48 protein-coding genes (2 of these 48 running past the window's edge) are annotated in these 57,671 nt (G+C 64.2%); 11 read left to right on the forward strand and 37 right to left on the reverse strand.

What is annotated here, in order from left to right; all coding sequences use genetic code 11:
• The 3 genes from KIH45_RS04185 to KIH45_RS04195 form a co-directional block, all read right to left on the reverse strand.
• Positions 1 to 249 carry the beginning of a polysaccharide biosynthesis/export family protein gene (locus tag KIH45_RS04185; protein ID WP_213174761.1) on the reverse strand. The gene continues 465 nt to the left of window position 1, outside the view, so the window shows 249 of its 714 coding nt (coding positions 1-249); the start codon lies at positions 247 to 249; the stop codon falls past the left edge of the window.
• On the reverse strand, positions 239 to 1,546 hold the full coding sequence (locus KIH45_RS04190; protein ID WP_213174762.1) for an O-antigen ligase family protein: 1,308 nt from the start codon (positions 1,544 to 1,546) through the stop codon (positions 239 to 241). Before KIH45_RS04190 ends, KIH45_RS04185 begins: the two co-directional genes overlap by 11 nt.
• 169 nt (positions 1,547 to 1,715) lie before the next feature.
• A complete protein-coding gene (locus tag KIH45_RS04195; RefSeq protein ID WP_213174763.1) occupies positions 1,716 to 1,940 on the reverse strand; it encodes a hypothetical protein in 225 nt (74 codons plus the stop codon).
• A gap of 208 nt (positions 1,941 to 2,148) precedes the next feature.
• Between KIH45_RS04195 and KIH45_RS04200 the strand changes: the two genes are divergently transcribed.
• The gene (locus KIH45_RS04200) at positions 2,149 to 3,333 is read left to right on the forward strand and encodes a glycosyltransferase family 4 protein (RefSeq protein WP_213174764.1); all 1,185 of its coding nucleotides are present in this window, start codon (positions 2,149 to 2,151) and stop codon (positions 3,331 to 3,333) included.
• Entirely contained in the window at positions 3,326 to 3,895 is a 570-nt protein-coding gene (locus KIH45_RS04205; protein ID WP_213174765.1) for a serine O-acetyltransferase, read from the forward strand. The genes KIH45_RS04200 and KIH45_RS04205 overlap by 8 nt, the downstream gene beginning before the upstream one ends.
• A 9-nt stretch (positions 3,896 to 3,904) precedes the next feature.
• Here KIH45_RS04205 and KIH45_RS04210 read toward each other — a convergent pair whose 3' ends face one another.
• From KIH45_RS04210 to KIH45_RS04220, 3 genes are all read right to left on the reverse strand, one after another.
• Positions 3,905 to 5,251: an amidohydrolase family protein gene (locus KIH45_RS04210; RefSeq protein ID WP_337925401.1), complete on the reverse strand. Its 1,347-nt coding sequence runs from the start codon at positions 5,249 to 5,251 to the stop codon at positions 3,905 to 3,907.
• A gap of 121 nt (positions 5,252 to 5,372) precedes the next feature.
• The gene (locus tag KIH45_RS04215) at positions 5,373 to 6,080 is read right to left on the reverse strand and encodes a ZIP family metal transporter (RefSeq protein ID WP_213174766.1); all 708 of its coding nucleotides are present in this window, start codon (positions 6,078 to 6,080) and stop codon (positions 5,373 to 5,375) included.
• 67 nt (positions 6,081 to 6,147) lie between these two features.
• A complete protein-coding gene (locus tag KIH45_RS04220) occupies positions 6,148 to 7,572 on the reverse strand; it encodes a M20/M25/M40 family metallo-hydrolase (protein ID WP_225899671.1) in 1,425 nt (474 codons plus the stop codon).
• Between the two features lie 111 nt (positions 7,573 to 7,683).
• On the opposite strand from KIH45_RS04220, the gene gyrB reads away from it, so the two are divergent.
• From gyrB to KIH45_RS04250, 6 genes are all read left to right on the forward strand, one after another.
• Positions 7,684 to 10,197 carry a DNA topoisomerase (ATP-hydrolyzing) subunit B gene (gene gyrB / locus KIH45_RS04225; RefSeq protein WP_213174767.1) on the forward strand — a complete coding sequence of 838 codons (2,514 nt, stop codon included), beginning with the start codon at positions 7,684 to 7,686 and terminating at the stop codon, positions 10,195 to 10,197.
• Positions 10,198 to 10,384: 187 nt separating this feature from the next.
• Positions 10,385 to 12,610, forward strand: a complete 2,226-nt coding sequence (locus KIH45_RS04230) for a TonB-dependent receptor (RefSeq protein ID WP_213174768.1) — start codon at positions 10,385 to 10,387, stop codon at positions 12,608 to 12,610.
• A 162-nt stretch (positions 12,611 to 12,772) separates the two neighbouring features.
• Positions 12,773 to 15,094: a TonB-dependent receptor gene (locus KIH45_RS04235; protein ID WP_213174769.1), complete on the forward strand. Its 2,322-nt coding sequence runs from the start codon at positions 12,773 to 12,775 to the stop codon at positions 15,092 to 15,094.
• A 56-nt stretch (positions 15,095 to 15,150) separates the two neighbouring features.
• Positions 15,151 to 15,576, forward strand: a complete 426-nt coding sequence (locus KIH45_RS04240) for an OsmC family protein (protein ID WP_213174770.1) — start codon at positions 15,151 to 15,153, stop codon at positions 15,574 to 15,576.
• Positions 15,573 to 16,043, forward strand: a complete 471-nt coding sequence (locus KIH45_RS04245) for a low molecular weight protein-tyrosine-phosphatase (protein WP_225899672.1) — start codon at positions 15,573 to 15,575, stop codon at positions 16,041 to 16,043. Before KIH45_RS04240 ends, KIH45_RS04245 begins: the two co-directional genes overlap by 4 nt.
• On the forward strand, positions 16,040 to 16,840 hold the full coding sequence (locus KIH45_RS04250; RefSeq protein ID WP_213174772.1) for a fructosamine kinase family protein: 801 nt from the start codon (positions 16,040 to 16,042) through the stop codon (positions 16,838 to 16,840). Before KIH45_RS04245 ends, KIH45_RS04250 begins: the two co-directional genes overlap by 4 nt.
• Here the strand turns inward: KIH45_RS04250 and KIH45_RS04255 are convergent.
• The 3 genes from KIH45_RS04255 to KIH45_RS04265 are packed head-to-tail and all read right to left on the reverse strand — an operon-like array spanning position 16,837 to position 21,337.
• Entirely contained in the window at positions 16,837 to 18,111 is a 1,275-nt protein-coding gene (locus KIH45_RS04255; protein WP_213174773.1) for a spinster family MFS transporter, read from the reverse strand. The genes KIH45_RS04250 and KIH45_RS04255 overlap by 4 nt on opposite strands.
• Complete coding sequence (locus KIH45_RS04260) at positions 18,108 to 18,980, reverse strand: alpha/beta fold hydrolase (protein ID WP_213174774.1); 873 nt, start codon at positions 18,978 to 18,980, stop codon at positions 18,108 to 18,110. Before KIH45_RS04260 ends, KIH45_RS04255 begins: the two co-directional genes overlap by 4 nt.
• A gap of 29 nt (positions 18,981 to 19,009) precedes the next feature.
• Positions 19,010 to 21,337 (reverse strand): TonB-dependent receptor, encoded by a 2,328-nt coding sequence (locus KIH45_RS04265; protein ID WP_213174775.1) that lies wholly within the window; start codon positions 21,335 to 21,337, stop codon positions 19,010 to 19,012.
• A 124-nt stretch (positions 21,338 to 21,461) separates the two neighbouring features.
• Here KIH45_RS04265 and KIH45_RS04270 point away from each other — a divergent pair, with 124 nt between their 5' ends.
• On the forward strand, positions 21,462 to 22,082 hold the full coding sequence (locus tag KIH45_RS04270; protein ID WP_213174776.1) for a TetR/AcrR family transcriptional regulator: 621 nt from the start codon (positions 21,462 to 21,464) through the stop codon (positions 22,080 to 22,082).
• 63 nt (positions 22,083 to 22,145) lie between these two features.
• Here the strand turns inward: KIH45_RS04270 and KIH45_RS04275 are convergent, their stop codons facing one another.
• The 17 genes from KIH45_RS04275 to KIH45_RS04355 form a co-directional block, all read right to left on the reverse strand.
• Complete coding sequence (locus tag KIH45_RS04275) at positions 22,146 to 23,438, reverse strand: sugar MFS transporter (RefSeq protein ID WP_213174777.1); 1,293 nt, start codon at positions 23,436 to 23,438, stop codon at positions 22,146 to 22,148.
• Between the two features lie 58 nt (positions 23,439 to 23,496).
• Entirely contained in the window at positions 23,497 to 26,001 is a 2,505-nt protein-coding gene (locus tag KIH45_RS04280) for a glycoside hydrolase family 3 protein (RefSeq protein ID WP_225899673.1), read from the reverse strand.
• A 102-nt stretch (positions 26,002 to 26,103) separates the two neighbouring features.
• Positions 26,104 to 27,321 carry an MFS transporter gene (locus KIH45_RS04285; protein ID WP_213174778.1) on the reverse strand — a complete coding sequence of 406 codons (1,218 nt, stop codon included), beginning with the start codon at positions 27,319 to 27,321 and terminating at the stop codon, positions 26,104 to 26,106.
• Complete coding sequence (locus KIH45_RS04290; RefSeq protein ID WP_213174779.1) at positions 27,318 to 28,367, reverse strand: LacI family DNA-binding transcriptional regulator; 1,050 nt, start codon at positions 28,365 to 28,367, stop codon at positions 27,318 to 27,320. Before KIH45_RS04290 ends, KIH45_RS04285 begins: the two co-directional genes overlap by 4 nt.
• 19 nt (positions 28,368 to 28,386) lie before the next feature.
• Complete coding sequence (locus KIH45_RS04295) at positions 28,387 to 29,319, reverse strand: glycoside hydrolase family 16 protein (protein WP_213174780.1); 933 nt, start codon at positions 29,317 to 29,319, stop codon at positions 28,387 to 28,389.
• Positions 29,319 to 30,827 (reverse strand): tryptophan halogenase family protein, encoded by a 1,509-nt coding sequence (locus tag KIH45_RS04300; protein ID WP_213174781.1) that lies wholly within the window; start codon positions 30,825 to 30,827, stop codon positions 29,319 to 29,321. The genes KIH45_RS04295 and KIH45_RS04300 overlap by 1 nt, the downstream gene beginning before the upstream one ends.
• Positions 30,824 to 31,843 (reverse strand): cupin-like domain-containing protein, encoded by a 1,020-nt coding sequence (locus tag KIH45_RS04305; protein ID WP_213174782.1) that lies wholly within the window; start codon positions 31,841 to 31,843, stop codon positions 30,824 to 30,826. Before KIH45_RS04305 ends, KIH45_RS04300 begins: the two co-directional genes overlap by 4 nt.
• Positions 31,836 to 32,552 carry a SapC family protein gene (locus tag KIH45_RS04310; RefSeq protein WP_213174783.1) on the reverse strand — a complete coding sequence of 239 codons (717 nt, stop codon included), beginning with the start codon at positions 32,550 to 32,552 and terminating at the stop codon, positions 31,836 to 31,838. The genes KIH45_RS04305 and KIH45_RS04310 overlap by 8 nt, the downstream gene beginning before the upstream one ends.
• A complete protein-coding gene (locus KIH45_RS04315; protein WP_213174784.1) occupies positions 32,549 to 34,081 on the reverse strand; it encodes a tryptophan halogenase family protein in 1,533 nt (510 codons plus the stop codon). The genes KIH45_RS04310 and KIH45_RS04315 overlap by 4 nt, the downstream gene beginning before the upstream one ends.
• Before the next feature lie 240 nt (positions 34,082 to 34,321).
• A complete protein-coding gene (locus tag KIH45_RS04320) occupies positions 34,322 to 37,306 on the reverse strand; it encodes a TonB-dependent receptor (RefSeq protein WP_225899674.1) in 2,985 nt (994 codons plus the stop codon).
• Between the two features lie 146 nt (positions 37,307 to 37,452).
• Entirely contained in the window at positions 37,453 to 39,360 is a 1,908-nt protein-coding gene (locus KIH45_RS04325; RefSeq protein WP_213174785.1) for an acetyl/propionyl/methylcrotonyl-CoA carboxylase subunit alpha, read from the reverse strand.
• Positions 39,357 to 39,503: a hypothetical protein gene (locus KIH45_RS04330; RefSeq protein WP_213174786.1), complete on the reverse strand. Its 147-nt coding sequence runs from the start codon at positions 39,501 to 39,503 to the stop codon at positions 39,357 to 39,359. Before KIH45_RS04330 ends, KIH45_RS04325 begins: the two co-directional genes overlap by 4 nt.
• Positions 39,504 to 39,507: 4 nt before the next feature.
• Positions 39,508 to 41,109, reverse strand: a complete 1,602-nt coding sequence (locus KIH45_RS04335; RefSeq protein ID WP_213174787.1) for a carboxyl transferase domain-containing protein — start codon at positions 41,107 to 41,109, stop codon at positions 39,508 to 39,510.
• Positions 41,106 to 41,399, reverse strand: coding sequence for a hypothetical protein (locus tag KIH45_RS04340; protein ID WP_213174788.1), 294 nt, complete (start codon positions 41,397 to 41,399; stop codon positions 41,106 to 41,108). Before KIH45_RS04340 ends, KIH45_RS04335 begins: the two co-directional genes overlap by 4 nt.
• Entirely contained in the window at positions 41,396 to 42,559 is a 1,164-nt protein-coding gene (locus KIH45_RS04345; RefSeq protein ID WP_213174789.1) for an isovaleryl-CoA dehydrogenase, read from the reverse strand. Before KIH45_RS04345 ends, KIH45_RS04340 begins: the two co-directional genes overlap by 4 nt.
• Positions 42,560 to 42,678: 119 nt before the next feature.
• Positions 42,679 to 43,551 (reverse strand): LysR family transcriptional regulator, encoded by an 873-nt coding sequence (locus KIH45_RS04350; RefSeq protein ID WP_213174790.1) that lies wholly within the window; start codon positions 43,549 to 43,551, stop codon positions 42,679 to 42,681.
• Between the two features lie 33 nt (positions 43,552 to 43,584).
• A complete protein-coding gene (locus KIH45_RS04355) occupies positions 43,585 to 45,297 on the reverse strand; it encodes a sigma-54-dependent Fis family transcriptional regulator (RefSeq protein WP_213174791.1) in 1,713 nt (570 codons plus the stop codon).
• 185 nt (positions 45,298 to 45,482) lie between these two features.
• On the opposite strand from KIH45_RS04355, the gene KIH45_RS04360 reads away from it, so the two are divergent.
• Positions 45,483 to 46,547: an aromatic ring-hydroxylating oxygenase subunit alpha gene (locus KIH45_RS04360; RefSeq protein ID WP_225899675.1), complete on the forward strand. Its 1,065-nt coding sequence runs from the start codon at positions 45,483 to 45,485 to the stop codon at positions 46,545 to 46,547.
• A gap of 21 nt (positions 46,548 to 46,568) precedes the next feature.
• Here KIH45_RS04360 and KIH45_RS04365 read toward each other — a convergent pair whose 3' ends face one another.
• On the reverse strand, positions 46,569 to 47,156 hold the full coding sequence (locus KIH45_RS04365) for a TetR/AcrR family transcriptional regulator (protein WP_213174793.1): 588 nt from the start codon (positions 47,154 to 47,156) through the stop codon (positions 46,569 to 46,571).
• A gap of 125 nt (positions 47,157 to 47,281) precedes the next feature.
• On the opposite strand from KIH45_RS04365, the gene KIH45_RS04370 reads away from it, so the two are divergent.
• Positions 47,282 to 49,039 (forward strand): acyl-CoA dehydrogenase family protein, encoded by a 1,758-nt coding sequence (locus tag KIH45_RS04370; protein WP_213174794.1) that lies wholly within the window; start codon positions 47,282 to 47,284, stop codon positions 49,037 to 49,039.
• Here KIH45_RS04370 and KIH45_RS04375 read toward each other — a convergent pair whose 3' ends face one another.
• The 10 genes from KIH45_RS04375 to KIH45_RS04420 form a co-directional block, all read right to left on the reverse strand.
• The gene (locus KIH45_RS04375) at positions 49,040 to 50,683 is read right to left on the reverse strand and encodes a sigma-54-dependent Fis family transcriptional regulator (RefSeq protein WP_213174795.1); all 1,644 of its coding nucleotides are present in this window, start codon (positions 50,681 to 50,683) and stop codon (positions 49,040 to 49,042) included.
• 62 nt (positions 50,684 to 50,745) lie between these two features.
• Positions 50,746 to 51,804, reverse strand: coding sequence for an NADH:ubiquinone reductase (Na(+)-transporting) subunit F (locus tag KIH45_RS04380; RefSeq protein WP_213174796.1), 1,059 nt, complete (start codon positions 51,802 to 51,804; stop codon positions 50,746 to 50,748).
• A 4-nt stretch (positions 51,805 to 51,808) separates the two neighbouring features.
• Positions 51,809 to 52,168 carry a phenol hydroxylase subunit P4 gene (locus tag KIH45_RS04385; protein WP_213174797.1) on the reverse strand — a complete coding sequence of 120 codons (360 nt, stop codon included), beginning with the start codon at positions 52,166 to 52,168 and terminating at the stop codon, positions 51,809 to 51,811.
• A gap of 12 nt (positions 52,169 to 52,180) precedes the next feature.
• Positions 52,181 to 53,734, reverse strand: coding sequence for a YHS domain-containing protein (locus KIH45_RS04390; RefSeq protein WP_213174798.1), 1,554 nt, complete (start codon positions 53,732 to 53,734; stop codon positions 52,181 to 52,183).
• Positions 53,735 to 53,745: 11 nt separating this feature from the next.
• A complete protein-coding gene (locus KIH45_RS04395) occupies positions 53,746 to 54,027 on the reverse strand; it encodes an MmoB/DmpM family protein (protein WP_213174799.1) in 282 nt (93 codons plus the stop codon).
• Complete coding sequence (locus tag KIH45_RS04400) at positions 54,027 to 55,013, reverse strand: aromatic/alkene monooxygenase hydroxylase subunit beta (RefSeq protein ID WP_225899676.1); 987 nt, start codon at positions 55,011 to 55,013, stop codon at positions 54,027 to 54,029. Before KIH45_RS04400 ends, KIH45_RS04395 begins: the two co-directional genes overlap by 1 nt.
• 22 nt (positions 55,014 to 55,035) lie before the next feature.
• On the reverse strand, positions 55,036 to 55,293 hold the full coding sequence (locus tag KIH45_RS04405; RefSeq protein ID WP_213174801.1) for a phenol hydroxylase subunit: 258 nt from the start codon (positions 55,291 to 55,293) through the stop codon (positions 55,036 to 55,038).
• A gap of 179 nt (positions 55,294 to 55,472) precedes the next feature.
• The gene (locus KIH45_RS04410) at positions 55,473 to 55,901 is read right to left on the reverse strand and encodes a tautomerase family protein (protein ID WP_213174802.1); all 429 of its coding nucleotides are present in this window, start codon (positions 55,899 to 55,901) and stop codon (positions 55,473 to 55,475) included.
• Between the two features lie 18 nt (positions 55,902 to 55,919).
• Positions 55,920 to 56,672, reverse strand: a complete 753-nt coding sequence (locus tag KIH45_RS04415) for an SDR family oxidoreductase (RefSeq protein ID WP_213174803.1) — start codon at positions 56,670 to 56,672, stop codon at positions 55,920 to 55,922.
• An 87-nt stretch (positions 56,673 to 56,759) separates the two neighbouring features.
• Positions 56,760 to 57,671, reverse strand: partial view of a TonB-dependent receptor gene (locus KIH45_RS04420; RefSeq protein ID WP_213174804.1) — the end only. 1,650 nt of this gene lie beyond the right edge of the window; only the last 912 of its 2,562 coding nucleotides appear in the window; the start codon falls outside the window, past its right edge; its stop codon occupies positions 56,760 to 56,762.

Raw genomic sequence — 57,671 nt, forward strand, 5'->3', positions numbered from 1 at the left:
CTCTGCATCGACCGGCAAGTCGGCAAAGCTCAGCGAAGGTTCGCCATAGACCGCGATCGACAACCGGTCGAACGGGCCGATGCGATAGACCGCGTCTGCGGGCCGCGCGGTGGCTTGCAACGAGCGATAGGCATCCGGCCCGCGCGCCAGGCTTTCATCAGGATAGGACTGGCAGCCTGAAAGGCCTGCACAGCCCACGGCGAATAGAACGACAGCGCGAAACCGCGCCGGAACGACGTTATTCTTCATTTGCGACCCCCCTCTCCGCAGAGAGCATCAGCCCAAGCGCCGCAGCAGAGACCACGGCGAGCGAAAGCGAACGAAACGGATAATCGACAAGCGCGTGGAGCCCGACAATCGCCAGAACGGCGAAAGGGACGAGATCTCCACAGTCGAAACCTAATTTTAACAATGTTGTCATGGATTTAACGACGCGAACGGTCACCCAGCCAGTGAGCAGGACGGCAAATCCCCCGGCCTCGATCAGGAATTCGAGCCAGTCCGAATGAGCGCGATTCGCATATGTGGCGTCGACGACGGAAAGGCTCTCAACCATGGGAAAGGCGTGTTCGAACGTACCCAGCCCTGTCCCCCAAGGGAACGACAGCGCCGCAAGACGCAGCGCATCGGGCCAGATCGCTTGCAAGCGTGGATCAAGCGCGATGTCCGGACGGGAGAACGGACCGAAATCGCAGAGAAATGCCACAAATGGCAATGTGCATCCGGCCATGACCAGCAAGGCCGTGCGCCGGAAATTTGAGCTACTTCCAGACACGAATGCCGCCAAAGAAAGGGGGATCAGGCTGAGGCCCAGAGCCGCCCGCGATCCGGTTAACAGCAGGCCGAGGGTAAGGATTATGACAACAGCAACCATCAAGCCTGGATGAAGCCGTTCCTGCGGATCACCCTTGCCAGCCAATGACAGCGCGGCACAAAGGCCAATCAGCAGCAGATCGCCTTGGCTGTTCTGGTTGGCGAACAGTCCCGGTGCGCCTCCTCCGGCCGGTTTGGAATAGAACTGCCAGGCGCCTGTCGCGGCCTGCACGATTGCGATTGCGGCAGACAGAAGAGCTAAGGCGAAAAGCAGGTCAGACACCTTTGCCCTTGCTTCAGCCGGAAGGCGCAGGGCCAGCAGGAAAGCAACGGCAGGCGCAAGCAGGCTAAGCCCGCTCCAGATCGTGCTGGCAGGGTCGATCGACATCGGCCAGCCGAACGGGACGGGACCACCAACGCGAAGCACCATGCGAAGGGTTTCGCCGAACGGCAGAGATTCCCTGACCCTGAACGGGATTGGCACGATCTGAATGAGGGCCAGTGCCGGAAGCGCCAGCGCAAGCGCCCAGTCGTGTCGCGAAATTCGTCCGCCGCGCCCTCTGTCATATGCGAGGACGGCACCACCACATGCCAGCGCCGTTATGATGACAATGGCTTCGGGAAATGCATCAGGAGAACCACCACCGCCAACCAGGGCTGCCACGATCAGCAGCGTGTACAGTGGCGCGCTTTCGACCGAAACCCGCGATCGGACGAACGCGAGCAGAGCCAATGGTGCCCCCCTCTTTGTCCCTGTCGACGCAGATTTCGGCATGGCCATCCGGTTCGAACTCCCTTGCTCTTAAAGTCGAGCGTCATCGCTGGCCCGCTGGCCTTCGCCGCGAGGTGTGAATCACATCTCGGATGAGTGCTTCGCCCAGAAGGCTCGAAGCGATACGGACCTAGCCGTTGCTGTCGGGTCGGCCCTTGTCGATCGCGCCAACCGCTTTTCCGATCCCTTCCTGCGCGCGGTCAGGCAGCATCGGGGCGATATCGATCGCGCGCGGCTGCCCTTTGCGTTCGGGCTTTTCCTGCCCGCTTCGCCCAACCTTGGCGACACTGGCCGAAAGCGCCGGGACGGCAATCCCCGCAACGAGCAACGCGGACAGGATCACGGTTCTTCGCATAGCCAGAATACTCCCACTTCCGCCCGGTGGCGGCTCTTGCACATGACTTGTCAGAGCTCGCACATCGCCGAAAGCCGGTTTCCGAACCGTTCCGGAGCAATGCGGGGAAGTCCCCACCGCATCGGACATATTCCTGAGCAAATCCGGCAAGTTGGGGGGTGACCCGGGCGTCCGCATCGCGCATCCAATGCGCATGAGGGTCGCCATCGTGAACACACTTTACCCGCCGACAACGGTGGGCGGGGCAGAGCGCAGCGTCGCCGTTTTGGCCGAGGCGCTGGCCGCGGCTGGCGACGATGTTCACGTGATCGCCCTTGATGACTGTGCGCAGCAATCGACGCAGGTCGTGAACGGGGTGACCGTGCATCGCCTGCCGCATGCCAACATCTACTGGCCGTTTGAAGATGATGCGCGGCCAAGTCTTGCAGAGCGGGCTGGCTGGCACCTTAAGGACCGGGGGTCGGCGCCGGTCACAGATCATGTCGCGACGCTGCTACGCGAATTACGACCGGACGTGCTGCACACCAACAATCTCTCGGGCTTTGGTTCGGCAATAATTCCATTGGCGCGCGACCTGAAAATACCGGTCGTCCACACGCTGCGCGATTTCAGCTTGCTTTGCGCAAGGTCCAGCCTGTTCCGGTCCGGCAAGGATTGCACGGGCCGGTGCCTTTCCTGCCGCATGCTGACCGGCCCGCGCATGCAAGCGGCTGAAGGGGCGCAGATCGTTGTCGGCAATAGCCGGTACATGGTCGACAGGCACCGGGCGGAAGGACTGTTCGCAAGAACCGCTGCCCGTACCATCTACAACGCTGTGCCTGATATAGCCGGCGGCAAGCTCACGCCCGAACGGAAGGAAAGCACTCCGCTACGCATCGGCTTCATGGGCGCGATCAAGGCCGAAAAAGGGATCGAGCAGCTTCTTGGCGCCTGTCGCGCCTTGCCCGTATCGGACTGGCGACTGGTGATCGCCGGCAAGGGCGACGAAAATTACGTCAAGGGATTGAAGGCCAGCCACGCCGACTTGCCGATCGACTGGCTGGGCTTCGTTGCGGCGGAGCGTTTTTACGCAGAGAGCGACCTCGTGGTCATTCCGTCGATCTGGCCCGAACCGATGCCGCGCACTCTTATCGAGACGATGGTAAATGGCTTGCCTGTTCTGGTTGCTGACGCAGGGGGAGCGCCGGAAGTCGCACAGGCTTATCCGAACGCCACGATCTATCCCCGGCGCGACACTGGAGCCCTCGCCAAACTCCTGACAGATGCGATCAGCCAGCGCCCGCCCCGCGTCCAGCCAGACCGCGAGATCAGAGCCGCTTTCGGGGCAAAGCGGCTGGCCGCAGAATATCGCGAAGCCTATCACGCCGCCATCACGCAGGTGGCCAATGGTTGATCGCGTTGAGCATGATGGCTTCGCGCGGCTGGTGGCCATGGATGTCGCCATCTGGGCCCGACATGCGGGTAAGCCTGCCGGTTGGAGCTTCGCGTTGCGGTCTCTTGCCCTTCGGCCCGGATTTCTTTTCGTGCTCGGTCACCGCATCGCGCGATCCGTGCGGTCATGGCCGCTGATCGGTGGTGTGCTTTTCCGCGTTGGCCTGTTCCTTCTGGAAGCAACATGGTCGAGCGAGATCGGGGCGGAGGCACAGATTGGCGGCGGCCTCTATACGCCGCACCCGTTCGGTATGGTGATCGGCAACGGCTGCGTAATCGGGCGCGACGTGACTGTCCTTCAGAACGTGACACTGGGTCGGCGCAATCCCGGCGCGGGCGGCGTACCGGTGGTAAAAGACGGCGCGATGCTTGGCGCTGGCGCCGTGATCCTTGGGGCAATAACGATCGGCGAAAGGGCAAAGGTCGCCGCAAACGCCCTCGTGCTTGACGACGTACCGCCGGATGGCGTGGCGATCGGCAACCCTGCCACAGTCACGCAGCGGCAATTGGTCCGCTCCGCCTGAAAGGTCGCGCTACGCCGCCGCGCGATAGGCGATCTTGCCGTCGATAATCGTCATGGCGACCAGACCGGCCGATAGATCGCCCCGCGCTTCGCCCCAACCCTTGCGCAAGAGGCACAGGTCGGCTGGCGCGCCTGCTTCCACCTTGCGTATCCGCGTCGGCTCGACAGGATCGGCCAGATAGAGTTCCAGCGCTGCGTCGGCAGAAATGGCTTCTGCGCCGCCAAGGATCGCACCGCCGCGCGTCTTTCGGTCAGTTGCCGCCCTCATACCGATCCACGGATCGATATCGCCATAGGGTGCGTCGCTGCTGCCCAGCATTGTCACCCCTCGTTCGCGAAACGTGGCCAGCCGGTAAAGCATGGGCCAGTCGCCTGAGGGAATATCGCGGCGATAGGCATCCCCCCGATCGTGGACGAAACCGGGATTGGCCCCGATCACGAGGCCGAGATCGACAACCTGCCGCACCAAGGCGTCGGGCGTGACCGATGCGTGTTCGATCCGGTCGCCATGAATGACGCCCGCCTGTGCAAATGCGGCGAGCGTGAAGACCATCTCGACTTCGGTGACGCAATGGACCGCGACTGCCCTTGCCTGATCATGCGCCGCCGTCATCGCGCGAACGGTGGCATCGAAATCCGGCAAATGCGCTTCGTGAAGGTGTATTTTCACTGCCCCCAGCGTTTGCCGCCGCGCGAATGCCGCATTGGCCAGCGCAGGCGTTCCCGCAACGACAACGGATTGCGGCAGCGCGCCTGTCTTCTGCTGCCGGGCCAGCCATGCCAGTTCCGCCGGTCCGTTGGACGGTGTCATGTCGGTCACGCCCGTCACACCGAACCGGGCAAGATCGGCACCCAGCGCGGCCAAATCCGGTGGCGACCCGGAAAGCGTTTCTCTCAGCCACGCATCTTCGTCGAACAAGCGGCCGGTCCACCCGCTCGCGTCCCGTTCCAGCCCGGCAGGGATCGCGGGCTGCCCAGCGAGCAAGCGGTCCAGACCGGCGCTGTTGAAGATCCAGAGCCTGCCGGTCCGATCCTGAATCCGGACGGGTCGGTCGGATGCGACACGGTCCAGCCAGTGCCGGTCGATCATGCCGGCAATCGCCTCGTCATAACCCACGCCGCGCAGCCATGAACTTCCCGATGCGGAAAGGACCTGCTTGAGGCCATCCTCGTTCACGACGGATGGCGGGCCACAATGCACCGAACTGCGGCGCACTGCGGTCGCTGCCAGATGCAGATGATGATCGTGCAGGCCCGGAACCAGCAATCCGCCACCGGCGTCGATCACCTCATCAGCCTTCTCTTCCGCGAACGCGCCAATCGCATCGACCCGCCCCCCAACGATCCGGACATCCACACGTGTGCCGTTCCACAATTCGGCATCGCGGATAAGCAGGTTGCGGGTATTTATCGCAGGTCTCTCAATCGGCTGGGCCCAGGACTTGCAGGATTAGCAGCTTGCAGCCTGCCGCGTAAGGCTAACCACCGCCGATCTGGCCAAGGATCAGGGCCAGCAGCAGACCCAGCGCCGTGGCGATGCCGACCAGCGTGGAGTCCGCCTTATATGCCTTTGGGAAGACTTCCGTGGCGAGGCTGGCGACAACGGCCCCCGCCGCAACGCAGCGTACGAAGCCCAGCAGGTTCTGGTTCAGCGAGGCAAAAAGGACGTTGCCGATGATCGCGGCCAGCGAGAGGATGAGCGCCGTACCTGCCCAGACCGCCATGACCTTGCCCTTGGACATTTGCTGGTTCTCGCGCATCGAACGCGCACCGCTTGCCGCCTCTGGCAAATTCGACAGAAGTATCGATGCGCCAAGCGCGGCGACTTCCTTGGGCCCGGCACTGATCAGCGCGACGCCCAGGGCAAGGTTTTCGGGAATGCCGTCCGTCGTGACCGCGGCCAGCAAGCCGCCGCCGCTGTTGCTGCCCCATTTTTCGTCGATCAGGTAGTCGATCACCGTGAACAGCACCGCGCCGACCGCCACGCCCAGCACGGCCGTGGTCGTATTGCTCTTCTCGATAGTGGGCTGGATCAGTTCGGTGACGAGGCTGAGCAGAAGGGCCCCGCCGGCCAGCGCCACGATGAAACCTTCGACGCGCTCATGCAGCTTGCCATAAACGCCCCAGAGCGCGCCGATGATCAGCGCGCCCGAAACGATGGCAACGACCGCGAGTGTCAGGCCCATGCGAAAACTCCTTGCTCCCGGCCCTCAACGGACAAGTCGCAAGGAGCGTTCCTCATGGCAGTCTGCGTCAGTCGGCGTAAGCGTGGACGAGATCGGTCAGAGCCTTGCGCCCCCGATAGAGCGCATCGACCGAGATATGCTCGTCCAGCCCGTGCGCGCCGCTGCCCGACGGATCGTGATAGAGAGCGCTGAAGCCATAGGCTGGGATACCCACGGCAGAGAAGTAGAGCCCGTCAGTCGCACCCGTCGACATCGTCGGGATAAGCGGGACACCGGGATAGTACTTTTCGACCACGGCGCGCATCGGGTCCAGCACTCGCGGGTCGAGCGGCGGAGCCTTGGCGATGGGCTTGTCCTCGCGGACCTTGGCGATCGAGATGGCCGGATCGTCCATGATGCCGGTCAGTTCTTCCATGATCGCTTCGGGAGTGCGGCCGGGGAAGATGCGGCAATTGACGTTCGCGGTCACCGACTGGGGTAGCGCGTTCACCGCGTGGCCGCCGTCGATCATCGTCGCCACGCAACTGGTGCGCAGCATCGAACGATACATCTTGTCCTCGTCGAGAACGGCGATGGCATCGGCGTCGGTCGGGTCGGCGACAACCGCCAACATCGCTTTGCCCACCGCGTCGTCGCGCGTGGCGCCCACTCCCGAGAAATAGGCCCGCGTCGTGTCGTTCAACTGCGCCGGAAAAGTATGCGCGCCGATTTTCTGCAGCGCGGCCGCCATCTGGTAGATCGCGTTGTCGCGCTTGGGCTGAGAGCTATGGCCGCCCGGATTGGTCACCGTAAGGCGATAGTCCTGGTAGAGTTTTTCGCCCACCTGCACGTTCTGCACGACGACATTACCCACGCCGTCTGAATCAACCGTCCCATCGGTCCGGCCCGAACCGCCCTCGTTGATGACGAAAGCCGCGTCGACAAGGTCGCGATGCTCTGTCGCCAGCCAGTTTGCGCCGTTGAAGGCGGTGTCTGTTTCCTCACCGCACGTCAGCGCCATCTTGATCGTGCGCGACGGGGCGTAGCCGTCCTTGGCAAAGTTCACGAACATGTCGGCCCAGATTGCGGCCATCGACTTGTCATCCGCAGACCCGCGCGCCCAGAAGAAGCCGTCTTCCTCGTAAAGTGTGAAGGGATCGCGCACCCAGTCCTCGCGCTTGGCCTCGACCACGTCGATGTGGGCCAGCAGCAGGACAGGTTCGAGCGAGGTGTCGGAACCCGGAATGACCGCGAACAGGTTACCTTCTTTCGGGTGATCGGGATGGACCATGACCTGCACGTTTTCGCTGTCCATTCCCGCGCCGGTCAGCCGGTCCGCGATCTGCTGCGAGGCAACCGTGCAACTGCCCGAAGACAGGGTCGTATTCGTCTCCACCAGCTCCTTGTAGATTTCGCGAAAGGCCAGTTCGTCGGCGCTACGTTCCGCCGCCTGTGCCGATACTGCGGTGAAGGAGATGGCAAGTGCCAGTGCGGGAAGGCTTTTTTGGATCAAGATCGATGCTCCAACAGATGTTGCATGAGCGTTGTTGAAGCACGATCAGACTGTGGATGGAAGGGGGGGCAAAGCCTTCCGAATCCGGCCCTTCATGCCTATATCATGGTCATGGCAGACAATACCGAGAACGCAGGGCCCACGCCCGACAACAAGGCGCCCGAGAACAAGAACGGCTACGGCGCGGAAAGCATCAAGGTCCTCAAGGGCCTCGACGCTGTGCGCAAGCGCCCCGGCATGTACATCGGCGACACCGACGATGGCTCGGGCCTGCACCACATGGTCTTCGAAGTCTCGGACAACGCGATCGACGAGGCGCTGGCAGGCCACTGCGACCGCGTCCTGATCGAACTGCACCCCGACAACTCGGTATCGGTCGACGACAACGGCCGCGGCATCCCGACCGACATCCACAAGGAAGAAGGCGTGTCGGCGGCAGAGGTCATCATGACCCAGCTTCACGCCGGCGGTAAGTTCGAGAATACCAGCGACGACAACGCCTACAAGGTGTCGGGCGGCCTCCACGGCGTGGGCGTCTCGGTCGTCAACGCGCTGTCGGAATGGCTGGAACTGACCATCTGGCGCGACGGCAAGGAACACTGGATGCGGTTCGAGCATGGCGACGCGGTCGCCCCTCTCATCGTGAAGGGCGACGCGCCGCTGAACGATGCAGGCGAACCGCGCAAGGGCACCCGCGTGCGTTTCTTGGCCAGCAACGATACCTTCAAGAACGTCACCGAATACGACTTCGAAAAGCTTGAGCATCGCTACCGAGAGCTCGCGTTTCTCAATTCGGGCGTTCGCATCATCCTGCGCGATCTTCGTCACGAGGAACCGAAGGAACACGACCTTTACTACGACGGCGGCATCGGCGCTTTCGTGAAGTACCTCGATCGCAACAAGCAGGCGATGATCCCCGAACCGATCGCGATCTCCGCGGACCGCGACGGCATCGGGATCGAGGTCGCTCTCGAATGGAACGATTCCTATTACGAGAATGTCCTGTGCTTCACGAACAACATCCCGCAGCGTGACGGCGGCACGCACCTTGCCGCGTTCCGCGCGGCGCTGACGCGCACGCTCAACGGCTATGCCGACCGCTCGGGCCTTCTGAAGAAGGAAAAGGTCTCGCTCTCGGGCGAAGACATGCGCGAAGGGCTGACCGCGATCGTCTCGGTCAAGCTACCCGATCCCAAATTCTCGTCGCAGACGAAGGACAAGCTGGTCTCTTCCGAAGTGCGCCAGCCGCTCGAAAGCCTGATGGGCGACAAGATGAGCGAGTGGCTGGAGGAAAACCCCGCCAACGCGAAGGCCATCGTCCAGAAGATCATCGACGCCGCCGCCGCCCGCGAAGCGGCGCGCAAGGCCCGCGAACTGACCCGCCGCAAGGGCGCGATGGACATCGCCAGCCTTCCGGGCAAACTTGCCGACTGCCAGGAACGCGATCCGGCCAAGTCCGAAATCTTCCTGGTCGAGGGTGACTCCGCAGGCGGCTCTGCCAAGCAGGGCCGCGACCGTCACTATCAGGCAATCCTGCCGCTGAAGGGCAAGATCCTGAACGTGGAACGCGCCCGTTTCGACCGCATCATCGGGTCGAAGGAAGTCGGCACGCTGATCCAGGCGATGGGCACGGGCCTTCGTGACGAGTTCAATCTCGAAAAGCTGCGCTACCACAAGATCGTCATCATGACCGACGCAGACGTCGACGGTGCGCACATCCGCACCCTGCTGCTGACGTTCTTCCACCGCCAGATGCCCGATATCATCAAGGCCGGGCACCTCTATATCGCGCAGCCCCCGCTCTATAAGGTCGCGAAGGGCCGGTCCGAGGTTTACCTCAAGGACAACGACGCGCTCGACCGCTACCTGATCGAAGGCGGCCTTTCGAACAAGGTGCTTGAAACCGGCGGCGGTGCGCGCAGCGGTGAAGATCTTGCCGCGCTGGTCGAGCAGGCCCGCCGCTTCAAGAGCACGCTGGCGTTTGCACCCAACCGCTATGATTCCGCGATTGTCGAGGCGCTGGCCCTCGCTGGCGCGCTGAACCCCGAACTCGACGCCGCAGGGCGTGCGGAGGCGCTGGCACTGACAGCCGCCACGATGCAGCGCGGCGATCCGGAGGCAAAGTGGACCGCGTCGGTCACCGATGAAGGTTACGGCATTTCGCGCCTGTGGCGCGGCGTCACCGACTATCACATGATCGAGAACAAGTTCCTCGACAGCGCCGAGGCCCGCAAGCTGCACAAGGTCGCGGCGGAACAGGCCGACGCCTATGCCGAAGGTGCCCGCCTCGTCCGCGCCAGCGCTGCCGAGGCCGAGGAAGGCGAAGAGAGCGCCGCTCCGTCGAAGGCAGCGGAAATCTGGCGTCCGTCACAGCTTCTGGAACAGGTACTGGCCGCAGGCCGCAAGGGTCTTTCGGTACAGCGTTACAAGGGTCTTGGCGAAATGAACGCCGAGCAGCTTTGGGAAACGACGCTCGACCCCGAAAACCGCGCCCTGCTTCAGGTAAAAGTCGAAGACGCGGACGTGACGGACGAGATCTTCACGCGCCTGATGGGCGATATCGTCGAACCGCGCCGTGACTTCATTCAGGAAAACGCGCTCAACGTCGCCAATCTCGACATCTGATTTCCGCACTGCGGCGCAAAGGCGCTGCATTGCAGCAACAGTTGTAACCAAAACGACACGCAATCCACGTGCGAGGCGCCCCTGACACTTTGATCAGGGGCGCCTCGCGGATAATGTCCGCCCCCATGTTCAAGCCGCGGTCCGCTTAGGGACTAACCGCCGCGGCATGCATGAGGGATCCATTGCCATGACCAGACTTGCCCGCGCGGCGGCGACGACCTGTTCTGCCATCGCCATTGCCTGTGCTTCTCCCGCCTTCGCGCAGGATACGACCGACGAAGTCGTCACCACCGACGACCTGACCGAAATCTACGTCTCGGCCAGCCGCCGCGACGAACGCGCCATCGATGTTCCGGTCGCGGTCACCGCGATCTCGGGCCAGGCGCTCGACGTCATCAATTCCAGCGGCCTCGACATTCGCTTTCTTTCGGGCCGCACGCCCAGCCTGAACGTCGAAAGCTCGTTCGGCCGTACCTTCCCGCGCTTCTACATTCGCGGCCTTGGCAACACCGACTTCGACCCGAACGCCGCGCAGCCGGTTTCGGTCGTCTATGACGATGTCGCGCTTGAAAACCCGATGCTGAAGTCCTTCCCGGTCTTCGACGTCGAAAGCGTCGAGGTCCTGCGCGGACCGCAGGGCACGCTGTTCGGCCGCAACACGCCTGCTGGCGTCGTGAAGATCGATTCGGCCAAGCCCACCGACTACTTCACCGGCAAGTTCTCCGCCTCCTACGGTACGTATGACACCGTGAACCTCGAAGCGGCCGTCAGCGGCCCGATCTCCGACGTCGTTTCGGTCCGCCTGTCGGGCCTGATGCAGCGCCGCGACGACTGGGTGAAGAACCTCAACACCACCGGCCTCGCCGATACGGAGTTCGAAGGTTACGAGGACATTGCCACCCGCGCGCAGCTGATGATCAAGGACGAAGGACACTCGCTCCTGATCAACGCGCATTACCGCCACCTCGACGGCACGCCGCGCATCTTCCGCGCTGGCGCCATCCTGCCGGGTTCGAACACGCCGAATGTCGGCTTCGACCCTGAAGAAGCGAGCCTCGACGGCTATACCAACCAGTCGATGGAACAGTGGGGCGGCAGCCTCCGCGCGACGTTGTCGCTGTTCGACGATGCGACGCTTGCGATCGTTGCCGGTTACGAAGAAGCCAGCGTCGATTCCACCGGCGATATCGACGGCGGTGACTGCTACGCCTTTATCCCGGGCTGCAACTTCTACGACATCCACGTCGCGGCCTTCCCGGTGAACACGGGTGGCACCACCAAGCCTTCGGAAATGAGCGGCGAAATCCGCTTCGATACCGGCGACCTTGGCGGTTACCGCGCGCAGGTCGGGGCCTACTTCTTCGATCAGGACCTGTTCTACCGCGAATTCGCATATGACGGCACGACGATCGTTTCCGATGTCCTGCACCGCAACGACAACCGCAACTTCGGCCTCTTTGCAGCGGGTGAAGTTTCGGCAACCGACGCGCTGACCCTGCGTGCCGGCATCCGTTATTCGGACGACAAGAAGACCGACCGCATTTCGGGCGTCGCACAGCTTCCCGCCGTCACCCTGCCGCTGACCAACAAGGCCAAGGGCGACAACATCTCGTGGGACGTCAGCGCCACGTATGAAGTCACCGCCGACACCAACGTCTATGCCCGCGTGGCAACAGGTTACCTCGGCCCTGCGATCCAGGACCGCGTGAACTTCTTCTCGGTCCCGAACGTGGCCAAGGAACAGACCACGATCTCGGCAGAAGGCGGCGTGAAGACCGCGCTGCTCGATCGCAAGCTGCGCCTCGACCTCACCGGTTACTGGTGGCGCACCGACGACCTGCAGCTGACCGCAGTCGGCGGCACGTCGAACTCGGCCCGCCTGATCAACGCTGATCACGCCGTCGGCTATGGCATTGAGGGTGAACTGACCGCGCGCCCCGCCCCCGGTCTCGACCTGACGCTGGGCGGTAGCTGGAACTTCACCGAAATCCGTGACGACGCGCTGTTCATCGCGCCTTGCGGTGGCGGCTGCACGATGCTTGACCCGATCAACGGCGACGGCCTTGCCGTGATCGACGGCAACGACCTGCCGCAGGCCCCGCGCTATGTCGCCAATGCGACGCTGCGCTACGGCGTGCCGGTGGGCGCGGGCGAAGTCTATGTCTTCACCGACTGGGCCTATCGTTCGGAAGCCAACTTCTTCCTTTACGAAGCGACGGAGTTCCGCGGCGAGGAACTGCTCGAAGGCGGAGCGCGCATCGGTTACGCCGCCGACGCCGGCTGGGAAATCGCCGGCTTCGTGCGCAACATCACCGACGAGATCGTGTTCGTTTCGGGCATCGACTTCAACAACCTGACCGGCATGATCAACGAACCCCGCACCTGGGGCGTGGAAGTTCGCGCTTCCTTCTGATCGCCGCCGATCTGATGGCAACAGGTGCCGCTCGTCTTACGCTCTCTGGGGCGCAAGGCGGGCGGCACTGTCCTTTGTGGCTATGGACTGATGCACCATGGTCCTAGAAGACTGTCTGGAAACGACGACGTGGCAAAGGCCATGCGCCGAACAGGAGAGGACATGACTGCCAAGACGCCCCTGCGCCTCGGTTTCAGCATCATCACAATCATCGCCAGCACCCCCGCGCTTGCCGAGGACGCCGATCAGCGCGTCATCGTGGTGACAGCGCCCGGTGCCGACACGCTCGTTTCCGAAGGGACGGTCGTGGGGCGCGAGGACATCGCGGTTGCCGGATCGCCCGACGCGATCGGCGCGCTGACCCGCAATGTCGCAGGCGTCACCTTACAGCAGGCACAGGGCAATCCGTGGCAGCCAAACCTGTCGTGGCGCGGCTTCCTCGCCTCTCCGCTGCAGGGCCAGCCGCAGGGGCTTGCCGCCTATCTCGACGGCGGGCGCTTCAACCTGCCCTTCGGCGACACGGTGCCTTTCGACGTCATCCCCGATGCCGCGCTGACCTCGATCGCGCTGGTGGAAGCAGACCCCGTCTTCGGGCTCAACGCGCTGGGCGGCGCGGTCGTGATGGCGACCGCCACGGGCCGCAGCGATCCAGGCCTCACTGCAACGGCAGCCTACGGCTCTTATGACGAACGCGAGTTCAGCCTTGCTGGCGGCGGCGCGGGCGACGTGTTTTCCGCCTTCGCAGCGGTACAGTACCGCGCAGAGGACGGCTGGCGCGATTATAGCCCGTCCGAACTTTTGAACGGATATGTCGATCTCGGCTACGATGCGGGCGACCATGGCGCGCACCTGAAGTTCGTGGGCGCGGATACCGACCTTACCGGCAACGGCGTCGCGCCGATCGAACTGCTGGAGGCACGGCGCAAGTCGGTCTTCACCTGGCCCGACCGCTCGCAGACGAAATATGGCCGCATCAGCCTTACACCGTGGGTCGCGCTGGGCGAGGAGACGCGGCTGGAGGGCACGCTCTATTACCAGCGGTTGAAGATCCGCACCGTCAACGGCGATGCTGCCGACATCGAGGTGTGCGAGGACGACAATCTGGCGGGCCTGCTCTGCCTCGAAACCGTCGAGGATGACGACGATGATGACGGCGGCGAGGAAGAGGGCGAGGTCCTGACCGACGCCGGCGGCATGGCGATTGCCGACGTGCTGGGTGGTGAGGATTATGGCGTGCTCAATCGCGGGCGGCTGAAGACCAGCGCGGGCGGCGTTCTATTGCAGCTTGTCGACGAGCGCGAGCTGATGGGCGGCACCAACCGTCTCGCCATTGGCTTAAGCTATGACGAGAGCCGCAATCGCTTCGATACCGGGACCGAGCTTGGCGAACTGACCGGGAACCGCAGTGTCGAGGGGCTGGGCCCGATCATCGTGCAGGACAGCGGCGCGATCGCGCCCGTCGGTCTGGTCGCGAAAACGAAGTTCACCGGTGTGTTCCTGTCCGATAGCCTGCCGCTGACCGACCGGCTGACGGCCGAAATCGGGCTGCGCTACAACCACGCGAACATCGTCCTGCGCGACCAGATCGGCACCGCGCTCAACGGCGATCACACGTTCGAGCGTGTGAACCCCGGCCTCTCGCTACGCTACCGCGCGACCGAGGCGCTTACCTTGCGCGGCGGTTATGCCGAAACGAACCGCACACCCACGCCCGCCGAACTGTCTTGCGCAGACGAGGATGCGCCGTGCAGCCTTGCCAACTTCTTCATCGCCGACCCGCCGCTCGAACAGGTCGTGGCGAAGTCGTGGAACCTGGGCGCGTCTGGCGAGAGTATCGCAGGCGGATGGGACCTTGCGTGGCAGGCAACTGCATGGCGTACGACGAACAGTAACGATATCCAGTTCGTCGCGTCCGAAATCCGTGGCCGCGCCTATTTCCGCAACATCGGCAGCACGCGGCGGCAGGGCTTCGACCTTGGCGTGAAAGCGCGGCGCGGGCCGCTTTCGCTCTCGGCTGGTTATGCCTTCCTTGATGCGACGTTCCGCGATCCGCTGACCCTGTCGAGCCCGTCCAACCCCTTCGCCAACGACGACGGCGAGATCGAGGTTTCAAAAGGCGACCGCCTCTCCGGCCTCCCCCGCCACAGCGCGACATTCAGCGCAGACTATGACGGCAACGGATTTTCATTCGGCGGCGATGTAATCGCACGCTCAGGCCAGCAGATGGTAGGCGACGAGGCGGGGCAGAACCCGAAAGTTCCCGGCTATGCGCTGGTCAACTTGCGCGGATCGATCGACCTTGCGCCGGGGCTCTCGCTTTTCGGCGAAGTGCGCAACGCGCTCGATACCGATTACGAGACGTTCGGCACGTTCTCTGAAGTCGACGAGGTGTTCCTGTCAGAAGCCCCCGATGCCGAGGATCCGCGCGCTTTCGGGCCCGGTGCACCGCGGCGCTGGACGGTGGGCGTGAAGGCCAGCTTCTGATCTTGGAACAGGTGCGCGGTGAGGCGGTTAGTCTGGCAAAGACCGAAAGGATTACCATGACCACCAATTCCGCATCCGCCAGCTACGAAGGCCTCGGCAAGGACGGCAAGGGCCACGTCGCAACCAAGTCGGGCGCGCTCGATGCACCCTATGGCTTCAACACCCGTTTCGAGGACGACCCCGGCACCAATCCCGAGGAACAGATCGCGGCGGCCCACGCCTCGTGCTTCACGATGGCGACCAGTTTCGCGCTGGCCAAGGAAGGCTTCACCGACGGGCGGCTCGACACCGACTGCACCGTGACGCTGGAAAAAGATGGCGACGGGTTCACCGTGACGAAGTCCGCGCTGGTTCTGAAAGCCAAAGTTCCCGGCCTGTCGCAGGACCAGTTCGAAACGATCACCGACGGATCGAAGGCGGGCTGCCCGATCTCGAAGCTGCTGAAATGCGAGATCACGCTCGAAAGGACGCTCGAATCTTGAGTTCTGGTCCCCGCGTTCTCTTCGTCTGCCTTGGCAACATCTGCCGCTCTCCGCTGGCAGAAGCGGCCTTCCGCACCGAGGCGGCGAAGGCGGGGCTTTCCGCCGAAGCGGATTCTGCAGGGACGGCCGCCTACCACGTCGGCGAACCGCCCGACCGCCGCGCCATCCGCGAGGCAGCGCGAAACGGCGTCGACATCGCGCACTATCGCGGGCGGCAGGTGACCCCGCAGGATTTTCACGACTTCACGCACGTCTTCGCGCTCGACGCTGACAACCTTGCGAACTTGCGCCGTGTCCGCCCCTCGGGCGCCCCTGCTCGCCTTTCTCTCCTGCTCGACTGTGTCGAAGGGCGCGAGGGCGAGGCCGTGGCCGATCCCTATTACGGCGACGAAAGCGGCTTTGCGGTGACTTGGGACGAAGTGAGCGAGGCGGCCCGAGCGCTCGTCGCGGATCTCTCGAACGGATGAGCGCCAGCACATACGTTGAAAGCCTGATCGGAGAGCGGCCCGCAGAGGCGAGCGCTCTATCGGGCGGCGACATTGCGGCGGCGTGGCAGGTCACGATGGCCGACGGCCGCCGTTTCGTTCTGAAGAAGGGCGATGACGCTGCGATTCAGACCGTCATGCTCGAAGCGATCCGCAAGACCGGTTCGCCGGTGCCCAAGGTGATCGCTGCCTTGGGCGATCTGTGCCTGATGGAGCGGGTTCCCTCCGGCGGTAGTCTGGCGAACAGCTTCGGCCATCTCGGCGAGGTGCTGACGAAGCTCCACGCGCCGACGGACGAAGCCTATGGCTGGCACGAGGATCATTCCTTCGGGCTGGTCGCCGTGCCCAATGGACGCAGCAACGACTGGCCGCGCTTCTGGTCAGGAAATCGCCTCCTGACCCACGCGCCGCACGTCGATCCGGCCATCGCGCGCCGGATCGAGGCGCTGGCTGATCGCATCGCCGACATCCTGCCCGCTGCGCCCGCCCCTGCGCTGCTTCACGGCGATTTGTGGGGCGGCAACGTGCTCTGCTTCGGCGGGCGGGTCAGCGCGCTGATCGATCCGTCATGCTACTATGGCGATCGCGAAGTTGACTGGGCGATGCTGACCGTCTTCAACAATCCGCCCGACAGCTTCTTCGAAGCGATGGAGCCCCTGCCCGGCTGGCGCGAGCGGCTGGGGTGTTATCGGCTCTGGCCGCTGCTGGTGCACTTGCGGCTGTTCGGCACCACATATCGCGGCGCGGTTGAGAGCGAGCTGACGACGCTCGGCTTTTAAGCTTCGACCACCCAGTCGCGGCGCAGTTGCTTGCCCGCCAGCCCCATCAGGAAGGCCGCCATGCCATAGAGCGACAGCGCGAAAAGCATGGAATAGCGCAGTGCCTCGTCCCCATAGGTCGGCTTCAGGAAGTCGGACAATGCGCCCAGCGCATAGATACCGCCGCCAAGACCGATCAGGTTGTTGATCAGCAGGAACATGGACGACGCCGTCGCACGCGCGCGCGGCTCGACAAGGTGCTGGACCGCGGACAGGACCGGACCGATCCAGATATAGGCCAGCGCCTGCGGCAGGAGGAACAGGATGAAGGCTACCGCCACGCTGTTCGAGCTGATCCCGCCAGCATAGAACGGGATCGCCAGCGCATAGGCGACGGCAGGGAGCCATGCATACCAGGCCTTATCCTTGCCGCCGAGCCGATCGCCGAACCACCCGCCCAGCAGTACGCCGACAGTCCCGCCCAGAAGCAGAATCGCGCCGTAGAACTGCGACGTGCCGACAAGGTCGAGGCCGAAGCTGCGCTGGAGGAGGCTGGGCAGCCAGAAGGCAACGCCATAGCCGAGCATCGAGGAAGAGGCCGCGCCGAACGAGAGCAGCCAGAACGAAGGCTTGCGCGCCAGCACGCCGGCAATCGCGCCAAAACCGGGCGATTCATCACCCGCGACCGGCGCAGGGCGCGGCACGTCCTTGACGATAAACTTGAACGGCAATGCGATGGCTACGCCGCAAAGGCCGACGACGATGAAGGCCACGCGCCAGTCGACGAGCGCGGCGATGTAGCCGCCGGTCATCACGCCTAAGGCAGAGCCGAGCGGGATGCCCAACGAATAGATCGAGAGCGCAAAAGCGCGCTTCGAGGACGGGAAATAGTCCCCGATGATGGCGTATGACGGGGCAACGCCGCCTGCTTCGCCGATGCCTACGCCAAGGCGGGCAAGGAAGATGTGCCAGAAGTTGGTGGCAAGGCCGCAGATCGCGGTAAACCCGCTCCACGCCACAAGGCTGACGGTAATCACCCAGCTGCGGCTGGTACGGTCGGCCAGCCACGCCAGCGGCACGGCGAGCGTCGAATAGAGCAGCGCGAAGGCGATACCACCCAACAGCCCCATCTGCGTGTCCGACAGGCCGAGATCGGCCTGGATCGGCGCGGCAAGGATCGCGAGGATCTGCCGGTCGAGGAAGTTGAACACATAGACGACGAGCAGCATGGCAAGGACAGGGCCGGGCCGTGCTGGCAGTGTTTTGGGCTGTTGGGCGGTCGTTTCAGTCATCGTGCGTGGGTCTGCAGGAAGGGGCCGATGGCGGCAAGCACTTCGGGTTCGTCGAGCAGCGGCGCATGGCCGCGATTAGGCACGGCAACGGCCTCGAACGGGCCGGAGTGGCGCTTGTCCATCTCCGCCACGGTCTCGCCAGAGAACAGGTCGCTGAGCGCCCCCCGCACGGCCATGATCGGCAAATTGTCCAGCGCCTGCCAGACCGGCCAGAGATCGGTCGGCACGACGGCATCGTCATCGGGGTCAAGCCCCTTGGCGATGGCCGGATCGTAGGCCGACGACACGCCCGATGCATCCTCGACACAGGTCCGGCGGGCAAAGGCCATCCAGTCCTCGTCGCCGAAGTCGGGGAATGCCTCTGCATTGACGGCTGCGATGCGCGACGCCGCCTCTTCCCAGTCCGCCGCTGGAGCGCGGGGCCCCACGTAGCTGCGGATGCGGTCGAGGCCGCCTTCTTCCAGAACCGGCCCTACGTCGTTGAGGACCAGGGCGGCGACTTTGGCCGGGGCAAGCGCGCCCATGACCATGCCAATCAACCCACCCATCGAAGTGCCGACGATTCCGAACCTTTCGATACCGAGGTCGGCCATCAGGGTGAACATGTCGCCCGAATAGATGTCGATCCGGTACTGGTCGGACTTGTCGTCGTATTCCGACAGGCCCCGTCCCCGCTGGTCCGGTACGATCAGGCGGTGGCCCGAAAGGTGCGGAATCAGGGGTTCGAAGTCGGCGCTGTTACGGGTCAGCCCGTGCATCAGGAGCAGCGGGAGCCCCCCGCCCGCGCCATCCGCTACCGGATAGTCGCGGGCGAAGAGATCCAGCCGCCCGTCCGCGGAGCGGAACCGGTGGCTGCGATACTCTGTCATGGTCGAGATCCTTTCCGATCCACCGGGGATCAGAAGCGGACCTCGCCCGTGACGAAGAAGCGGCGCGGATCGCCGTAGAAGCCCGTCAGCGTGCCTTCGAGGCCCAGCGTCGGGATGAACGGCTGACCGTTGGTGCCGCCGGCCACGAAGTTGTAGCCCGAGACGATGTAACGCTCGTTCGTCAGGTTCTTGCCGTGGACGCCGATCGAGAAACGGTCGGAATCGTCGGTGTAGACGATGCCTGCGTCGATCAGGAAGTAACCGTCCTGGTCGAGGAACGGGTTGGCCGTTTCGAACTGGCTGGTATCGCTGCGCAGCGAGATGCTGCCCAGGAAGTCAACCATGCCGCTGGCAACCGGCAGACCCAGATCAAAGCCCGAGTTGACCGTCCATTCCGGCGTGTTCTGGAACGTGCGCTGATCCGAAACGTCAACGCCGTTGACGAGGTATTCGTTGAAGTCGGCGTCGAGGTAGCCGACCGCGAAGTTCACGTTCAGGCGGCTGCCATCACCGGCGAAGTCTTCACCGACCAGCATGTTCGCTTCGAACTCGAACCCGTTGATGTCCGCGCTTGCCGCGTTGGTCGTGACGCCTACGAACGTGTCGAACACGCCGTCGCCGTCCGTATCCGCGCCCTGCGAGCCCGGGATCTGGATGTCGGTGTAGTCGCCCTTGAAGGCGGCGAAGCTGACGTTCAGGCGACGATCGAGCAGCGATGCCTTCCAGCCCAGTTCGTAGCTGTCCACCGTTTCCGGCTTGAAGCGCATGAACTCGAAGATCTCGGCGGCCGAGACGGCGCCGTCGTTGTCGAGATCCTGTGCCTGGCTGGTCTGGCCGCGCGGGTCGAAGCCGCCGCCCTTGAAGCCCTTCGAATAGGTGAAGTAGATGTTGTGGTTGCTGTTCGGCTTGAAGCTGATCGAGGCGCGCGGCGTGAATTCCTTGAAGGTATCCGAGCCGTCGAAGTCCGAGGTGACCGCGATCGGGATCGAGCCGCTGGCGAACAGGTCCGAATAGCCACCGATGAACGTGGTGCGCAGCACGCGCGAGTTACGCTTATCGTTGGTGTAGCGACCGCCGACCGAAAGCGAGAGCTGATCGGTCAGTTCATAGGTGAAGTCGCCGAAGATCGACCACGTCTTGGTGTTCACGTCGCCCAGCGTCTGCGCGGTAAGACCCGGAAGGCCGATGATGTCGCCGGTCGTGAACAGCGCGACGTCGAAGGCGGTGAAGGCGTTGGCATCGAGATAGTAGGCACCCAGCACGCCCGAGAGACGATCGCCTTCATAAAGGAACTGCAGTTCCTGGCTGAACTGGTCGTTCTCGTAGATCGCAGGCACGTCGAGGTCGGCAGCGGGAAGGCTGTCGAAGTCGATCGGGCTGGTCGAGGTGTCTTCGCGGTAGCCGGTGATCGACTTCAGCGTGATGGTGTCGGAAACCTCGAAGGCAGCGGAGAGCGAACCGCCCCATGCTTCGACTTCCTGATCGACGACGTTGAGACCCGCACGGGTATCATAGACGCTGTCGAGTACCGGTGCGCCGGACAGCTGGCCCGGGATCAGGCGATGACCCTGACGGGCAAAGCTGTCGTCCTTAACGTAGTCGCCCGACAGGCGGATGAAGACCGGACCGTTGTCGAATTCGACCGTGCCGCGTGCGGCCCAGACGTCCTTGTTGTAGTTCTCGACACCGTCCTGAACGAGGTTGTCGCCGAAGCCGCCGCGCGACAGGCGCGCACCGCTTGCGCCGATCGACAGCGTGTCGGTCAGCGGGGTCGATGCGGTGACCACGAGGTCGGCCTGATCGTACGAACCGTAAGTGCCGCGGATCTTAAGCGACGTTTCATTCGGCAGACGAGCGGTCACGTACTTGATGGCGCCGCCGATGGTGTTGCGGCCGTAAAGCGTACCCTGCGGACCGCGCAGGACTTCGATGCGTTCGACATCATAGACATCGAGAACGGCGGCCTGCGGACGGTTGAGGTACACGTCGTCAACGTAGAGACCGACGCCGGCTTCGAAGCCTGCGACCGGGTCCTGCTGGCCAACGCCGCGGATAAAGGCCGAAAGCGTGGTGTTCGTGCCGCGCGAAACTTCGAGCGTGAGGTTCGGGACTTCCTGTCCGATTTCCTCGATCGTCTGGGTGCCCTGCTTGGCAAGGGCATCGCCGCCGATGGCCGTGACCGAGATCGGAACGTCGATCAGGCGTTCTTCGCGGCGGCGTGCGGTAACGACGATCTCGTTTCCGCGGCTCTGGGTTTCGACGGTCGCGTCGGCATCCTGCGCCATGGCGGGTGCGGCGACGGTAAGAGTGGCAATAGCAATGGGGCTAACAGCGCAAGCAAATGCTGCGAATCGCATCAGGTCATCCTCCTCGAACGGTCCGTATCCCGGACCTCTGATTCCGCCCTCTATTGAAACATGAACCGCCTTTCAAGTTCTGAGTGCATTGCCATCCACCGTTTCGAGGCGTAGCTGTTGCCATATGGCCACAACCGAACCGACCAGCGAGACCAGGGCTGACAAGGAACCGCGGACCGAGCGCGGACGGCGCACGCTACGAAAATTGCTGGATGCTGCGGCTATCGAGTTCGGGGAAAAGGGTTTTCACGAAGCGTCGATCAGCGGGATCACCCGCCGCGCCGGAACCGCGCTGGGCAGTTTTTACACCTACTTCGATTCCAAGGACGAGATTTTTCGCGCGCTCGTTTCCGACATGAGCGGAATGGTCCGCACCCATTCGGCCAAGGCGGTAAAACCCGACATGACGCCGATCGAGGTGGAAACAGCAGCGCTAAGCGGGTTCCTGCAGTTCGCGCGTGAGCACAAGGAAATCTACCGCATCATCGACGAGGCCGAATTCGTCGATCCGGCCAGCTTCCGCCGCCACTACGAAACGACGGCGCAGCGTATTGCAGAGCGTCTGGAGAAAGGATCGCAAAGCGGCGATTTCCGCCCCGGTCTGGACGAAGCGCACGCATGGGCGATCATGGGAATGTACGTGTTCCTGGGCATGCGTTTCGCCGTGCTCGACGAAAAGCGGCCGCTGGACGAAGTCGTGGCCGTGGCGGGCGACATGCTGCGCCACGGGATCACCAAGGACTGATTTTACCCTATTAGGTTAGGACTTCGGGTCCGGGGTGGGACTTACCCCGGACCCGAAGCTAATTCATGCAGGCTTGCGGGCGAAGATGCCGAAGCCTGCGATAATCGCGTAGCAGATCGCCGGCAGGATCAGCGCAAAGGCGAGGCTGCCCGAAAGATCCGCCAGCGCGCCAAAGATAACCGGCACGACCGCGCCGCCGACGATGGCGACGTTGATGATGCCCGAACCGTCCGCTGCACGGCTGCCCAGCTTTTCACAAGCAAGCGCGAAGATCGTCGGGAACATGATCGAGTTCATCAGGCCCACCGCCAGCAGACTGTAACCAGCGACCGCACCGCTCGTCATCGCGGACACGGCGATAAGCAAGATCGCGATCGTCGCGTTGGTGGCGAGGATCTTGCCCGGGCTGAACACGCGCAGCAGGCCGGAGCCGATGAAGCGGCCCACCATCGCGCCGCCCCAGTAGAGCGTGATCATCCAGCCGATAACCGATTCCGGCTGACCGAAGACGCGCTCCAACGCCAGGTAATTGATGACGATCGAACCGATCGCGACTTCCGCGCCGACATAGAGGAAGATCGACAGCGCGCCGTAACCGAAGCGCGGACGCTTGAGCAGCGAGAGACCGCCGACGATCGAGCTTTCCTCGTGGCGTTCGCCCTGCAGCTTGTTGCGGAACAGCCAGACGACCAGCGCGACAACGCCGATGGCGACGGCAAGGCCGAGATAGGTGTTCACGATCATCGCCGATTCCGCCGTACGATATGCCCGCAGTGCATCGCCCGAAAGCTCGTCCGCGCTCACTTCGGCCAGCTTGCCGAGGATGAGCCCTGCCCCGACCGCCGGAAAGACGGTGGTGCCCAGCGAGTTGAAGGCCTGACCGAAAGTGAGGCGGCTGTGCGCCGTGCGCGAAGGGCCAAGCAGGCTGATCAGCGGGTTGGCGACGACCTGCACCATGACCACGCCCGAGGCGAGGACGAAGTAGGCAAACAGGAAGATCGCATAAGTCGCGGTCTGGCTGGCCGGGATGAACATCAGACAGCCCGCCATCATGGTGATCAAGCCAATCACCGCGCCGCGCATGTAGCCGACCTTTTTCACCAGGCGCGCCATCGGCAGGCCCATCACGAAATAGGCCGCGAAGAAGCAGAACTGCACCAACATCGCCTGCGTGTAGTTCAGCGTGAAAAGCTCCTTCAGCTTCGGGATGACAACGTCGTTGAGGGACGTGATGCCGCCGAAAATGAAGAACAGCGCGAACACGAAAGGCTGAAGGCCCGGCGCGTCGATATGGGTACCGTCATCCTCGATCGGATGCGGGTCGGTGGAACTCGTTACGTCGGGGGCCAGTGCCATCGAGGGATTCTCCTCCGGAGAGAGCCGGGTTCTTGTGCCCGGCCTTTTGGATTTTCTCTTAGTTTGCGACCGGCGGGCAGGTACCGGCGCCGTCAACGGCTTCCACGCTTGCCGAAAGCAATGCAAGCGAAAGGTTCGCGCCCGACACGATGCGCAGCGGCGTTGCCATCTGCGCCATGTCCGCCCCCTGCTCCGCAAAGCATTTGAGCGGAATGGCCAGCGTGCTCACCTCGCCCATCGGCGCATCGGCCAGAAGCGTGGTCACGTCCAGCGTCCGGTCGCCCAATGCCAGCGTCACCGGCCCTTCGGGCAGGCTGTCGACGCGCCATTCGATGGCGAGCGACATGCGTTCGGCAAGGTGCTTGGTAAGGTCCGAGGCCGGACCTTCGATCACCGCCGTGCCGTTGCCGGTCCACGTCAGCGACTTGGCATCTTCCTGCGCGCGCACGTCGACCGACTGGGCGGTGACAGCACCGCCCGCGCTCGACACCGGCGCCGTGCCCACGGTGCGCTTGCCGCCTGCGTCCTCGACGCTCAGCACCCAGGGCGAGAGCGCGCGGCCTGCACCGAAGAAGCTGTCGACGTTGAGCGCATTGGCGATGTCGACCTTGGGATCTTCGGAAAGCTGCGGAACGGATGCGCCATTCGCATAGGAAAGCCCATGACCCAGCGGCCAGAGCGGCTCGGTCACCGGCGCGCGCGCATCGGCCGGCCATGCAAAGGACAGCTTGCCCGTGAAATCACGAACCGGCTTGCCATCGGCACGTGCAACGAGAACGTCGGCAACGCCTGCACCCTGCGATCCGGGCAGCCATGCCGCCACAAAGGCATCGGAGGCGTTGATTTCAGGGCTGGTGAACATCGGGCGGCCCGACAGGAAGACCGAGACCACGGGAATGCCCTTAGCCTTGAGGCTTTTCAGCAATTCGAGATCGGTCGCGTCCGACGGCTGGTAGTCGAGCGTGGGCACGTCGCCCTGATACTCGGCATAAGGTGTCTCGCCGAAGACGACGATGGCGACATCGGGCGCGGCTTCGAATGAACCGTCTGCCGACAGCGTGGCGCTGCCGCCCGCTTCGGTGACAGCCTCGTTCAACCCGTCCCAGATTGTCTGGCCATTCGGGAAGTCTTCCTTGGTAACATCGGTGCCCTGCCACGAAATCGTCCAGCCACCCGACTGGATCGCCATCGAATCGGCAGCAGGACCGGCGACGAGCACCTTGGCACCCGGCTTGATTGGCAGGACCGAACCTTCGTTCTTGAGAAGGACCAGCGACTTCGCCACGGCTTCACGCGCAACGGCGAGGTGCGCGGGCGCACCGACCATCGCGTGATCGCCGCGCACGACGGGCTGCGCGTCCATCAGGCCCAGCTTCATCTTCACGCGCAGGATGCGGCGGACCGCCTCGTTGATGCGCGCCTGCGGGATCTGCCCGCTGCGCGCCTGCGCCAGCGTGTTCTCGTAAAGGCCCTTCCAGCTGTCGGGAGCCATGTACATATCGAGCCCCGCCATCAGCGCGTCGGGGCAATCGGTGTTGGTGCAGCCGGCAACCTGCCCCTGCGCATTCCAGTCACCCACGGTAAAGCCCTGAAAGCCCAGCGCGCCCTTGAGCACGTCGGTCAACAGCGTCGGGTTGCCGTGGTTCTTGACCCCGTTCCAGCTGGAGAAGCTGGCCATCACGGTCAGCGCGCCCGCGTCGATCGCGGTCACGTAACCGGCGGCGTGAATGTCGATCAGCTCCTGTTCGGAGATTTTCGCATCGCCTTGGTCGTCACCACCCTCGGTACCGCCATCGGCGAGGAAGTGCTTGGCCGTCGCGGCAACGCGGTTGGCGGGAATGTCCTTGCCCGCTTCCAGCTTGCCCTGAAGGCCGAGGACCATTTCCTTGCCGTATTCGGCGACAAGTTTCGGGTCGGAGGAGTAGCCTTCGTAGGCACGGCCCCAGCGAAGGTCCTGCGGGACGGCCAGCGTCGGCGCGAAAGTCCACTCGATGCCTGACCCTGCGATTTCCAGCGCGGTGACTTCGGCGATGCGGCGGATCAGCGCCGGATCGTGCGCAGCGCCAAGGCCGACGTTGTGCGGAAATACGGTCGCGCCCGGAATGTTGTTGTGGCCGTGAACGGCATCGACACCGAAGATGATCGGCACAGCCACGCCCTTGGCGCGCGGTTCGACCGAGACGGCTCGGAATTCATCGACGAGGCGGTTCCAGTCCGCCGCGCTGGCGCGTTCGTTGCCGTAAGGACCGCTATTGCCGCCCGCGAGAAGCGAGCCGAGCGGATAAGTCCGCAGATCCTCGGGCGAGATCGCGGAGATGTCGGCCTGGATCAGTTGGCCGACCTTCTGCTCAAGCGTCATCTGCGCGAGCAGGAGCGAAATGCGGTTTTCCGTTTCCGTGTCGGTAATCGCCGCTGGCGTCTGCGCGCTCGGCCAAATGGCAGCATTCGCGCGTCCAGCTTCGGCAATGTCGGGCACGCCCATCGGCTGCGCAGCGACAGGCGCTGCAAGCGCGGCAACAGCCGCCGACATCAATAGCGGAGCAAACTTGACCCCGATCCCCATCCCGATCATCCCAATTCTTGTTGTGAACGTTATCAACCTAGGAAATACAGCAATCGCAGGGTCAGTCAACCCCGCTGCCGGAAGACGCGGAACGGCGGGGATTCAGCGGCGCAGAGCGCGGCTGGTGGAGGCAAGCAGCAGGGCGGCGACCAGCGTAAGCCCTGCGAGAATCGCCATGAGCGCGGGGTAACCGAAGGCCGGGACCACCGCGATCGTCAGCCAAGGCACGATCAGCGAAGGCACCGTGTTGGTAAGGTTGAATATTCCCAGATCGCGCCCCCTGTGCCGGGCCCGCGGCAGGACTCGCAAGGTCTGGCTGGAGTGGAGCGAGAGAAACACCGTCGTCGCCAAGCCGAACAGGATATAACCAGCCATCGCGAACGCCAGACCCTGAGCCAGCGCCATGCCCAGCAGACCGACCGAACCCAGCAACGCCGATACCGCCAGCGGCATGATCGGCCGCCCCGCCTTGTCCGCCCAGCGCCCCGAAAGCAGCGCCAGCGGCACGGCAGCGGCAAGTACGAACGCAAATGTGCGCGCGATGTCCGCGTCGGTCATACCCTCGTCGATCGAACGGAACCAGTAGAGCAGGTAGGCGAAAAGCGCGGCCTCTGAAATCTGCACGGCAAGCCGCGCCGCCCACATGCGTTTGACTGGTTTCGAGGCATCGACCGCTTCTGCAGGACCGCCAAGATCGTCACTCATGAGTTCGGGAAAGGACTTCGGCCGTCCGGCGATCAAGACAGGCAGAACGCAGGCCGCGACGATACCGGCGACCAGCCAGAGCCGCCCGTCCGGCCCTGCCAGACCCGGTGTCGTGACAAACGCACTGGTCACTGCCCCTGCCGCCGGAGCAAAGGCCATCAACCCGCCCAGAAGGCCCTTCTGGCTATCGGGCACGCAGTCCCCCGCCCATGCCGAAAGCGGGCCCATCATCATGTTGAGGAACACCTGCCAGACCAGCAGCAGGCCGAGCAGCATCGCAGCGGATTCCGCGAGCGGCACCGCCAGCAGCAAGGCAATCGTGCCCACCAGCCCCATCGCGACCCAGGCGCGGCGATTGCCGGTCCGGTCGCTCAGCCATCCGAAAGCGATGTTGGCAACGCTGGCAAAGATCGCGCCGCCGAAAGTCAGGTAACCCAGCACGCGCACGTCCGCGCTGCCCGCCATGTCGGTAACGCGCAGCGGCAGGAGGACCGTCAGGAACGGGACATAGGCAATCGCACTACCCGCCCAGGCCAGCGCATAGAGCAGCAGGAACCGCGTCGCCTGCCGCGCACCGGCCTGCTGGGCGGGCGCGTTCTGGGCGGGCGCGTTCACCGCGGCGGTGCGGTCGATTCCCGCTCTACCAGGCTACACGGGACGACGGCGGGTTCTTCGGGCCATTCGTTATCGCGGGCAGCGGCGATAAGCAGTTCGACCGCGCGGGCGGTGACATCCGAAATCGGCTGGTCCACGGCTGTAAGCTGCGGGTGGGTGAAGCGCACGATGGGCGTATTGTCGAAGCTGACCAGCGAGAGATCGCCGGGGATCGACAGACCCTTTTCGCGCGCGACATCAAGCGTGGCGAGCGACATCTGGTCGTTGCTGGCGATGATCGCGGTGGGACGATCATCGCCGGAAAGGAGCGCCTCTGCCGCCTTGCGACCGGATTCGAAGCTGAAGTCGCCTTGCGCGAAAAGCCCCCCGCTCGGCAGGCCCAGCGCGTCCATCGCGCGGTGCCAGCCCTCGGTACGCCAGCCGCTGACCGAATATTCATCCGGCCCCGAAATGAACCCGATCCGCTTGTGCCCAAGGCTCGCCAGCTTTTCGGTTGCCATTGCCGCCGCGCCCGCGTCGTCCATGTTGAGCGCAATCCCCTCGCCCCCGTTTGACGGCGAGATGCGCGCGAAAGGAATCTCGCGCAGCTTCAGCAGGTTGGTGATCTGTTCGTTATCGCTGTGCGGCGGGGTCAGGATCACGCCGTCGGGTTGAAGCGCAGCAATCGCGGCAGTCAGTTCGCGTTCGATATGGTCCGAATGGGTGTCGACCAGTTCAAAGATCAGGCGATAGCCATGCTCTGCGCACTTCAGCATTCCGCCCAGCAGCATCTGGTCAACCCAGTCCGCGCCCTGCCGTTCGCGCCAGTCGGAAATCGTGCGGTCGCGGTCATTGAGGGCAAGGATCAGGTAGGAGCGCGACCCGCTCATCCGCTGGGCCGCGATCGAGGGGACATAGCCCAACTTGTCGATCGAGGCCTGCACGCGCGCCTTCATCTCGGGCCGGACGTTCGGCTCGTTATTGATGACGCGGCTGACCGTCTGGAGCGAAACGCCCGCGTCGGCAGCGACATGCTTGATCGTTACGGCCTGGCGCCGACGTGCCATTGCGAAGCTGAGCCCCCTCTTAGCGCTTGCAGGCGGCTGCGGTAGCCGGATCGGAAGGACATTGAAAGACGCGAACCCAGTCGACGCGCATGTCCTTGGGAAAACCGCTCTCGTCCACGCCGCCCAGCCCGCGCCCTTCGGCAAGCCCGCCGCCGATGGCGAGATTGAGGATCAGGTGGAACGGCGCGTCGAACGGCGCGCGCGGATTGCCGGGTTCGGCATCGGTGAACCATTCGTCGCTCGTCCGCTGAGCATAGACGGTATCGTCGACGGTCCAGACCATGCGGTCCGCGGTCCATTCGAGGGTATACGTGTGATAGCCCGACAGGACCGGCGGATAAGCCGTTTCGTCGCCCTTGTAGACGTTTTCGGGCGGCAGCTTGCCATAATGCAGCGTGCCGAGGATCGTGTTTTCCTTGCCGTCGGGACAATCCTTGCATTCCGTGCCGAGGTTCACCGCCTCCAGAATGTCGATCTCGCCCGAGAGCGGCCAAGGTCCGCGGCTCCAGTCCTCGGGCAGCATCCAGATCGCGGGCCATGTGCCCTGCCCTTGCGGAAGCTTGGCGCGGACCGCGATGCGGCCATATTGCCACGCCGCCTTGCCCCGCGTGACAAGCCGGGCCGAGGTGAAGGACTTGGTGTCGGTCTCGCCCACCTTGCCCGCATCGGGCACGCCTTGGGGCCACGCCGGGCCGGTCATCGTTTCCTCGTGCGCCTCGATGACGAGCTTGCCGTCCTCGATCCGCGCGTTCTTCGCACGGTCGGTATAGCATTGCCGTTCATTATTGCCGCCGCCCCAGCAGTCGACGTCGTAACCCCACTTGGCCGTGTCGATCGCATCGCCATCGAATTCGTCGGACCAGATTAGCTGCCAGCCCTCGGCGGGTTCGGGCGCGGCAACCGTGGCGCAGGACGACAGGGCGAGCGCGAAGCCCGCAATGACGATCCGCATCAAGCCGCCTCCGTCTCGCGCGCGCCGCAATAACGGGCGACGTATTCGCCGTGCGGCGGCAGGCCCGCGACGGTCTTGGTCACACTTTCGCGAAGGCCCCGAAGCAGGTGGTCAAGCTCGCCGTCGGACAGCTTGCCCGCGATAGGATGGCGGCTTTGCGGCATGATTCCCTGTCCCATCATCACCTGTATCCACGAGTTCTCGGCGAACAGTTCCTCGTTCGTGCGGAAGACGCGGCCCGTTTCGCGGAACAGTTCGATCTTATGGTCGAGGGTGTCCGGTATCTCCATGTTCCGGCAGTAGTTCCAGAATTCGGAATCGTCCCGCTCGGTCGCCTTGTAGTGGAGGATCAGGAAGTCGCGGATCTGTTCCATGTCCTGGAACTGCTGGGCGTTGAATTCGTCGATGTCGCGGGTCGAAACCTTGGGACCTGCGGGCAACATGCGCAGCACGCGCAGGATCGCGCGCTGGATAAGGTGGATCGAGGTCGATTCCAGCGGCTCCATGAAGCCCGAGGACAGGCCGATCGCGACGCAGTTCCTGTGCCACTGCTTGCGCCGTGCGCCGGTCTGGAAACGCAAGCGGTTGGTCTTCGTGGTCGTCTCGCCCTCGATATTGCCGAGCAGCCGTTCCTCCGCCGCGTCGTGATCGAGATAGCGGCTGCAATAGACGATGCCGTTGCCGACCCGGTGCTGCAGCGGAATGCGCCACTGCCAGCCCGCATCGTGGGCCATGGCGCGGGTAAAGGGCACGGGCGGCCGCACGCTGCTGGTCTGGACCGCGATGGCGCTGTCACACGGCAGGTAGTGCGTCCAGTCGTCATAGCCGACGTGCATGGCCTGCCCGATCAGCAGGGCGCGGAAACCGGTGCAGTCGATGAACAGGTCGCCCTCGATCCGCTTGCCGCTTTCCAGAGTGATGGCCGCGATGTCCCCGCTCTCGCCATCAAGGTCGACATGCGAGATCTTGCCCTCGATCCGCTGCGTGCCCTCGGCTTCGGCAATGGTGCGCAGGAAGCGGGCGAAGGCCGTCGCGTCTAATTGGAAGGCATAGTTCATGCGGTTGTCGGGCAAGTGCGCGAACTTGCCTTCGCGCGCGGCGATGAGTTCGATGCAGTAATCGTCGTAAGATGCATCGTGGCCGCGTTCCTTCCCTTCCATCCAGAAGTGCTGGAAGCCCGCGGTCCAGTGGTCCTTGCCCGCCGCGCCGAAGGAATGGAAATAGCCCTCGCCCGGCACGCGCCAGTTGTCGAACTGGATGCCCAGCTTGAAGGTCGCATGGGTCGCCCGCATGAAATCCGCCTCGGGGATGTTCAGCAGGCGCAAGTAGTTCACCAACGGCGGGATCGTGCTTTCGCCAACGCCCACTGTTCCGATCATGTCGCTTTCAACCAGCGTGACCGATGCGGTCCGCCCCAGCGTGCGCGAGAAGGCTGCCGCCGCCATCCATCCGGCGGTGCCGCCGCCCGCGACGACGATGCGAAGAGGCTGGCTTGTTTCGTTCTTCATCGGCTGAGGGTCCTTAGAAGGAATGCGCGCAGGCGGCCCGCGCTTTCGGGCGTGAGCCGGTCGAGGACCGAGCGGGCCTTTTCGGGAATGTGGGCGGTGACGCGCTCGTCCGCCTCGAAGACGTAATAGTCGAACAGGTCGCGCCAGATCGCGCGGTCGCGTTCGGGCAGGTCGCGGATCGTCATGATCGCGTGGTTCAATGCGTCCTGCGGCTGGCCGAGATAGCGCGGCGTATCGCGCCACCAGTAGTTCACCAGCACGTTGAACGCCTCCAGCCCCTCGACATGGTGCCACCACATCGACGGCACGAAGAGCGCGTCGCCCGGTTCCAGCTCTGCCACTTGCGCGTGCTCCAGCGCATCACGAAAACGAGGGTGCGCATCGAAGTCGGGAGCGGCAAAATCGACCATCGAGATCGCCCGTCCCGCAGGCGTGTTGTCGATCGGGCCGAGGTAGAGATTGCGGAATTGTTCGGGCGGGAACAGCGTGAAGCGGCGACGCCCGACCGCGCAGCAGGCAAGGTTGTCGGGAAAGTCATTGTGCGCGGCGATGCGCGTCTTCGTCCCGATCCAGATCGACGACAACGGATCGCGGGCGCCCAGCGGGACGTGGTTCGCCTCGTGCAGTCCGTTGAAGAAATCGTGCATGTCGATGGAGGCAAGGTAGATCGCGGGCGCTTCGGCCTGTCCCTCGCCCTCTTCCATCTTGGCGAAGATCGTCGGCAGCGTGCCCTTCGTCGTGCGAAAGTTCATCTGCATCGCTTCGTCGTAGAACATGCGCCCCTCGCTCTCGGGCGCGGCGACGGAGACGACGAAGGGCCGGTCGACGGCGTGCTGCCGGATATAGGCGCGCGCATCGCTGGCAGAGCGCAGCCCCGCTTGGACCAGCGGCCAGTCCTGCACCAGCCCGCGCAGCACGAAAGGCCGGTCCGCACCGCGCAGCATCGCGTCGAGCGCGGCGGCATCGGCCACCTCGCGCTCCTCGACATGCGGCAGTGCGGTCAGCGTATCAGGCATGGACTTCGCGGGCGTTCTTGCGGGCGACGAGATCGGTGATGTGCGACAGCGAGGCGAGCGCCATGAAGATCGGCATGAGGTAGCCTGCGTCGTGCAACTCACCCAGCGCCGCGCCGTCGAGGCTGCGGATCTTGTCTTCGTTCAGGATATGGAAGCCGACGAGGCTGCGCTTTGCGCCATCGTCCAGCGTCACTTCCAGCGTGAAGGGTTCGAGCAGGTCCCAACGCTTGAGCGCAGCGAAGAACCCCTCGCAGGCACGGTATCCGGCGTCGAGCTGGCCGAGCTTTCCGGCAACGTCCTCAAGATAGGGGGTTGCCTGACCGTTGTCGTCGAACAGGCGCACGCCTTCGGCATCGCCGGTGCGGGCGTGGTCCATGTCGATGTGGACTTGTGCGGGCCCGTCGGCATCGCGGCTGCGGCCGATCAGGAACGGCTGGATCGACAGGGCCAGCGGGCGATAGCCTGCGTCCCACTTGCCGTCCTTCAGGAACAGGTTTTCCCCGTTCTCGAACCCGAAGAGCGCGACCGAATTGAACTGGCCAGTTTCCTGGTTCTTGTGGAACAGGATCGGGAAATGCGCCTGCACCTGCCGGAATTCGGTCGGCACGGCGATGCAGGACATGACCTGGTCGCCAAGGTCGGCGCCCGGCTCCATCCTGACGCGCAAGTCGCGGTGGGCGGCGGGGTCAAGAACGGCGTGCTGGCTCATGCGGGGCATCCTGCGGTTTGCGGGCTTTGCGCGGATTGGGCGCGAAGCGTATCGAGATATGTCCGGTTAGTCGGCAGCGCGGCGGCAAGCTGGCGCGCGCGCTGTTCGACCTGTCCGGTCGGATCGGTTGTAGTGGCCGGCAATTGCGGCGCTTTTCCGCCCATGCCGTAAAGAACATATTGCCAGCTTGCCGCGGGGAAGATTTCATCCACCATCGGGAAGTCGGCACTGCCGGGCACCTGCCCCTGCCAGAGCGTGAGCAGTTCGGCGAGGCTGTCGGGCACGATGGCGCGGTGTTCGTCCCAGTATACGCCGGTGCGGTCCGACAGGACGTAGTGCAGTTTGAGGAAATCGACGATCCGGTCCCAGCGATAGCGGAACAGCCGGTCGAAGCGGCGGGCGTGAATGTCCATCTCCGCCCGGTCGGTCGGAAAGGCATCCATCAGCGCGCGCAGCGACAGTTCGATCATGACGATGGCCGAAGCCTCGAGCGGTTCGACGAAGCCTGCCGAAAGCCCGATGGCAAGGCAGTTGCCGATCCAGAACCGGTCGAGATGCCCGCTTTCGAACCGCAGCAGGCGCGGATCAGGCGCAGGCGCATCGGGCACGGCCTTTGCGACATAGGCGCGCAGGGTTTCCAGCGCCGCGTCGTCCGATGAAAAGCGCGAGGAATAAACGCAGCCGATGCCGCGGCGGGTGGGGAGCGCGATGTCCCAGATCCAGCCCGCAACATGCGCGGTGCCGACGGTAAGCGAGGCAATCGCGCTGTCGGGTGCGGTCGGGACCTGCGCGGCCAGCGCGCGGTCGTTGAACAGGACGTCGCTGCGGTCGATGCGGCCAGCGCCCATCTTGTCGCGGATCAGCAACCCGCGCATGCCAGTGCAGTCGATGAAGAGATCGCCGTCCAGACGCTCTCCGCCATCGAGCAGCAGTGCGGCGATATCGCCGTTGTCGGCCCGCTCCACCCCGTCGATGCGGGCGGCAATGTGCGTCACGCCCAGCTTCGCTGTCGCGTGGCGCTTCAGCAGGTCGACAAGCTTTCCGGCATCGAGGTGATAGGCGTAGTTCAGCGCCCCGGCATAACCCGGCATCGCCTTTTGCCGCGGGGCGAGATCGGCGGCGCAGACCAAGCCTTGCGGCGAGACCGCGTCGGCGAACGCGCCGCCTTTCGCGGTCCAGGCCGAAACGGCTGCGCGCGGCGTTTCGCCGACAGGAGCGGTGAACGGGTGGAGGTAGCTGTCGCCGGCGCTGCCATCGCGCCAGCCGTCGAAGCGCGAGCCTTGTTTGAAGGAGGCATCGGTGGCGACGAGAAATTCAGCCTCGTCGATGCCGATTGCGGCAAGCGTGCCGCGCATCGTGGGCCATGTCCCCTCACCCACTCCGATAGTCGGGATGTCGGGTGCCTCGACGATGGTGACGCGGATCGGGCGGGCGACGTCGCGTTTGCTGCGGGCAGCGATCGTGCAGGCGGCAAGCCATCCGGCGGTTCCGCCGCCAGCGATCACGACATGATCGACCTTGCCTGACATTGCCCTGGCTTCCTGCTCTCTCTTACCCTTTTGTCGCCGTCTTATCCCATGCGCCCCAAATGACGAAAGCCGCCCGCGCGCGAGGGAGAATGGCGCGGACGACCTTCGTTCATTGCACGGCGGCTGATCAAGCCCGGATACGCTGAGGGAGCGGGCCGGACGTGACACGGCGATCGCCGCGCTAATCTGGCGAGGGGCGGCCAGTGCGGGGTCGCTCTCCCGCACTGGCGCATCGCCGGATCAGAAGTTCAGACGGACACCTGCCGCGTAACGGGCATAGCCCGGTGCCGCGAAGTAGACGGTCTGATCGTTGCGCATGTGGCCCTTGCGGTCGGCATTGGTGATGTTGATGCCTTCCACGAAAGCCGTGAGACCCTCGGTGAACTCGAAGCTCGCGCTTGCGTCGAACTGGCCGTAGCTTTCGACGTAGAACGGATCGAGGCCGTAACCCGACAGGAAGCCGTCGCGCCAGTTGTAGGCGATACGGGCCTGAAGCGGTCCCTTGTCGTAGAACAGCACGGCGTTCGCACTGTCGCTGACACCGGTCACGGCGAACTGCGTTTCGGTGTAGCGAAGCGCGTTGTCGTAATAGGTGTCGCTGTTGACGATCGTGTAGTTCAGGATCGCACCGAAGCCGGTGTCCCAGAAGTTGTGCTGGATCGCGAATTCCCAGCCATGCAGCTTCGCGGTGCGATCGCTGTTACCCGGCTGACCCAGCGTGAACTGCAGGGCCGGATCACCGGACTGGCCAAGGATGCCGATCGGCATGTTGTCGCTGTTGTACAGGATCGCATCGGGAGCGATGTTCACCGCCTCTGCCAGGACCTGGTCGAACGTGGCGTTCGCACCGGCCGCTGCCAGAGCCTGCTGGAAGACCGCGCCCTGACCCGGGTTGGTCAGGCCGAACACCGGCGACTGCGTCGTGGTGGTGCCGATGAAGTTGCTGACGCGCTTGTGGAAGAAGCCCACGGACACGTAGCTAGCGACATCGTAATACCATTCGGCCGAAGCATCGATGTTCTTTGACTTGTAGGGAAGCAGGCCCGGGTTGCCCGATCCGCCGGTGCTGCCACCGTCGGGACGTGCGGGCGAGTTGACCGTGAGGCCGCCCTGCAGGTTGTTGTAGGACGGACGCGTGATCGTGTGGCTGTAGGCCGCACGCAGCTTCACGTTGTCCATCGGCGACATGTCGAAATCGATCGCCGGGAGCCAGTTGTCGTAGCTGCCCTTCAGCGTCGAGAAGTCCGAGCTGACCGGATCAAGGATCGAGATCTCGTTGAACGAGACGATCGCCGTACCCGAGGGAACAGGAACCAGAGCCGAGCTCTTCACGTCGGTCGCCTCATAGCGCAGGCCAAGGCGCAGGTGCGCTTCGTCTGCCAGCAGGTCGAAGACATGCGTCGACTGAATGTACGGCGCGATGGTCTCTTCGGTAATGCGGCGGTCCACCGTATATTCGGCAAGGCAGCCGGTGCCGGTCGGCGTGCCGACCCACGGGGTGGTGCAGATACCGATCTGGCTGTCGAGAAGTTCGATCAAGTTGACCGTGTCGACGCCGAAGTAGGTCGGGATGATCGCCGGATCGTTCGAACCGCTCATGCCCGACAGGTCCGCCGGAAGATCGCGCGGCATGAACAGACTGTCCGGCGTGTCTTCGGCCGAAAGCGTGCCGCCCCAGCTGTCGGTCTGCAGGACGCCGTATGCCGAACGGACCTTGTTCGACGTGTAGGTCGCGCCGAAGTCGAGGCTTTCGATGAAGCCTGCGTCGAAGTCGTAGCCGCCCTTCAAGGCGATCTGGTTGATCTCGTCGCGCATGTAAGCGTTACGGAACGAGTTGCCTGCCGGACGGATGTTCGAGGCATCAAGCTCCGAACCGGGGTACATGTCGACCGAGATGACCGGCATGTCCTGCGTGAAGTCCACGGTCTGCGACTGGACGCCGTAGATGGCCGCGCCGACGGCGATGTTGCTGCCGTAGGGCGAAGTCGGCTTGGACGTCGCGGTCGAGTGGTGTGCATCAAGCTCCCAGCGCATGCCGCTGGGGTGTTCCCACGCGATGTTGCCGCCCAGCGAATGGTTGATGCTGCGGTTGGCCGCGACCGCGCCGGTGATGGCGAGATCCTTGCCGGGGCCGAAAACTTCCGAATAAAAATTCGGGCCTGCCGCCGGACCGTCGGTCCAGCTGCTGCTGGTCTGGTCATGGTTGAACCAGACGCCGATCGAGTTGGTACGCGCATCGATCGTGTTCTGCGAGAACGTGTAGTCGATCGTGGCGGTTACCTGATCGCTGGGCGCGACCTGCAGCACAGCCTGGCCGTTGAAGCGTTCGCGATCGATCGTGGTGAAATCGTAACCGGCGTTCTGGGTGACCTGGTAGACCGTGTCCGGACCCGGACGGTTTTCGGTACGGTCGTAGTTGCCGCGCCAGTCATTCTCGTCGACCGGCAGCGAGCCCCAGTTATTTTCGTCACCAAGATAGCCTTCGCGCCAACCGGCGTTGAACTGCGCCAGGCTGGCCTTGCGGCGCTGGTACGAACCGGACAGCAGGATGCCGACGGTGTCGTCAGCGAACGTGCTGGAGACGATGCCCGAAAGTTCAGGCGTGATGTCGGTGCCGTCGAAGGTGTGATCCTTCACGGCCTTGGCAGCGACGCTACCCTGAAGGCCAGGACGGTCCAGCGGGCGCGGCGTGCGGATATTGATGACCGAACCGATACCGCCGGTCGGCAGCGTGGCGCGGCCCGACTTGTAAACCTCGACCGCGGCAATGCCTTCGGACGCAAGGTTGGCGAAATCGAAGCTGCGCGAAGCGGGCGCTTCACAGCACGAGCCGAGGCCAGATGCCGGCATCTGGCGGCCGTTCAGCAGGACGAGGTTGAATTCGGGGCCGAAGCCGCGGACCGTGACGGTCGAACCTTCACCGCTGTTGCGGTCGATCGAGACGCCGGTGATGCGCTGGAGCGATTCGGCAAGGTTCGTGTCCGGGAACTTGCCGATGTCTTCCGCGCTGATCGCGTCGACGACGCCCTGCGCCTCGCGCTTGATGTCGGCCGCGGCCTGCAGCGAGGCGCGGATACCGGTCACGATAATGACGTTCTCGTCCTCGACCTCGGAGGCGGCGGTCATATCGTCTTGCGCCATGGCCGCCTGCGGAGCAGCAGCCATTGCAAGGGCCGAAGCCCCGGTCATGAAGGTAAATGCATTACGCACGCTGCGTCGCGCCATCAGTCCTCTCCCCTGTCCGTCGAATCGGTAGAATCCGAATCCGTCCGGTGAAATGCGTTGTGAACGTTCATGTGAACGTTATCAAGCATCGTGTCAACAGGGCGTCATATTGCCTGCCACCGCTTCTACAGGGTGTGGCTAAGGTGTCACTCCTCTTTGGGTTCGATCCGCGCCAGCAGGGCCTCCACCTCGACCTGGCCGCCGACTTTTGCCGCCAGATCAGCGACTTTGCCGTCGAACGGGGCCGTCAGCGCGTGCTCCATCTTCATGGCTTCCAGAACCATCAGGCGCTGGCCTTCCTTCACTTCGTCACCTTCGGCAACGTCGAGCGCGAGGACTTTGCCCGGCATCGGCGCAAGGATGTCGCCATCGTGGGCCGAACCATGGCCCGACCCGCGCATGACGGTGTCGAAGCCATATCCCATGCCATCGGCAAATACGACGACATGGTCGCCATGAGCATAGCCGGTGACCAGCGTATCGTCCGTAGAGAAGAAGTCGGGCGTCACATCGCCCACGGCAGTGCTGTCCGCCTCTGCCGCCGCGAGGTCGAGCACGCGCCCTTCCCCGCGATGCGAGAGCCACACGTTGCGGCGCGCCGGCGCATTGAGGCGGAAGCCTGCAAGGTCGCCATCCGCATCGCCATAGGCAATGCGCGCCGCGACGTTCCAGACCATGTCGTCCGCCTCGCCATCGGGGACCAGTTCGTCGCCGTGGCGCGCGATGAAGCCGGTATCGAGCTTCGCGTCGCGGAAATCCTCTGCATCGAGCGCGCGGACAAGGAAGCCCGCATTGGTCCGCACCGGCCAGACTTCGGTGTCGGCGAGCGAGGCGACCAGATCGTCGATCGCGGTATCACGGTCCTCTGCATGGCAGACGACCTTGGCGATCATGGGATCGTAGAACGGCGAGACCTGTCCGCCTTCCTCGACGCCGGTTTCGATGCGGGTGGCAAGGCCGAACGACAGGTGATCGAGCCGCCCCGTGCTGGGCAGGAAGCCGCTGGCAGGGTCTTCGGCGTAAAGGCGTGCCTCGATCGCGTGGCCGTTGATCGACAGTTCGTCCTGACCCTTGGGGATGATCTCGCCGCTGGCGACGCGGATCTGCCATTCGACCAGGTCGACGCCGGTGATTTCCTCGGTCACCGGATGTTCGACCTGAAGGCGGGTGTTCATTTCCATGAACCACGTGCGGTCGGCGCGTAGCCCTTCACTGGCATCGGCGATGAACTCGATCGTGCCCGCGCCTTCGTAGTTCACGGCTTGCGCAGCCTTGACCGCAGCGGCGCAAATCGCCTCGCGCGTTTCGGAGTCCATGCCGGGAGCGGGCGCTTCCTCGATCACTTTCTGGTGACGGCGCTGAAGCGAGCAGTCACGCTCGAACAAATGGACGACGTTGCCGTGGCTGTCGCCGAAGACCTGCACTTCGATATGGCGGGGCGAGAGGATGAACTTCTCGATCAGGACGACGTCGTTGCCGAAACTCGCCCGCGCCTCGCGACGGCAGGATTCGAGCGCGGCCATGAACTCGCCCTCGGCATCGACCTTGCGCATCCCCTTGCCGCCGCCACCTGCAACCGCCTTGATCAGCACGGGATAGCCGATCGCGTCCGCCTCGGACTTCAGCCGCTCGTCCGACTGGTCGTCGCCCATGTAGCCCGGCGTGACCGGCACGCCCGCCTCCGCCATCAATGCCTTGGCCGCGTCCTTCAGGCCCATGGCATTGATGCTGGCAGGCTTGGGCCCGACCCAGACAAGCCCTGCGTCGAGCACGGCCTGCGCAAAGGCAGCGTTCTCTGACAGGAAGCCGTAGCCGGGGTGGATCGCCTCTGCGCCGGTTTCCTTCGCGGCGGCAATGATGCGGTCACCGATCAGATAGCTTTCGGCAGCAGGCGACGGGCCGATATGCACCGCCTCGTCCGCCATGCGAACGTGGAGCGATTTTGCATCGGCATCGGAATAGACCGCAACCGTGCGGATACCCATGGCACGCGCGGTGCGAATGACGCGGCAGGCGATCTCGCCGCGATTGGCGATGAGGATTGATTTGATCATGAATTGGCTATCCAGAAAACGACTGCGACGATAGCGACGACAAGGATCATCTTCCCGGCAAAGGCCCAGATCATCCAGCGCGGCATGCCCGCATTGGCAGGACGCTGGCTTGCAGGGTTCGGGGCGGATTGATCCTCGCTCATCGCGTTACATCCTGAACACGCCGAAGGGCGCACGGTCGGGGATCGGGGCTTCGAGTGCGGCGGCAAAGGCGAGGCCCAGCACGTCGCGGGTCTGGGCCGGATCGATCACGCCGTCGTCCCACATGCGCGCGGTGGCGTAGTAGGGGTTGCCCTCGTCCTCGTACTTCTGGCGGATCGGGGCCTTGAATTCCTCGGCTTCCTCCGCGCTCCACTTGTCGGCATCGCGGTGGACGGTGGCGAGCACGCTGGCCGCCTGTTCGCCGCCCATGACCGAGATGCGGCTGTTGGGCCACGAGAACAGGAAGCGCGGCTGATAGGCGCGGCCCGCCATGCCGTAATTGCCCGCCCCGAAGCTGCCGCCGATCAGCACCGTGATCTTCGGCACTTGCGCCGTGGCGACCGCGGTCACCAGCTTCGCGCCGTGCTTGGCGATGCCCTCGGCCTCGTACTTGCCGCCGACCATGAAGCCCGAAATGTTCTGCAGGAATAGCAGCGGAATGCGGCGCTGGCACGCCAGTTCGATGAAGTGCGCGCCCTTTTGCGCGCTTTCCGAAAACAGCACGCCGTTGTTAGCAAGGATCGCGACCGGCATCCCGTGGATGTGGGCAAAGCCGGTGACGAGCGTATTGCCGTAAAGCGGCTTGAACTCGTGAAATTCGCTGGCGTCGACAATGCGCGCGATCACTTCGTGCACGTCATAGGGCGCCCGCACGTCGTCAGGGATGATTGCGTAAAGCTCGTCCGCGTCGTACCTCGGCGCAGCGGCGGCCTGCAGGTCCAGCTTCGCGCCTTCGTTCAGGCCAAGGTGGCTGACGATATCGCGCACAATGGCCAGCGCGTGTTCGTCGTTTTCAGCCAGGTGATCGGCCACGCCCGACTTGCGGGTATGAAGATCGCCGCCGCCAAGATCCTCGGCGCTGATCTCCTCGCCCGTCGCGGCTTTCACCAGCGGCGGTCCGGCAAGGAAGATCGTACCCTGTTCACGCACAATCACGGTCTCGTCGCTCATCGCCGGAACGTAGGCGCCGCCGGCGGTGCAACTGCCCATGACGCAGGCGATCTGCGGAATGCCCATCCCGCTCATCCGCGCCTGGTTATAAAAGATGCGGCCGAAGTGGTCGCGATCGGGGAAGACTTCCGCCTGATAGGGCAGGTTCGCGCCGCCGCTGTCGACGAGGTAGATGCAAGGCAGGCGGTTTTCTTCGGCGATCTCCTGCGCGCGAAGATGCTTCTTCACCGTCATCGGGTAATACGATCCGCCCTTCACGGTCGGATCGTTGGCAATGATCATGCACTGGCGGCCCGACACGACACCGATACCCGCGATCATGCTGGCCCCGTGCACGTCGCCTTCGTACATGCCATTCGCGGCAAGCTGGCCAACCTCGAGGAACGGCGCACCTGGATCGAGCAAGCGTTCAACGCGGTCACGCGCCAACAGCTTGCCGCGGGCAACGTGGCGTTCGCGGTGGCGTTCTGCGCCGCCCAGCGAAGCCTCGGCCACCTTGGCGCGCAGTTCGTCTGCCAGCGCCTTGTTATGCCTGGCTCGTGCCTGCGCCTCCGGCGATGACAGGTCCAGCTTCGAATTGAGAACAGGTGCGCTCATTCAGGGGCAACCTTCTTGCGAAATGGTGAGTTGTTGCGGGTTCGTGGAAAAATCAGGTGGCGGAAGACGCCGACGATGTTGATGCCGAGCAGGCCGACGTTCTGCCAGCCAATGCCTGCACCTTCATCATTCAGGAAACCCCACGCGATCAGCGCGATCGAACTGGTGACGAAAAGCACGAATGCCCAACCCGTAATCCGCTCTCCAAGATTCAGCGAGACGAGGAACGCAGCGACAAGCGCGGCTCCCGCCCCGTAATATTGCAAAGCGGTAAGGGTGGACTCGTTCATCCCTTCATCAGCTCCCGTCCGATCAGCATGCGCCTGATCTCGTTCGTGCCAGCCCCGATATCGAGCAGCTTCGCATCGCGAAGGAACCGTTCGACCGGCCAGTCGGTGGTGTATCCTGCACCGCCCAATGCCTGAACAGCCTCGCCAGCGGCACGAAAAGCGTTCTCGCTGGCCAGAAGTATCGCTCCGGCGGCGTCGAAGCGGGTGGTCTGCCCCGCGTCGCAAGCCTTGGCGACGGCATAGGAATAGGCGCGCGCCGATTGCAGGCCGACATACATGTCGGCGATCTTCGCCTGCATCAGCTGGAACTCGCCGATCGGGCGGCCGAACTGCTTGCGTTCGCGTACGTAGGGAATGACAACGTCGAGGCAGGCCTGAATGATGCCGAGCTGCACACCCGAAAGCACGACACGTTCGTAATCGAGCCCGCTCATCAGGACTTTCACGCCTTCGTCGACCCCGGCCATCACGTTTTCATCCGGCACGAAGCAGTCGTCGAAGACCAGTTCGGATGTGGGCGAACCGCGCATGCCCATCTTCTCGATCTTCTGGCCGATGGAGAAGCCTTCGAAGTCCTTTTCGATCAGGAAAGTCGTGATGCCGCGCGGGCCAGCATCCGGGTCGGTCTTGCCATAGACGACCAGCGTGTCGGCATAGGGTGCGTTGGTGATCCAGAACTTGGTGCCGTTCAGGACCCAGCCGCCATCAGCCTTGTTGGCGCGCATCTTCATCGACACGACATCGCTGCCCGCGCCCGCCTCGCTCATCGCCAGCGAACCGACGTGCTCGCCGCTGACCAGCTTGGGCAGGTACTTCGCCTTCTGCGCGTCGCTGCCCCAGCGGTGGATCTGGTTAACGCACAGGTTCGAGTGCGCGCCGTATGACAGGCCGAGCGAGGCGCTGGCGCGGCTCACTTCCTCAACCGCGATCAGGTGATCGAGATAGCCGAGGCCAAGGCCGCCGAACTCTTCCGACACGGTCACGCCGTGCAGGCCAAGTTCACCCATCTGCTGCCACAGCGCGTCACGGGGAAACCAGTCATCGCGGTCGATGCGGTCTGCCAGCGGCATGATCTGTTCATCGGCAAAACGCGCGACGGTGTCGCGGATCATCGTAGCGCTTTCGCCCAGCGCGAAATCGAATTCGGGAGTGGCTCGCATGCAATCCTACCCAGGGAGTGTTCTTGTCTGCCCCCTTCCTACCGGACTGGCAGGCGGGAGAGAAATTGGAAGTCGGAGCGGATCATCATAGAAAAAATCTATGACAACACCTTCTCTGGTCAACGAGCCTTGGCCGCAAAGCGTTCCGCGATGTCTGCTGCAACCGTGCGGCAGGCCTCGGCTCGCTCGTCCGTCAGCCAGGCCGGATCGGCGCGCAGGCCCAGCGTACGGGTGAAATCGTACCCCTCGAGCTCCACCGGCTCGATCCCCTCGCGCCGGTGGGACAGCGGCGCGGTCGTGATGCCGAGCCCTGCCGCGACCATAGCCATGCACCGTTCCTCGCTCTCGCTGCGTAGCGAGAAACGCGGGCGGACGTGAAGCCGGGTGAAGAACGTGCTGGTACGGTCGAGCAATTCGCAGGACCGACGCGCGATCATGACTTCTGAACCCAGCGTTTCGGGCTCGACCACTGCTTGCCCTGCCAGCCGGTGCGATGACGGCACGAACAGGACATAAGGCTCGCTGATCAGCGGGATCGCGCCATCATCCTCGTCGCGCAGCAGCCCCAGCATCATGTCCACCCGCCCGCTGGCTAGCGAGGCGCGTAGTTCGGAATCGGTGCCCTCGACCAGCTCAATAGAGAACGCCTCGCCCAATCCGGCCAACACCGCCTCCAGCAGGGGCGCGGCCACCGACCGGATGACGCCCAGCTTCAAGGCGGGCCAATCGGTCTGCGCGCTGGCTCCGAACCCGTCGACGGCGCGAAAATTACGGTCCAGCTCGCGCGCCAGCGGGAGAAAACGCCCACCCGCTTCGGTCAGCCGCACGTGCCTCCGGTCGCGCACGAAGAGCCGCGATCCCACCATGCGTTCAAGGTCCGCGATGCCCGCCGAAAGCGTCGGCTGCGTCACGCGGATGCGACCGGCGGCCTGCGTGAAGCTGCCGGTTTCGACTACGGCGAGAAACTGGCGGATATGTGAACGCTTGATCATAGGAAAAACCTATAGCCTAAGTCGGCGGCAAGATCAGCCGTTCTTCTTCTTCCAGTACTGGACCTGCGCGCGGGTCATGCCGATGGCGCGGGCAGCCTGGCTGACATTGCCGCCGTGCCGGTCCAGCGCGGCTCGGACCAGTTCGTCGGTCAGGTCCTGCTGCGTCATGCCGGTGTCGAGCAGGCGCTCGCCCACCCCCTCGCCGCCGCCAGCCGCCTTGCGCGCATGATCGTGGACGAAGGCGTCGAATGTGTCGCCCGCCGTGTCGCCGCCGGTTCCGCCCAGCGTCAGGTGGTGGATGCCGATCGGCTCGTCCTCTTCGGCAAGGATGATGCCGCGCTCGATCAGGTTCTCCATCTCGCGGATGTTTCCGGGCCACGAATATTCGTGGAAATAGCGGATCACGTCGGCATCGAACCGCATCGCGCCGCGCCCGTGCCGCGCCGACAGCCGCTGCAGGAAGTGGTGGGCTAGAACCGGAATGTCCCCACGCCTTTCACGCAGCGGCGGGATGTGGACGGGAAATGTCGAAAGCCGGTGATAGAGATCGGCGCGAAATGTGCCCCGTGCGACTTCGGCGCGAAGGTCCGCATTCGTCGCTGCGACCAGCCGCACGTCGGCCTTCAGCGGCTTCGTCCCGCCCACCCGCTCGAACTCGCCTTCCTGAAGCACGCGCAGCAGCTTGCCCTGCGCGGCGAAAGACAGCGTGCCGATCTCGTCAAGGAACAGCGTCCCGCCCGCCGCCCGCTCGAACCGGCCTGCACGGCTGGCGTCCGCGCCGGTGAAGGCGCCCTTCTCCACCCCGAACAGTTCGGCCTCCACCAGCGTTTCGGGGATCGCCGCGCAATTGAGCGCCAGCATCGGCTTTGCCGAACGGCGGCTGCGCTTGTGCAGTTCCTTGGCGAAGACTTCCTTGCCCACGCCGCTTTCGCCGAGGAACAGGACCGGCGCCTCGGTCTGCGCCACCTTGTCAACAAGGTGCAGTACCGCGTTGAAGCCGGACGATGCCCCGACGATGGAGCGTGAACCGATGTGGAGGTCCGCATCGGGCGCCGCTTCCTTGCGCGCCGGGCGGCGGCTGTAGGTCTCTGCCCGGAACCAGCGCAGTTCGGCGTCGGCATCCTCCCACTGGTCGGCGGGCTTGCCGACGAGGAAGCAGCGGTCGTGCCCCATGGCGACGCATTCGAGTTCGCGGAACACCATCGGCTTGCCGAAGAAGGTACTGGCGAAACCCGCCGCATAGCCGCACTGCTGCCAGCCCGCCGGATGCGCGCCGACGCCCATTTCCTTGAGATGCGACTGGCACTCGGCCGAATTGTGCCAGACATATTCGCCGTAGAAATTGCCGTTCGCAAAATCCGCCTCGAACGCCAGTTCGTCCACCCGCACCGCGCCTTTCAGCGCATGGAGCTGCGGCCCTGCCTTGTAGACGTCGAGCATGTCGCGGTCGCTGCGCAGTTCCTGCGCCATCTGCGCGTCGGTCACCCCGATGCCATAGCCGATGCGCGACAGCACGCCCCTGGCCCGTTCGTAACCCAGAGCCCAGATCAGCTCGCGCCGCATCAGCGCAAGGCCCAGATCGTCGGTCAGCACCATGCGCCGGTTGCCCAGCCGGATCTCGGCATGTTCGGGGTCGAAGTGGAAACTGTCGCGAAGATCGGCGATGGACGACATCTCGGCAATGCCGAGCGCGCCTTCGCGAAAGCTCTGCCCCAGCGATGCCGACGGTTTGCCCTTGGGCGGCATAGGTCTCTCCGGTGTCTATTCTTATGCAAACAGACTTACCGGTGGTGTCGAATTTTCTCCAATACCTTATGCACGCACCGTCGAAACCCTAGGGGATGCATGCATCCGCGCAATTGGCACGCCCCTTGCTGATCCCTTTCCCAGATGCCGCGCATGACGTGACGCGGCCTTGGGAGAGACCAGACATGACCGACAAGCCCGAATACCTGATGCAGGCCTGGTACGCCGCCGCCCTGTCGAGCGAGGTGGACGAGACCGAGCTGTTCCGCCGCAAGATCATGGGCAAGGGCGTGCTCATCTATCGCGGCGAGGACGGCAAGCCGATCGGCATGCACGACCGCTGCCCCCACCGCTTCGCGCCGCTGTCGCAGGGCCACCGCGACGGCGACAACGTGGTTTGCCCCTATCACGGACTTGCCTTCAACGGCGCGGGCAACTGCGTGCACAACCCGCACGGGCGCGGCACGCTGCCCAAGGGTCAGGTCGTGGGCACGTTCCCGCTGGTCGAGAAGCACGGCTTCATCTGGATCTGGATGGCCGAGGAAGCGCCCGACTACGATCTCGTCCCCGACTACGCGCCGCTGGACGAAGGACCGGCGACGGGCATCGGGCACACCTACATGCAGATGCCGGTGAACTACCGCATGATCCTCGACAACGTGATGGACCTGTCCCACGTCGACCATGTCCACGGCGAGATCATCACCACGCGCGGGCAGCTTACCCCGCTCATCCCCAAAGTGGTCGAGGAGGACACCGCGATCTCGGCCCGCTGGGAATGGGTGCAGCAGCCGCCGATCCTGATCCTCGCCCCGTTCCTCGCCCGCCCCGAGGATCCGGCCGATCACTACGTCCAGGTCAACTGGTCGGCACCCGCCAACATCCAGCTTTCGATCGGCGCGGTGCAGGACGGGGCCGGCTTCGACCAGGCCGTGATGCAGTATGACCTGCACACCTGCACGCCCGAGGACGAGTTCTCCACCCACTACTTCTTCGCGACGCGCCGCAACCACAACGAGGACGACGCCGAGTACAACGCGTTCAAGATCAAGGCGATGCACGACGCCTTCATCACCGAGGACGGCCCGATCATCCTCGCCTGTCAGGAAGAGATGGGCGAGGATGACTTCTTCGACATGAACCCGATGCTGCTGTCGAACGACCTTGCGCCGGTAAAGGTACGCCGCCGCATCCGCGACCTGATCAAGCGCGAACAGGACGCAGGCCAGCTGGCCGAAGCGGCAGAGTAAGAAGCCGCCCCCGGTCGCCCGTCAGGTGATGGAGTAGGTGCGCAGGATCTGCTGCGCCACTTCGTCCAGCGACAGGCGGCCGGGCCGGTACCAGCTTGCCGCGCTGTTGAGCGTGGTAAGCAGCAGGATGCGATAGACATCGCGGTCGACGCCCGCTGGCAGGCTTGCATCGTTTACGAGGTCGCGGAACAGCCCTTCGAAAGCGTCGCGCCGTTCGACCAGTTGCTCGCGCACGCTGTCGGGCACCGAGCGGAAATCGTTCATCAGCGGCGTGGTCAGCGAATTGGGATCAAGCTGGATCGCGAGCAGGGTGCGGCACGCCGTGGCCAGCCGCTCGTTCGGATCGTCAACGCCTTCTATCGCGGCGCGGATGCGGTCTTCGGCGGTCTGCAGGGCATCGTCGTGGATGCGCACGAACAGCGCCTCCTTCGACCGGATGTAGTAGTAGAGCGAGCCGCCAAGCAGTCCGACTTTCTCCCCGATGTCGCGGATGCTGGTCCCGGCAAAGCCGTCGCGTGCGAAAAGTTCGGCCGCCGCGGCAACGACTTCGGCCTCGCGGGTCGCCGTATCCCCCTGTGATTTCGCGCCTTTGCGCGGTGCCCTGCTCATGGCGACCATGCCTAAGCGCCCTTGGGCCCCGCTGGCAAGCCCTGCCCGCACTTGATTGTAACGATCGTTTGATACATAGAGCGCGCACAACTTGCAGAAGCCGATTCCGACCCAGAGGATTTTCCATGCCGATCCAGTACGAACCGCCCGTCCGCTCGATGCGCTTCATCCTCGACCACGTCGTCGATTTCGACGCAGAGGTCGCCGCCCTTCCGGGGTGTGAGGACGTGTCGGCCGAATTCGGCGAGGAACTGCTCACGATGGCGGGCCGCTTCTGTGCGGAACAGCTGCTGCCGCTGAACCAGTCGGGCGACCGGCAGGGCGCGACGCTGGCCGATGGCAAGGTGACGACCGCGGACGGTTTCGCCGATGCCTATCACGCCTTTGTCGAAGGCGGCTGGGGCGCGCTATCGGGCGAGCCGGACTACGAAGGCCAGGGCCTGCCCCGCGCCTTCCAGATCATGCTGGACGAGATGGTGTCGTCGGCGAACATGTCCTTCGGCCTCTTCCCCGGCCTGACGCGCGGCGCCTCCGAAGCGTTGGCCGAACACGGCAGCGAGGAACTGAAGGCGAAGTACCTGCCGAAGCTGACCACCGGCGAGTGGTGTGGCGCGATGGCGCTGACCGAAGCGCACGCGGGCACCGATCTCGGCCTGCTGCGCACCAAGGCGGTGCCGGTCGGCGACGGCAGCTACAAGGTGACGGGCACGAAGATCTTCATCTCGTCCGGCGATCAGGATTTCGGCAACAACATCATCCACCTCGTCCTTGCGCGCCTGCCCGATGCGGCGCCGGGGGTTAAGGGGATCAGCCTGTTCCTGGTCCCCAAGCTCATGACCGACGATGACGGCAACGTCACGGGCGAGAACGGCGTGTCCGCCGCCGCGCTCGAACACAAGATGGGCATCCACGCGCAGCCGACTTGCGTGATGAACTACGACGATGCGACCGGCTGGCTGATCGGCGAACCGGGGCGCGGTTTGAATGCCATGTTCACGATGATGAACGCCGAACGCCTCTACGTCGGTATCCAGGGCCTGGGCGTTGCCGAGATCGCGGTGCAGAACGCGGTCGCCTATGCCCACGAACGCCTGCAGGGGCGCGGGCCTGATGGCACCGGCCCTGCCCCGATCATCAACCACGCCGACGTGCGCCGCATGATCCTGATGGGCCGCAGCTTCGTTGAACCCGCCCGCGCGCTGGCCGCGTGGACCGCGATCCGCATGGACGTCGCCGCGCGCCACCCGGACGAGGCGACCCGCGCTGCCGCCAATGCCGATGTCGCGCTGCTGACGCCGGTGGTGAAGGCCGCCTTCACCGACATGGGCTTCGAAACCGCCGTCAACGCGCAGCAGGTCTTCGGCGGCCACGGCTATATCTGGGAAGCGGGGATGGAGCAGTTCGTCCGCGATGCCCGTATCACGCAGATCTACGAAGGCACCAACGGCGTGCAGGCCATGGACCTCGTCACGCGCAAGGTGACGATGGCGGACGGCGCGCCGCTGGCCAGCTATCTGGACCGGATCGAGGCCGATCTTGGCGAAGGCGCGAGCGAGCTTGAAGCATCGTTGCTGCCCGCCGTCCGCGCCGCGCTGGCATCACTGCGCAAGGCAAGCGCGGCGGTGCAGGCCGATACCTCGATCGATGCGATGGGCTCGGCTGCGGTAAACTACCTGCGCCTGTTCGCAATTGCCTCGATGGGGTGGATGTGGGTCCGCATGGCCGCTGCCTCGCTGGAACATGGCGACGAGACGACGAAGACCCGCAATCTCGCGCTGGCTAACTTCTACGCCGCCCACGTCCTGCCGCAGGCGGGCGCGCTGGAGGCGGCCATCGCGGCGGGGCCAGACGCGGTGATGGCCCTTCCCGCCGACCTTTTCTGATCAGTAGTTGCGGGCCTTGAGGCGGTAGTCGATCTGCCGCCTCGTCAGGCCCAGCAGCTTTGCCGCCTCGGCAACGTCGCCACCTGCGCGGCGCAGCGCTTCGTCCAGGAGGCGCGCCTCGTTCGCGGCGAGGTCGAGGTCGGGCATGGCGCGGACCATGTCGTCGGCCTTGCGATCCTTCACCTGCCCGTCGCGCGTCAGGCGCATGCCCGACTGCGGCGCGGGCGGGACCGGCAGGCTGAGCGCGTCGACGTCGATGACACCGCCCGGTTCGGCCAGCATGACCCCGCGTTCGAGCACGTTCTCAAGCTCGCGGATATTGCCGGGCCAGTCGTAGGCGCGCAGCATCTCCATCGCCTTGTCCGAAAGCCCGCGAACGGGACGGCCATGCCGCGCACTCATCCTTTCCAGAAGGAATTCCACGAACAGCGGAATGTCGCTGGCCCGATCGCGCAGCGGCGGGATGTCGATGGGATAGGGGTTGAGGCGATAGAACAGGTCGGCGCGGAATTTTCCGTCCGCCACCGCCTGCGCAAGGTCCACGTTGGTCGCCGCGATCAGGCGCACGTCGACTTTCTGCGGGCGGTCCGAGCCCAGCCGGTCGATCTCGCCCGTCTGGAGCGCGCGCAGCAGCTTGACCTGCGCGGGGTACGGCAGGTCCCCGATCTCGTCGAGGAACAGCGTGCCCCCGTCGGCGCGGGCAAAGCGCCCCGCCCGCGATCCTTGTGCGCCGGTAAAGGCACCCGCTTCGGCCCCGAACAACTCGCTTTCGATCAGGTCGTGTGGGATCGCCCCGCAGTTGACCGCGACGAAAGGCTTGTCGCGGCGCGGTGAGTGGTCGTGCAGCCACTGCGCGAAGACTTCCTTGCCCACCCCCGTCTCGCCCAGCAGCAGGACAGTGATCGCGCTGTCGGCGGCGCGTTCCAGCAGGCGGTAGCTTTTCAGGAATGCCGGTGACTGCCCGACAAGGTTTTCGGGTGCACGATGCGTGCCCAGACGCGTGCGCAAGGTGTGGATTTCCTCCGCCATCGCGTCGATTTCGCCTGCGATGTCATCGGGCGCAAGGTCTTCGCTCTCGCCCTCGACCGTGCGGCCGACGATGCGGCAGGTCTCGTCGCCCTTGCAGCGGCATTCGGTCTCCTCGAACCGCACGCGGCGGCCCAGGAACGCGCTGACATAGCCGGTGGCATAGCCGATCTGGTTCCAGCAGGCGGCATGGTCGCCCACGCCGAATTCGGAGATGTGGGCCTTGGCCTCCCACCCGTTGCGCCACAGGAACTCGCCCGCGAAATGCCCGGCCTCGACATCGAGGTCGAGCGATACGGTCTCCACCTCCACCACGCCTTCCAGCTGGTGGAGCGCGGGGCCGATCAGGAAAACGTCCTCGTAGTTGCCGTCACCTACCAGCCGCCGCGCGATTTCCGCGTCCTGCACGCCCGAATGGTAACCCATGCGCAGCAGCAGGCCAGCGGCGCGTTCCTCGCCCAGCGAGCGGATCAGTTCGGCCCGAAGCGCGCCCAGCGAACCGGTGTGAAGCAGGAGCATGCGCTGTTCGTCCAGCCAGACCGAGCCGGTGGACGGATCGAAGCGCAACTTCGACCACAGTTCGTTCGCCTTCGCGCGTTCTTCGATTGCCTGCGACATCCTGTCTCCACTGGCGTGCCGCCGTGATCGCGGCATCGCCCTTCAAATCCGTTCTGCCCCGTTCAGATGCGCCTGAAAAGGGGGCTTCGGATCTGCTGCGCATCGGCGGCGGAGAAGAATTTCTCGGTATAGATGTCCTTCTCGAACAGGCGGCCCTGCATCAGCGTGGAAATCGCGGCCTCGATCATCGGCGGCGGTCCGCACAAGTATGCCTTCAGCCCGCGGAAATCGTTGTCGAAAGCTTCCTTCGCCGCTTCGTGCGCAAAGCCGCGCACGCCGGTCCAGTCGCTGCCTTCCGGTTCGTCCGAGAGCGCAGGGACATACGTGAAGTTCGGATGCTCTGCGGCAAGTTCCTCGAAGCTCTCGTGGTAATAGAGCTCCTCGCGGTTACGCGCGCCATAGACCAGCGTGATCGCCTGGTCCTCGCCCCCGGCCAGGAGGTCGAGGATCATCGAACGCGGGCTGGAAAGCCCCGACCCGCCCGCGATGAACAGCATCGGCTGCCTTGCCGATTTGCGCACGAAAAAGCGGCCATAGGGGCCCGACAGCCTGATCCGGTCACCCTCGTTCAGGTTCTCGTGCAGCCACGTCGTCCCCTTGCCGCCCGGCACGATGCGGACGTTGAGTTCGACCAGCGTGCCATCGCCGCGATCGTTGGCAATGGAGAAAGCGCGGGTCAGCGCGGCGTCGCCCCCGATCTCGAGGTTCACATATTGCCCCGGCTGGAACGCGATCTCGCGGTCCAAACGGATGCGGATGCCGCGAATGGTCGGCGTCAGGCGCTCGATCGCCTCGACCGTGCCTTCGTAGTCCTCGACCGGAATGCCTTCCGCGTCGGGGTCTTCCTCGATCTCGGCGTCGATCGTCACGTCGCTTTCCAGCGTGGCGCAGCAGGCCAGCGCCTTGCCCTCGTCCCGCTCGCTGTCCATCAGCGCGAAGGGCGAGGCATCGCCATGCTCGATCTCGCCATCCTCGATGTCGATCTTGCAGGTCGCGCACATGCCGTGGCAGCAGGCGTGGGGCAGCCAGATACCGGCGCGAAGGCAGGCATCGAGGATGGTCTGCCCTTCCTCGATCTCCACCTCGTCGCCGGTCGACGAAATCGTCAGCGTGTAGCTCATCGCCTCAGATCCCCGCCCCTGCGATGCCATCCAGACCCGGTGTTGTGAATTTCAGCGAGTCCTTGTGCGCCACGCCGTTGTCCGCAAGCGACTTCGCCGGATCGGGGCTGAACGGTTCGCCATTGCGGGTCCATTCGGCCTTCGCCCAGTCGATCTTCTTCCAATCGGGATGCATGCCGAACGCCTGTGCCATCGGCCCTTCGACAAGGGCGCCGAAGGGCGTGTCGGGCGGCAGCGGCCAGCAATAGGGCGATGCGAACATCATGTGCCGGTTCCACCCGACATAGACGAGGCGGGCTCCGCGGAAATCCTCCTGCCGGTCGTGCGAGGTGAACTCGTAAGGTGCGTTTGCAGTGATGGTCATGCGTCCTCTCCCTTACGCGTCGTTCCTGGTGGCAAGACCGCGCCACAGGTCGAAGTTCCGCGCGTCCTCGCTGTCCTTGTGGAGGCCGGATTCGGCTGGCGTCAGCTTCAGGAAGGCCATCGCCGCGGCCATCGGGTCGAAGCCTTCGGCCGTCGGGTCGGCATCGCCGAACAGATTGCCCTTGTAGAGCTCGTGCGCGCCGAGGTTGGCCTGCACGTATTTCTCCGGCTCGTCCTCGAAGATTACCTGGCACCATTCCGAACAGAAATGGAAACGCTCGCCATCATGCTCGCAGGTGTGTTCGGCGCGGGTCAGCGGTTCGCCCGGGACCGGGAAGATCGTCGGGATCTGGCAGACCTGGCACTGCTGCGGCGGGGTCTGGGCCTCGAACGGAGTACCCTCTTCCTCAAGCTTGGCCCAGTATTCGAAGCGCGGGCGATAGTACTGGTCGAAAGTGTCGGGATACTTGGCCGACAGCCAGTCCATGTCCTCCTTCGACGGCAGCCACGCGTGAAAGTTGCTGGTTCCGCGGGCCTGGTAGAACTGGCACCATGCCATATGGCTCAGGTGATCGCGTTCCTTGCGGACCTGTTCGACGCAGGGGGGAACCTCGATGCCGTAGCGGGCAAGATCGCGGAACAGCGCGCCGCAGTTTTCCTCGAAATAGATCTCCCACGCCTCGGCCCAGCTCATCACGCGCTTGGGCAGCATGTAGTCCTGCATCATGGCGACCAGCGTCAGCACGCGCACGCCGCGCCACGTCCACTTGTTCAGCCACTTCTGCACGATGGGCAGGTTGTCGGGGTCCTGTTCCAGCACGAACTTGATGACTTCAAGACCCAGCGTCATGTGCCGCGCCTCGTCCGACTGGGCGGAGAAGCCGAAGGTCATCGCGCCCATGTCGCCGTTGTAAGCCGCGCCCGAAATGAAGGGCACGAAGACGAGGTTGGTCAGCACGTATTCGAAGGCAAAGCCGATCGCGACGATGAATTCGAACGGACCGCCCGTCGCCGCATCCTCGAAGAAGCTGCGCGGCACCTGAAGGTATGGCAGGTGCGTGTGGTGATGGCGGAAATTCGCCATGCCGTCGTAATAGCGGTTGTAGTTGCTGATCGCGTGGACCTGCGTCTGCGCGTGGCGCATTTCGTCCAGCGACTGCATCATGCAGGCAACGCGCGGACCGACGCCGCGGAACTGGCGCCCGATATGGGCAAAGCCGCGGTGCGACATGTATTCCAGCGGCGCGAGGCCGTTGATGAACAGCTTGACCGTGTTGATATAGCGCGCATCCGACAGCGTCAGGTGCCCGTTCCCCTGCGCAAAGGCATCGAGAATGGCGTAGAGCTTGCGCTCTTTCTCGGCCTGGTACTTCCAGTAGGCATCCATGGTCAGGCGGAAGGGATCTTCCCACGCGTCCCAGTCATGGATCTTGATGCCTTCGAACGTGTCCATCGGGAACACGTCGTCGACGCTCTGGTACGTGGGCTCCCAGCCCAGCCCGCGCGTCATCAGCGCGTAGCGTTCCTTGAGGCCGAGCTTTTTCTTCTTGGTGACGGCGATGTCCATGGTGTCTCTCCTCAGCGATCCCAGCTCAGAACCAGCGCGTCGTCGTCTTCGTCGACGTGGCCGGACAGCGAGATCATGTTGATGTGCAGTTCCTGGAGGTCGAACTCGCGGCCGACCTCTTCCTCGACCGTTTCGCGATTGACGGTCAGCGTGCCGGGCGCGGTTATGCGGACCATGCCGGGCTGGTAGTCGAAGCTTGCGTGCTCGTTGTCGCGCTCGATCGCGTCGATCACGCCGCGGGTGTCGTCATTGGCCTGAAGGCACAGGAACACGGTGGATTTCGTCTCGGTCATCAGGCTGCTCCCACTTTGGCAAGGCGCTTGTCGAAGGCGGCAAGAACCTCGTCCATCTGCGCCTCTGCCCCGTCGCCCAGAGCGATGGCCGCAACGGGAAGCAGGGCGGAGACGGCACGGGCGCGCCACTTGGAGGTCCAGCCCTTGATAAGCTCGGCGTTGGCGTCGCTTTCCTTGGCGGCGACCTTGACCTGCGCATCGATCCACTTGGTCGCCTCGGCGTGCCATTCGGACTGGAACTGGCAGACCATCGAGACCGCGCTGCCGCCCTTCATGGTCAGGACGTTGTCGACGATCTCGCCGTAGATCAGCGGGTAGAGAATGCCGTCGAGCACGAGGTCCTGCGCGATCAGCACTTCGAACCAGTCCTTCTCTACGAACAGGTCCTCGACCAGGCGGCGCAGCGGCTGCCACGCATCGTCGTGCAGCCACGCGTCCTTTGCCGTGTCGAGGCATTCGGCCTCGTCCAGCAACAAGCCGATGCGGGTGATGAACTGCGCGATGCCAAGCTGGTCCATCGCGTAGTAGAGCGCGCCCTGCGTGATCGCCGCGCCATAGCCATAGGCGGCGGTCGTCTCGTTGTTCATGCTCGACCCCCATGCGACATGTCGCAGGGGTAAAAGCAGCCTCAGCGCGGTATCGCGCACGTCATCGGGCATGGCGGCGCCAAGCCCGCGGCTCTCGACGAAAGTGAACGCGCTTTCGGCGGTTTCCTGCTGGCGCGAACGGGCGATGACATAGCTGCCGTAATAATACTGGCGCGGGTCCTTGAAGGCGTACCAGTCTTCCATCGCGATCTTCGTGCGATCGGGATCGAAATAGTCATGCGCCGGGTCCCACAGCGGGCGATAGTGCTGCGGCCCTTCGGTCTGCATGTCGAAAGTGCCTTCCTGATAGCGGGAGGCGATCTTGTCCGCGCCGATCCGCTCCGCCACGTGCGCGAAAGTGCGCCGCTTGGGATCGATGCTTACGGTTTTCAGGTCCATCTGCATGGGGTGTGGTCCTTCCTCAGGAAAGTCGGGCGTCGGCTTCGCGCTGGAGGCGCGCGTCGAAATCGTCCTCGGGCCGTGCAGTGCCCGTGACGTCGATGACCTTGTTGTCGCGGCAGAACTGTTCGAACGCCTCTTCGGGCATGATCAGTTCGACGAAGATTTCTGGGGCGCCGATCGCGAAATCGAATTCGGTGATCCCGTTGGCGCGTCGGTTGCGCACGCGCACGTAACGGTTGTCGAGCAGGGGTTCGTCGGCGTCAGCCGGCTGTTCCATCGGTCCTCTCCTTCGCGCCCGGTTTTTCCGGGCATTGGTTTCAAGACCTGTTCTGCAAACCCCGTGCCAAAGTTGAAAACGTTGGAATTGCGTCGTTTTTCCGGCCGCGGGCCCGACAATTTTGTCAACGTGTTAGAGAGAGCGACAAAATTGTCGGGTGCCTTGCGGCAAACCTGTGTTCAGCCCTTCGCGCGCGCCTCGATCTCGGCGCGGCGGACGACCGATGCGGGGACGCCCGCGATGCCCCAGTTGTCGGGTTCGATGGGTACGACCTGCCCGCGCACGACATCCTGCGGACAGCCCAGATGCCTGACGATGCGGGCGGTGAACCCCTCGATCAGCGCGTGGTGCTGTTCGATCGTGCGGCCCGTCATGACGAGGCAGACGAAGTAGGGCGAATCCTGCCCGCCTTCGGACACCAGCCTGCCGCCGGTGGCCCACAGGTCGGGCTCCACCTGGTTCACGAAAGCACGAACCCGTTCGACCGGCGGCTTTTCCGCATCGGGATAGAGCGTGGCAGCGTAGAATTCGCTGACGTCATCCAGCAGGGCGTGGATTGCCTCGCGCGGATAGCGGTCCTTGACGAGATTGAACTGGACTACGGGCATGAGGGAGAAGCCTTCCTGTCAGATGCCGTGGCGGCGGCCGGAATCGAGGCCCATGGTCGACCCGGCCAGCGCATCGGCTTCGGGGTCGAGCAGCATGGCGATTGCCCAGGCCACCTGTTCGGGTGTGGTGAAAGCACCGATGGCGGAATCGGCGCGCATGTTTTCGTATTCCTCGTCGAGCGGCTTGCCCGCCCGTTCGGCCCGCGCGGCGGCGACCTTGCGCAGCCGTTCGGTATCGGCGGGGCCCGGTGCGACGAGGTGTGCGGTGATCTTGCGCGGGCCATAGGCCCAGCTCATCTGCCGCACGACATTGGCCAGCGCGGCATTGCCGACACCGGCGGTCGCCGCATAAGGCGAAGGTTCGAACCCGTAGTGCCCGCCGATTGCGACGAGGCGCGATTTTTCGCGCAGCTTCGCATCGACGCCGCGAACCAGCCGGACAAAACCGCCGCACTTCAGGTTCGTCGCCGTCGCCAGCGCGCCGGGTTCGGCATTGAGGATACCGCCTGCCACCGGCAGCCCGACCGAGTGGACGACCATCGCCACCGGCTGGTCCGGCAGCGCGGCCGCAATCGCATCGATCGCGCTGTCGTCGCCGATGTCTGCGGCGCAGGCGACGAAGCTTTCGCCCAGCTCCGCCTTGATGCCGTCCAGTGCAGACGCATCGCGCGCCACGCCGACGACCGTGAGGCCGCGGGCGGCAAGCTTGCGGGCGATGACTTCACCGAAGGCGCCGGTCACTCCGACTACGACGGCGGTTTCCTTGCTCATTCAAAACTCCGATTGCAAATCTGGGACCAGTCCCAAAAAAGGCGGGGGCCGGGTGTTCCTTGTCCGGCCCCCGAGGCAGGGATCAGGTCAGTTGCGGTAACGCAGGGTCAGGAACCACTCGCGCGGTCGGCTGTAGGTTGCCGAGTAGATCGCGAGAGCGTTGGTGTAGCCCGACTGGATGTAGCGCTTGTCGAAGATGTTGCTGACACCGGCCTGCACTTCGAAACGCCCGCTGTTCTCGGCCCAGGTGAGCGAGCCGTTGAAGATCGAACGGCCGTCTGCTGCCAGCAGTTCGGTGTTCGCCTCGTCGTTGTAGACCTTCGACGCGTAGTTCCAGTCGATGCGCGGCGTGAACGTGCCCGCACCGGTCTCGATCTTGTAGGCGGTGCCCGCCTGCAGGGTCCATTCCGGCGTGTTGACGAAAGCCTCGTCACCCGTAAGCGGCACGCCCGGCGCGACATCGGTGTAATGCGCATCGAGGTAGCCACCACTGGCATCCAGCGTCCATGCATCGGTCAGCGCGGCATTCAGTTCCGCCTCGATGCCCTGGATCTTGCCGTCGCCGCCATTGGCCGTGACCGGCGAAGACCCATTCTGGAAAGTCAGCTGGATGTCGTCGTAGTTCGTGTTGAACGCAGCTAGGTTCAGACGAATGCGGCGATTGAGCAGCGACGATTTGATGCCGATTTCCGACGTCTTGGCCTTTTCCGGGCCGAAAGTCGGCGCGGGCAGCGGGGCGAAGGTCGTCGTATCGAAGTTCGGCACCGTCAGGCGGGTCGTCCAGCCGCCGCCCTTGAAGGCCGTGGCATAGGACGCATAGAGCATGACGTTGCGATCGAGGTGGTATTCCGCGCCGATGCGATAGGAGAAGTTGTTGAACTTCTGCTGGTTCTCACCCAGCGGGTAGAGCCGGTAGGTGTCGGTCGGATCGGGATAGACGAAGGGCGGAAGCCCCAGCACCTTGCCGCCAAAGTTGTTTTCATCGCGCTGCGCGCCGGT

Origin of the sequence: Croceicoccus gelatinilyticus (assembly GCF_018398395.1) — a bacterium.
Classification (GTDB): Bacteria; Pseudomonadota; Alphaproteobacteria; order Sphingomonadales; family Sphingomonadaceae; genus Croceicoccus; species Croceicoccus gelatinilyticus.

Excerpts from the sequence above, each read along its gene's own strand:
- KIH45_RS04355 (WP_213174791.1), bottom strand. The coding sequence starts at position 45,297 with ATGCCGCCCAAGGGCAAACCGTCGGCATCGCTGGGGCAGAGCTTTCGC.
- KIH45_RS04400 (WP_225899676.1), bottom strand. The coding sequence starts at position 55,013 with ATGGACCTGAAAACCGTAAGCATCGATCCCAAGCGGCGCACTTTCGCG.
- KIH45_RS04235 (WP_213174769.1), top strand. The coding sequence starts at position 12,773 with ATGACTGCCAAGACGCCCCTGCGCCTCGGTTTCAGCATCATCACAATC.
- KIH45_RS04215 (WP_213174766.1), bottom strand. The coding sequence starts at position 6,080 with ATGGGCCTGACACTCGCGGTCGTTGCCATCGTTTCGGGCGCGCTGATC.
- KIH45_RS04270 (WP_213174776.1), top strand. The coding sequence starts at position 21,462 with ATGGCCACAACCGAACCGACCAGCGAGACCAGGGCTGACAAGGAACCG.
- KIH45_RS04205 (WP_213174765.1), top strand. The coding sequence starts at position 3,326 with ATGGTTGATCGCGTTGAGCATGATGGCTTCGCGCGGCTGGTGGCCATG.
- KIH45_RS04390 (WP_213174798.1), bottom strand. The coding sequence starts at position 53,734 with ATGGACATCGCCGTCACCAAGAAGAAAAAGCTCGGCCTCAAGGAACGC.
- KIH45_RS04330 (WP_213174786.1), bottom strand. The coding sequence starts at position 39,503 with ATGAGCGAGGATCAATCCGCCCCGAACCCTGCAAGCCAGCGTCCTGCC.
- KIH45_RS04295 (WP_213174780.1), bottom strand. The coding sequence starts at position 29,319 with ATGCGGATCGTCATTGCGGGCTTCGCGCTCGCCCTGTCGTCCTGCGCC.
- KIH45_RS04315 (WP_213174784.1), bottom strand. The coding sequence starts at position 34,081 with ATGTCAGGCAAGGTCGATCATGTCGTGATCGCTGGCGGCGGAACCGCC.
- KIH45_RS04265 (WP_213174775.1), bottom strand. The coding sequence starts at position 21,337 with ATGCGATTCGCAGCATTTGCTTGCGCTGTTAGCCCCATTGCTATTGCC.
- KIH45_RS04395 (WP_213174799.1), bottom strand. The coding sequence starts at position 54,027 with ATGACCGAGACGAAATCCACCGTGTTCCTGTGCCTTCAGGCCAATGAC.
- KIH45_RS04340 (WP_213174788.1), bottom strand. The coding sequence starts at position 41,399 with ATGAACGAGTCCACCCTTACCGCTTTGCAATATTACGGGGCGGGAGCC.
- KIH45_RS04300 (WP_213174781.1), bottom strand. The coding sequence starts at position 30,827 with ATGAAGAACGAAACAAGCCAGCCTCTTCGCATCGTCGTCGCGGGCGGC.
- KIH45_RS04275 (WP_213174777.1), bottom strand. The coding sequence starts at position 23,438 with ATGGCACTGGCCCCCGACGTAACGAGTTCCACCGACCCGCATCCGATC.
- KIH45_RS04240 (WP_213174770.1), top strand. The coding sequence starts at position 15,151 with ATGACCACCAATTCCGCATCCGCCAGCTACGAAGGCCTCGGCAAGGAC.
- KIH45_RS04375 (WP_213174795.1), bottom strand. The coding sequence starts at position 50,683 with ATGTCGCAGGCAATCGAAGAACGCGCGAAGGCGAACGAACTGTGGTCG.
- KIH45_RS04250 (WP_213174772.1), top strand. The coding sequence starts at position 16,040 with ATGAGCGCCAGCACATACGTTGAAAGCCTGATCGGAGAGCGGCCCGCA.
- KIH45_RS04385 (WP_213174797.1), bottom strand. The coding sequence starts at position 52,168 with ATGACCATCACTGCAAACGCACCTTACGAGTTCACCTCGCACGACCGG.
- KIH45_RS04345 (WP_213174789.1), bottom strand. The coding sequence starts at position 42,559 with ATGCGAGCCACTCCCGAATTCGATTTCGCGCTGGGCGAAAGCGCTACG.
- KIH45_RS04380 (WP_213174796.1), bottom strand. The coding sequence starts at position 51,804 with ATGAGCTACACGCTGACGATTTCGTCGACCGGCGACGAGGTGGAGATC.
- KIH45_RS04255 (WP_213174773.1), bottom strand. The coding sequence starts at position 18,111 with ATGACTGAAACGACCGCCCAACAGCCCAAAACACTGCCAGCACGGCCC.
- KIH45_RS04410 (WP_213174802.1), bottom strand. The coding sequence starts at position 55,901 with ATGCCCGTAGTCCAGTTCAATCTCGTCAAGGACCGCTATCCGCGCGAG.
- KIH45_RS04360 (WP_225899675.1), top strand. The coding sequence starts at position 45,483 with ATGACCGACAAGCCCGAATACCTGATGCAGGCCTGGTACGCCGCCGCC.
- KIH45_RS04280 (WP_225899673.1), bottom strand. The coding sequence starts at position 26,001 with ATGGGGATCGGGGTCAAGTTTGCTCCGCTATTGATGTCGGCGGCTGTT.
- KIH45_RS04260 (WP_213174774.1), bottom strand. The coding sequence starts at position 18,980 with ATGACAGAGTATCGCAGCCACCGGTTCCGCTCCGCGGACGGGCGGCTG.
- KIH45_RS04325 (WP_213174785.1), bottom strand. The coding sequence starts at position 39,360 with ATGATCAAATCAATCCTCATCGCCAATCGCGGCGAGATCGCCTGCCGC.
- KIH45_RS04405 (WP_213174801.1), bottom strand. The coding sequence starts at position 55,293 with ATGGAACAGCCGGCTGACGCCGACGAACCCCTGCTCGACAACCGTTAC.
- KIH45_RS04305 (WP_213174782.1), bottom strand. The coding sequence starts at position 31,843 with ATGCCTGATACGCTGACCGCACTGCCGCATGTCGAGGAGCGCGAGGTG.
- KIH45_RS04290 (WP_213174779.1), bottom strand. The coding sequence starts at position 28,367 with ATGGCACGTCGGCGCCAGGCCGTAACGATCAAGCATGTCGCTGCCGAC.
- KIH45_RS04320 (WP_225899674.1), bottom strand. The coding sequence starts at position 37,306 with ATGGCGCGACGCAGCGTGCGTAATGCATTTACCTTCATGACCGGGGCT.
- KIH45_RS04335 (WP_213174787.1), bottom strand. The coding sequence starts at position 41,109 with ATGAGCGCACCTGTTCTCAATTCGAAGCTGGACCTGTCATCGCCGGAG.
- KIH45_RS04370 (WP_213174794.1), top strand. The coding sequence starts at position 47,282 with ATGCCGATCCAGTACGAACCGCCCGTCCGCTCGATGCGCTTCATCCTC.
- gyrB (WP_213174767.1), top strand. The coding sequence starts at position 7,684 with ATGGCAGACAATACCGAGAACGCAGGGCCCACGCCCGACAACAAGGCG.
- KIH45_RS04230 (WP_213174768.1), top strand. The coding sequence starts at position 10,385 with ATGACCAGACTTGCCCGCGCGGCGGCGACGACCTGTTCTGCCATCGCC.
- KIH45_RS04415 (WP_213174803.1), bottom strand. The coding sequence starts at position 56,672 with ATGAGCAAGGAAACCGCCGTCGTAGTCGGAGTGACCGGCGCCTTCGGT.
- KIH45_RS04350 (WP_213174790.1), bottom strand. The coding sequence starts at position 43,551 with ATGATCAAGCGTTCACATATCCGCCAGTTTCTCGCCGTAGTCGAAACC.
- KIH45_RS04365 (WP_213174793.1), bottom strand. The coding sequence starts at position 47,156 with ATGAGCAGGGCACCGCGCAAAGGCGCGAAATCACAGGGGGATACGGCG.
- KIH45_RS04310 (WP_213174783.1), bottom strand. The coding sequence starts at position 32,552 with ATGAGCCAGCACGCCGTTCTTGACCCCGCCGCCCACCGCGACTTGCGC.
- KIH45_RS04195 (WP_213174763.1), bottom strand. The coding sequence starts at position 1,940 with ATGCGAAGAACCGTGATCCTGTCCGCGTTGCTCGTTGCGGGGATTGCC.